The organism is Lentzea sp. (assembly GCF_035525475.1).
Lineage (GTDB): Bacteria > Actinomycetota > Actinomycetes > Mycobacteriales > Pseudonocardiaceae > Lentzea.
Genome location: NZ_DATLEC010000106.1, coordinates 1 through 46,874 on the forward strand (window position 1 = coordinate 1; position 46,874 = coordinate 46,874).

Consider the following 46,874-nt stretch of genomic DNA (forward strand, 5'->3'; position numbering starts at 1 on the left):
CTCCCCCGCCGTGGCAGTGGGTGTCGACGAACCCTGGCACGACCAGTGCCCCGCCGACGTCGACGTGCTCGCCCGACGGCGGGGTTCCCGAACCCACGCCGGCGATCCGCCCGTCGGAGACGGCTAGCCAGCCGTCGTCGAGTACACGGTCCGGGGCAGCGACCCGGCCGCCCATGATCACGAAATCTCCGGCGCCTCTCACGCACCCCAGCATATATTGGTCTGGACCAAGCATGGTGCTACGACTCAGTGATCGGAGTGGTCCACCCGGGTCACTGTGGGGCCTGCATGGCCTTCTGGAGGGCTTCGAGCGCCCGGCTGGCGGTCGACTTGACGGTACCCTTGGAAATGCCTGCGGCCTCAGAGATCTCGGCTTCGCTCAGCCCGCCGTAGTACCGCAGCACCAGCACCTCGCGCTGGCGGGGCGGCAGCTTGGACAGCGCGTTGACGACCGCCTGGTGCTCGCTGGACAGCATCGCGAGGCTTTCGGCGGACCGCGCGTTCACCGCGTGCGGCGGCACGTACTCCCGGGCGGTCTTGCGGCGGCGCAGCACGCTGCGTGACCCGTTGACCACGGCGGTGCGCAGGTACCCGACGGCGGCCGCGGCGTCGCGCAGCCGCCCCCAGTTGCGGTGCAGGCCGGTGAAGGCCTCCTGGACGACGTCCTCCGCGGTCGCGGGCTCGTCGACCAGCAGGATCGCCAGGCGGACGAGCCGCATCCGGTGCTGGCGGTAGAGGTCTTCGAGGGTCAGCGGCGCGGCGGGCTGCGCCGGGGCCGGACCGTCCATGACCCGCAGGTGGCCGAGGGTGGCCTCGACACTGCGTTCAGCGTTGCCCTCGAGCATGAACCCCTGCCTGTCCTCGACCCCGGTCCGGTGCGTGCCGGTCGTCCCGGGCGGGACCGGCACGGTGTGCCGCGTCAGCGGGTGCACGGTCTTCACAGCGCTCACACGGGTGCTGACGCGCGCCCAGCCTATCGGGTCGGGCTCGGCCGCCGGGACGCGGCGGCGGCCCGGGTAGCGTCGGGTTCGTCCCGCACCCGCTGCCCCCGGAGATCCACATGGCCTGGTTCCTCGTCGAAATCACCTACGTCCAGGAGAAGCTCCAGGAGGTCCGTCCACGGCACCGCGAGTTCCTCGGCGCGCTCGCCGCGCAGGGGCGCGTGGCGGTCGCCGGCCCGCTCGGCGACGGCACCGGGGGCATCACGCTCTACCAGGCCGACGACGAAGCGCACCTGGCGGAGACGATCGCCCAGGACCCGTACTACCTGGAGGGCGTCATCGCGGAGCGGACCATCCGCGAGTTCAAGCCGGTGATCGGCGCCTGGGTGCCCGACGCCTCCTAGGGCGGGAAGGCGGCACTTTCACGTGAAAGTGCCGCTTCCCGGTGTTCCCGTGGGTTACGGGGCCCGGCCGCTCAGCTCGTAGTCGGCCGGGTCCACCTTGCGGGTCTGCAGCCAGTACCGCCAGGTGAAGCCGGGCCAGATCGTCCGGTTCACGCCCTTGGCGTCGAGGTACCAGCTCTTGCAGCCGCCCTGCGTCCACACGCCCTTGGTGAGCTTGCCCTGGAGCTCCCGGTTGAACTCCTGCTGGGCCTCCACCCGCACGTCCAGCTCCGCTGCGCGGTGGTGGTCGAGGAGCCGGAGGCACTGCGAGATGTACCGGATCTGCGACTCGATCATGAACACGACCGAGTTGTGCCCGAGTCCGGTGTTGGGGCCCAGCAGGAAGAACAGGTTGGGGAAGCCCGAGACCGTGATGCCGAAGTAGGTCTCGATCCCCTTCTCGCGCCACTGCTTCGCGAGGTCGACGCCGCCCTTGCCCTGGATGTCCAGGTAGTCGAACGAGTCGACGACGTGGAACCCGGTGCCGTAGATGATGACGTCGACCTCGTGCTCGACACCTGCACTGTCCACGATGGACTTCTCGCGGACCTCGGAGATCTTGTCCGTCACCAGGTCGACGTTCGGGCGGCTGAGCGCGGGGTAGTAGTCGTTGGAGATCAGCACGCGCTTGCAGCCCATGGTGTAGCCGGGCTCGAGCTTCTTGCGCAGCTCGGGGTCCGGCACCTGCTTCTTCATGTGCCGCAACGCGATTCCCTGCGCGAACCGCATGATCCTCGGGTTGACCGCGAAGCCCAGCGCCGACGACTCGCGCGTCCAGTAGACGAAGTCGCGGTAGAGCCGTTGCGTGAAGGGCAGGGCGCGGAACAGCTTCTGCTCCCAGCCGGTGATCTCGCGGTCGGCCTTGGGCATGATCCACGGCGGCGTGCGCTGGAAGACCTTCAGCGAGGCGGCCCGGCCCGCGATCTCCGGCACGAACTGGATCGAGGACGCGCCCGTGCCGACGACGGCGACGCGCTTGCCGGTCAGGTCGTAGTCGTGGTCCCACTGCGCGCTGTGGAACGTCCTGCCGCCGAACTTCTCGATGCCCGGCAGTTCCGGGACGTTCGGGATGTGCAACGCGCCGACGCCCGCGACGAGCGCCTGGGCGGTGTACGTGTCGCCCTGCTCCGTGGTGATGTGCCAGCGCTTCGCGTCGTCGTCCCACCGGGCGCCGGAAACCTTGGTGTCGAAGCGGATGTGCGGCCGCAGCCGGTGCTTGTCGGCGACGTGCTGCAGGTACTCGAAGATCTCGCCCTGCTGCGCGAACATGCGCGACCACTTCGGGTTCAGCTCGAACGAGAACGAGTACATGTGCGACGGCACGTCGCACGCGCAGCCGGGATAGGAGTTGTCCCGCCACGTGCCGCCGAGGTCGGCCGCCTTCTCGAGAACCACGAAGTCGTGCTCACCGCGTCGCCTCAGCTCCACGGCCATGCCCAGGCCGGAGAAGCCGGTGCCGATGACGAGCACTTTCGTCTCTCGATGCATGAGGAGTCCCTCCGCTCACGGGTGGCTACTTCGCAGTAGGTTACTCGAAGTAAGTTACGAGCGGTAGACTCCGTTCGTGACTGCTCCGCGGCGCCGCATGCCCAAGGCCCAGCGCATGGCGCAGATGCTCACCGTCGCCGAGGAGATCTTCGCCGAGCAGGGGTATCTGGCCACGTCGATGGACGAGATCGCCGAACGCGTCGGCGTCTCGAAGCCGATGCTCTACGAGTACTTCGGCTCGAAGGAGGGCCTGCTCATCGGCTGCATCCACCGTGCGCGCACAGAGCTGCGAGAGAAGACGGCGGCGGCGATGTCGGGTGCGACGGGCCCGGAGGAGTTCCTGCGGCTCGGTCTGCTCGCGTTCTTCGAGTTCATCGACGAGCACCGCAGGTCGTGGGCGCTGCTGCGGCAGGAGGCGGCCGTGGCCGTGCCGTCGGCGCAGGAAGAGGTGGAAGGCATCCGCCAGCAGCAGACGGACATGATCGGGGCGGTCCTGGCGTCGTTCACGCCGGACATCGAGCCGTTGGAGGCCGAGGCGTTCGCGGAGATCGTCGTCGGCGCGACGGAACGCCTGGCGGTGTGGATGGAGCGCAGGCCCTCGGTGGGGCCCGCGCTCGCGACCGACTACGTGATGGCCACGATCTGGCCGGGTGTCTCGGAAAGGCTTATGAAGCTGCCCGAACCCGCTCCGCACGCATAGCGGTGACGGCGGGCAGGTCCAGCGGCGCGACCTTCGTGCCGGTCGCCCACTCGATCAGCATGTCCGCGAGCGCCGGGTTGCGCGGCAGCACCGGGCCGTGCAGGTAGGTGCAGACGATCCTGCCCTGCACCGCGCCCTCGACGCTGCCGTCGTTGCCGGTGCCCACCTTGACGTGCGCCAGCGGCCGGGCGGCCGGGCCCAGCAGCGTGCGGCCCTGGTGGTTCTCGAACCCCGTCAGCGGACCCGCGAACAGGCCGTCGGCCGGCTCGGCGATGACCTCGCCGATCGCCCGGCTGCCGCCCGCGTGGGAGGTCGAGTCGATGAGGCCCATGCCGGGGTGCGTGACGTTGTCGGCACGGGTGAAGCTCTCGCCGAAGATCTGGATGCCGGCGCACACCCCCAGCACCACGGCGTTCTTCGTGACGGCGCGCTGCAGGCCGGGGTGCTCGCGCAGGTGCTTCACCGCCAGCGTCTGCGCGGTGTCCTCACCGCCGCCCACGACGTAGATGTCGCACGAGTCCGGCACCGGCTCGCCGTAGTTGATCGGCACGATCTCGGCCTTGATCCCGCGCCACGCCATGCGCTTCTCGAGCACCACGGCGTTGCCGAAGTCCCCGTACGTGCCGAGGAGATCCGGCAGCACGAGCGCGATCTGGACAGTCGACTCACTCATCAGCGGCAGCCCTGGCATTCAAGTCGCGGAACGCGGTGTAGTTGGCGATGACCTCGACCGGCCCCTGCGGCATCTGGTCGACGGCTTTCAACGGGTCGGGCACGATCGTGTGCTGGACCTCGGCGTAGGTCAGGCGGACGGCGAGGTCGGTCGCGCGCTCGCCGGACGCGATGACCGTGCGGCCCCGCAGGCGCTCGAACGGGACGTCCCACAACCAGCTCAGGTCGCGGCCGTCGGCCTCGTTCGCGTTGATCACCAGGACGGCCGGGTGGTCGGCCTCCTTGACGACCGTGAGCGTCTCGCTCCAGCCCGCCGGGTTCTTGCTGAGCAACAGGCGCGCGCTGCGGCCGTTGCGGTGGATCGTGCGGTACCGGCCGCTGACGTTCGAGACGCCTCGCAGCCTGCGCACCGCCTCCTCGGTCGGCACGCCCATGGCGTGCGCCGCGGCGGCCGCCATGACGGCGTTGGCCTGGTTGAACTTGCCGGGCAGGGTGAGGCGCAGCTCCACCTTCTGGTGCTCCGGCGTGATCATCGCCTCGTCGGTGGTGATCCAGTTCGGGTGCGGGCGCGAGAGGTCGCAGCCCGTGCAGTGCCAGTGCTCGCCCTGCCAGCGGATCGGGTTGCCGCAGCGGGGACAGCTCGCCGAGTCGTGGTGCCAGCCGGTGCCGGTGGCGACCCAGACGACCTTCGCCGCGTTCCAGGCCGCGCTCGTCACCATCACGTCGTCGCAGTTGGCGACGATCGTGCAGTTCCGCAGCCCGGCGATGGCGTCGCGCAGCGACCGCTCGATGGTGCGGACCTCGCCGACGCGGTCGAGCTGGTCGCGCGAGAGGTTGAGGATCATGGCCACCGACGGGTTGCTGGCACCGGCGACGGCGGGGAAGTAGCCCTCGTCGCACTCCAGCACCGCGTACGGGGCGTCCGGCTGCTTCGACAGCGCCGTGACGTGGCCGTCGGGCATGTTCGCGCCGCTGTGGTTCGTGGCGACCTCGCCCAGCGCCGCGACCGCCCTGGCCAGCATCATGGTGCTGGTGGTCTTGCCGTTCGTCCCGGTCACGACGGCGACCCTGCGGCCCTGCGTCAACCGGTTGAGGGCCTGCGGGTCGAGCTTCAGCGCAACCCGGCCGCCGATCATGCCGCCGGCGCCGAGCCCCATCTTCTGGGACAGCGTGGAGCTCAGGTTGCCCAGCTTCACGGCGGCTGCGGTGCGCAGGGGGAGGCGGGCGGGGGAATCGTTCACCCCGGCGATGTTACCGGCGTTGCTCCCCGGCCCTTTCCACGCGGTCGTTGCGTTGGCGTGAACGGGGTTCGGTACAACTACCGGCTCAGAGCGCGCAACATGCGGATGAGTTCGACCGTTGGGGTTGGCACCCGATTGACGGAGCCATGTTCTCTTCCCGCGCGGGGTGATCGGGGTTCGTCCTAGCGACTCAGGGCGCGCAACGTGCGGATGAGTTCGACCGTTGGGAGTTGGCACAGCTGTGCCATGTTCTCGAGCGCGGGCAGGTCGAGGTGCACCTCGGGCGAGGCACCCGGCGGAAGCACGTGCAGCCGTCCGGCCGCCCACCGTTTGAGCGGCAGCAGGCGCGGGTTGTCGGTGACGGCGACCGCCGCGAGGCTCAGCGTCAGGTGGCCCGCCGGGACGTCGCCGAAGAAGCGTTCGTGCACACGCGCGAGGACCTCGTGCGCGGGAACGTCCAGGGCGTGGCAGATCTCCACCAGGCGCACGACCGAGCACTGGCGGGTGCCCAGCTCGTAGGTGGCCAGCGTCTGCAGCGAGATCTCGGTCTGCAGCCGCTTGTTGAGCTCTTTGCGGGTCCATCCGCGCTGCTTGCGAAGGCTGCGGATCTCATCACCGAGCACGCGCTGGTACGCCGTCGTGTCGATTTGGCCTGTCGCGGTTCGCACTGGTCCCTCCACCCCGTGAGCGGGTCTCACGGTGATGGAAGGCGCAAGTTCTTCGTCGCTTACGCAACTTGCCCGGATATTCCCCCGAATGGGCGATACTTCTCTACTCTGAGTATTAGTTCACGCAGCGCACGCCGTCGGCTGTGATGGGTTTGGGTGCGTTCGGGTCGGGTGCCGGCTGCTGCCGCGCACCGTCCAGGTTGAGCGCCCCGGAGCCCGTGAAGCCCTGCGCGCCCGGTCCCGAGTAGTCGGAGCCCAGGAACACGCGCACCGTCCCGGCGGGGACGTTCACGTCCTCCTCGGTCGGCACGCCGCCCAGGACCTCCTGGACGGCGTCGGCGCCCGCCTCACCGGCCTTGCCGTAGCGGACGACCGACTTCGTCAGTGCCGCGGCGTTGCCGGTCGGGCCCGCCTTGAAGCCCTTCGCGACGAGCGACTGCTGCACCTGGGCCGCGAGGCCGGGGACACCGGAGGCGTTGCGGACGTCGACGGTCACCGTGGAGTTGTCGAACTTCGCCTCCGGCGCGGTCGAGGACGCCGGGGCCTTGCCCAGGTTCTTGACGAACGCGCGCACCTCGCGCTCGTCGACCTCGACCGCGGAGCCGTCCTCCGGCGTCTGCAGGTCGGGGTTGCCGGTCGGGATCGTCTGGAACGTCATGTTGCCGCCCGTCATGTCCTTCATCTGCAGGGCGAACTTGGTGATGTCCCAGCCGTCGTCGAGCACGATCGCGCCGCTGACGGCCTTGATCATGTCGTTGCGCTTGGTGCTGTCGGTGAGCACGCCCGCCGAGAGCATCTTCTTGGCCAGACCGGCCATGAAGACCTGCTGGCGCACGACGCGGTCGAGGTCGCCCAGCGGCAGGCCGTGGCGCTGCCGGACGAACGCCAGCGCGTTCTTGCCCTCGATGGTCTGCGGGCCTGCCTTGAAGTTCGCGCCGGAGAAGCCGTCGCGGACGTTGGCGTTGAGGCAGACGTCGATGCCGCCGATGGCCTTGGTGATGTCGTAGAAGCCGACGAGGTTGACCTCGGCGTAGTGGTCGATGGTGGTGCCGGTGAGGTCCTGGATGGTCTGGATCAGGTTCTTCGCGCCCGCCTTGCGCGACTCCATCTCCACTTCCGGCCCGCTCTTGCCGCCGGCCTCGAGCTTCTCGGCCGCCTGGCCCTTGGCGTAGCCGTAGGCCGAGTTGATCTTGTGACGCCCGAAGCCACCGGCGATCTTCACGTAGGAGTCGCGCGGGAACGACACGGCGTAGGCCTTGCCGCTGTCGTTCGGGATGTGCAGCAGGATCAGCGTGTCGGTGTTGAAGCCGCCGTCGTCGCTGCCGCCCGCCTGCAGCTCGTTGAGGATGTTCTGCGGCAGCGGGTTGCCCTTGGAGTCGGTGCGGCTGTCCATGCCGACGAGCATGATGTCGACCGCGCCGTCGGCGGGGCGCTCGCCCGCGTCCGCGATGCTCAGGTCCTGCTTGGTCAGGCCGTCGGTCAGCGCGGTCAGGTTCTGCCACCCGACACCGGTGACCACGAGGATCGCCGCGGACAACATGCTGACGAAGATCTTGCCGCCGATCCCGGCGCCGCTGCTCCTGGACGCGCTCGGGCGGCGGGCGGCGGGCTTCGGTCGCGGTCTCGGGGCGGGCGCGGGAGACTTCACCTTCGCCGGGGTGGTGCGGACCGTCGGGCGGTCGGCCACCGAGTCCGTGCGGGCGGGGGTGGCGCGGTCACCGGTGCGCGGAGGGATCCGGCGCGGCGGTTCGCTGCGGCTCGCCGCCTTCCGCTCCGGGGGTTCGCGGCGCGGCGGTTCGACCCGCTTCGGGGGCTCCCGCCTGGGCGGATCCGCCTTGCGCGGCTCGCGGCGCGGGGGCTGCGACGCACGTGGGGGGACCTGCGGACGGCGGGGCTGCCCCGCCTGGGAACGCGGGGTGGCGGAGGGTCGCCTGGGAGTTCCGTTGGGTTCTCCTGGCCGCGGCGGCCGGTTGTCCACACCCACTCCTCTCGCTACTTCCGGGTACACCAAGTAGACGTGCGGGAACGCCACCCGGTTGTGCACAGCGTGACACAGTGCTGACAGCGACTGGACTCAGGGCTCGTGACCAGCGGTTTTGTCTGTTTCGTAGACTCGTCGCCGTGTTGACGATGCAGGACGCGCTGCTCGCGCTGACCAAGTACTGGACCGACCGAGGTTGCATCGTGGTGCAGCCGTTCAACACCGAGGTCGGGGCGGGAACGCTGAACCCGGCCACCGTGCTGCGGGTGCTGGGTCCCGAGCCGTGGCGCGTGGCGTACGTGGAGCCGTCCGTGCGGCCCGACGACGCCCGTTACGGCGAGAACCCGAACCGGCTGCAGACGCACACCCAGTTCCAGGTGATCCTCAAGCCCGACCCGGGCGACCCGCAGGAGCTCTACCTCGGCTCGCTGGAAGCGCTGGGCATCGACGTCCGCGCGCACGACGTCCGCTTCGTCGAGGACAACTGGGCCTCGCCGGCGCTCGGCGCCTGGGGCCTCGGCTGGGAGGTCTGGCTCGACGGCCTGGAGATCACCCAGTTCACCTACTTCCAGCAGGCCGGCGGCATGACGCTCGACCCGGTGTCGGTGGAGATCACCTACGGCATCGAGCGGATCATGATGGCGCTGCAGGGCGTCGACCACTTCAAGAAGATCGCCTACGCGCCCGGCATCTCCTACGGCGAGGCGTTCGGCCAGGCCGAGTACGAGATGTCGCGGTACTACCTGGACGACGCCGACGTGGAGGCGAACAAGCGCCTCTTCGAGGAGTTCGCGACCGAGGCCCGCCGCATGCTCGACGCGCGCCTGCCCGTCCCCGCGCACAGCTTCGTGCTGAAGTGCTCGCACATCTTCAACGTGCTGGACGCGCGCGGGTCGATCTCGACCACCGAGCGCGCCCGCGCGTTCGGCCGGATGCGCGGCCTGGCGCGTGAGGTCGCCGGGTTGTGGGCGGAGCGCCGTGCCGAGCTCGGGCACCCGCTCGGCGTGGCCTCGGCCCTGGCGCCCGCCGCCGCGCCCTCCGCCTTCGAGGACGTCGTCGCGCCGGCCACCCTGCTGTTCGAGATCGGCACCGAGGAACTGCCGCCCCACGAGGTGCTGCGGACCGTCGACGCCGTGCGCGAGGCGGTGTCGGCGAAGCTGGGAGCGACTCGGCTGACGCACGGCGCGGTGACCGTGCACGGGACGCCTCGCCGCATCGTGGTGCAGGTGCCCGCTGTGGCGCCGCGTGAGCCCGATGCGGAACGCACCGTGCGCGGCCCGCGCGTCTCCGCCGCGTTCGACGCTGACGGGAACCCGACCAAGGCCGTGCAGGGCTTCGCGCGCGGCCAGAAGGCCGAGGTCTCGGCACTGGGACGCGTCGTCGAGAACGGCGTCGAGTTCGTGGCCCTGACCAGGACTGATGCCGGTCGCGGCGCCGTCGAGGTGCTGAGCGGGCTGCTGGCCGAGGTCGTGTCGGACCTGCGTTCCGAGAAGAACATGAAGTGGAACGACCCGAAGCTGTCGTTCACCCGCCCGATCCGGTGGCTGCTCGCGCTGCTCGGCTCGACCCCCGTGCCGGTGGCCGTGTCGTCGCTGACGTCCGGTACCTCGACCCGCGTGCACCGGACTGCCTCCGAGCCGGTCGTCGAGGTGTCCTCCGCGGACGGTTACCTGGAGCTCTTGGAGTCGCACGGGATCCAGGCGGACGCCTCCGTGCGTTCGGCCTCGATCGTGGAGGCGGCGCAGGAGCTCGCGGCGTCCGTCGGCGGTGTCGTCGAGATCGACGGGCTGCTGGACGAGGTGACGAACCTCGTCGAGTGGCCCACGCCGATCCTCGGGTCGTTCGAGGAGCGGTACCTGGAGCTCCCCGCGCAGATCCTCACCACCGTGATGCGCAAGCACCAGCGGTACCTGCCGGTCCGGTCCGCCGACGGCGCACTGCTGCCGCACTTCGTGGCCGTGGCCAACGGGTCCGTGGACGCCGACCTGGTCCGTGCGGGCAACGAGGCCGTGTTGCGGGCCCGGTACGAGGACGCCGCGTTCTTCTGGCGCGCGGACCTCAAGACGCCATTGGAGGAGATGAAGTCCGGCCTCGCGAAGCTGACGTTCGCGGACAAGCTGGGCTCGATGGCGGACCGGGCCGGTCGCATCGCCTCGCTCGCCGGGCGGTTCGCCTCCGTCGTCGACGTCGACCGCGAGACGCTGGACAGGGCCGGGGCGCTGGCCAAGTTCGACCTCGGCTCGCAGATGGTGATCGAGCTGTCGTCGCTGGCCGGTGTGATGGCGCGGGAGTACGCGGTGCGGGCCGGTGAGACGTCCGAGGTCGCTCAGGCGTTGTGGGAGATGGAACTCCCGCGGTCGGCCGGTGACGCGCTGCCCTCGTCGGTGCCGGGTGCGTTGCTGTCGCTCGCGGACCGCTTCGACCTGCTGGCCGGGTTGTTCGGCATCGGCGCGCAGCCCACCGGGTCGTCGGACCCGTTCGGGTTGCGGCGGGCGGCTCTCGGGGCGGTGACCGTGCTGCGGGCGTTCCCCGACCTGCGGGCGATCACGTTGCCGGTGGCGCTTTCCCTTGCCGCTGAAGGGCTTTCGGTTTCGGCTGAGGCCTTGGAGACGGCTCGGGAGTTCGCCGTCCGGCGGTACGAGCAGGCGCTGCTCGATGCCGGGCACGAGCACCGGTTCGTCCAGGCGGTGCTGCCGTTGGCCGACTCGCCCGTGCTGGCCGATGAGACGCTGTCGCAGCTGGAGGCGTTGGCGGGCAACGAGTCCTTCGACGCGTTGGTCGCCGCGTTGCAGCGGGTCCGGCGGATCGTGCCTGCTTCGGTGGAGCCGTCCTATGACGCTTCGGTGTTGTCCGAGCCCGCTGAAGTGGCGCTGCACAAGGCGTTCGACGGGGTCTCTCGCGATGTTGTCGGACTTGCCGCGTTCGTCGGTGCCGCCGAGGGGCTGACCGGGCCGATCAACACCTTCTTCGACGAGGTGCTCGTGATGGCCGAGGACGAGAAGGTGAAGGCCGCGCGGCTCGGGTTGCTGGCGTCGATCCGCGACTTCGCGGCGCCGGTGCTGGACTGGACCCAGCTGTAGGAGCTCAGCAGGGCGGGGCGGGTGAACCGGGTTGCAGCGCGACGCTGCGGACCCGGTTCACCGCTCCGCCCTGCCCCGGCGGCAACGGGCACACCCGCACGACCGGCGGCTGCGGTCCGACCCGGTTGCCGTCGTTGTCGAACATGATCGGACCGCCCGCGCCCAGCACCGCCGTCTCCGGTGAGGAGATGAAGCTGATCTGGGTGTTCACCTGGCTGCGTTGCACCGCCCTGGTGACCGGCAGCTTGTTCACGGCCTCCCCGATCACGGCCATGGCGTCGTAGCCGTTGACCGCCCAGCCGGCGTCGGTGTGCGCCAGGTCGAACCCGATCCGGCCGAACTGGCGCTCGAAGTCGGCGAACCCGGTGTTGCCGGGAACCTGCTTGTCCGCTCCACCGACCAGGGTGGACACCAGGCGCAGCTTGCCGGAGGTGAAGGCCGGCGACGACAGCGCCCGCACGCGCAGGTCCTCCAGCCGCGGGTCGAGCTCCGCCGCCCGCACGCGCTGACCGTCCGACGTGCTCACCACCGTGATCGAGCGCGCGGAGCAGTGGCCCTGCGAGAACTCCTGGTCGAGGCTGTGCAGGAACATCGCCAGGTCGCGGCCGCGAGCGATGTAGCCGACCGTCACGTCCTCGGTCACGCCGCAGACCCGTCTGGCGGTCTGGGACACCGTGCTCGCCTCGTCGGGGTCGAACTTGACCTCGGTGACGGTGCCGCCGAACTGCTTGTGCATCAACGGCAACGCGGTGCAGGTGTACGGGTCGGTGCCGCCGGTCGGCACCATGACGAAGTCCAGGCGGGTCCCCTGCAGCGCCGCGCCGAGCGCCCTGATCTGCTCGGAGCCGCGGTAGGCCACCCGGTAGTAGTGGTCGCGGCCCACGCCGTCCTGGTAGGTCGTGTCGGGCTCGCAGCCGCTGTAGTCCGTCTCCTGCGCGGTGGAGCCGCTCTGGTCGAACCCCTCGGCCGTGACCAGGTCCGCGACCATCGGGATCTTCCGCTCCGCCAGCAGGTCGGCGATCTCGGCGGAGCGCTGGTTGCTCAACCCGATCCCGGCCACGGCGACGACCTCCTCGTGGTCGGCGAGCCTGCGCGCGACCTCGACGGCCTCCTGCCCGGGGCCGTACGCGCCGATGTTGCCCACCAGCAGCCGCACCGGGTGCAGGCAGCCGGTGCCGTTCGCGCGGGCCTGTCCGGCAGCCATGCCCTCCAGCTCGTGCACGGCCCGTGCGCCCGCGTACTGGTCGGTCATCGTGAGCAGCACGCCGACGGTGACCGGTGTGCCTTTCGGGTCGCAGACGCCGGCCGCCTCGGTGTTCTGCTTCTCGATCACCTTGAGCACGTTCGTGAACGCGTCCAGCTCGAAGGCGTAGGGTCCCGGGCTCAGCCCCACGCACTCGCCGCCGGCCGACCACACGTCCGAGCCGGGCAGCCAGCCGTCCTTGCAGGACACCCGCTTCCACAGCCACGGGCCGCCGGTGACCAGCCCGGCCACGAGGGCGACGACCGCCAGCACGGCGACCGGGCGCAGCCAGTCGGCCCACCTCGCGGGGTGCCGGAGCGCACGTGGTCTCGGCCAGACGCCGAAGTAGAAGCGTTCGGTGAGCTTCACCGGTGGTTCCTCCCGAACCGTTCGTACCGCTGCGCCCGCCTGAGCAGCGGCGCCGAGTCCTGCGCGCGGTTGGAGAGCTGCCGCAGTGCCTGTTCCGCGCAGGCGGCGTAGTCCTGCAGCACCTCCGGATCCGTGACGCACGGGTCGTGGTCGAACGCGGGCACGACGCCGAGCAACCGGTGGACGTGCGCGAGGTCGCTGCCGCGCGGCGCCGTGCCGATCGAGTCCGGCGCGGTCTCCCGCGGGTTCACGTCGGCGGTGACCAGGTCGAAGAGGTCGAGCCACGCCCTGGTCGCCATGTCGGCCAACGACTCCAGCAACTCCTCCGCCACCGCGGCGCGGTCGCCCAGCAGCAGCGTGTGCCGCAGCCGGGGCCCCTCGTCACCGGCGTGGTCGCGCAGCCTGCCGATCACCTTCTCCCACGACGCCTCGTCGGCGCCGGGTCGCGCGGACAGCAGCCGCAGGCCGATGTGCCGGACGAGCGGCGGCAACCGCTGCTCGCCGGACTCACCCGGTGACCACAGCGTCGGCGACGAGTACAGCGGCGAGTCCAGCCCGACCGGGTCCGGCAGCAGCGGTGCCAGCGTCTGCGCCTCCAGCTTGGTGAGCGCCGCCGACAACGTGACCAGTGCCTCCACGTGGTGGCTGTTCGCCTTGTCCCCCGCGGAGAACTCGCGCACGAACGGTTCGAGCAACGCCTTCTCCGCGCCGTGCAACAGCTTGCCGGGATCGCGGGTGAGGCCGGGTTTCTGGTGCAGCTTGCGCAGCAACGTGTCGACGGACTTAGGGTGGCCGCGGCTCAGCCGGTGCACGACCCTGCCCACGGTGCTCGCCGCGAGGTCGTTCGGCCAGAGGTGGCTCTTGGCGAGCTGCACGACGTCCTTGCTCGTCAGATCCTCCGACCGGATCCGCAGCCACGCACGCCCGCGGGTGGTGAGCCCGGCGTCCACATCGGACTCGGTGAGCACCGGTGGTTCCGGCAGGTCGTCCTCCGCCAGCTCCTCCGCCAGCAGCCCGCCGCTCGTGGTCACGACGAGCAACGGGTCGGGCAGCGGGTGATGACCGCCGCGGGCGGAGTCCGCGATCGCCCCGCGCACCCGCAGCAGTGCGCGCAGGAACGTCGTGGCCACCGGGACGTCGCCGTCGTCGAGCAGCATCAGCACGTTGTGCCGGCGGCTGGTGACCGGCGCGAGGCTGTGCCGGAGGTCGGCGAGCAGGGCCGCCACCAGCAGGTCGTCGACGTCGCGGCGCACGTCGGGGTCCTTGCTGCGGGCCTGGGCGCTCAGCCGCAGCCGGGACTGGTCCGCGTTGAGTGCGAGGTGCTGGTCCTGGTGCCCGAACCACTCCAGGGCCGCTCTGCTCCAGCGGAAGCTGGACGCGCGGCGCGAGCTCTCCAGCATGCCGCCGAGGTAGTCGGCGACCCGGTTCACCACCGGTGCCGGGTCCACCGGCAGCTGGATCAGCGAGCCGGCCACGGCGACGAGGTCGCGGACCAGCTCGCGCAGGTTGCGCTCGCGGTAGTTGTTCGTCTGCCGGTTGAGCTCCTCGAGCGCGGCCTTCTGGTCGAGGGTGCCGATCTGGACGCGCATGGCGATCTGCGCGAGCAGCACGCGTTCGAACGACAGCGGGTAGCCGGGCACCTCGGTGCTGAGACCCAGCAGCACGGCCGCGAGCACCGGCCGCACCGCGCTGTCCCCGTCGTCGGTGTGCAGTTCACGCGGCCGCACGAGCACCGCTGGCGTCCGGTCCTGCCATTCCAGCAACGTCTGGTTCAGCAGGGCGGTCTTGCCGGATCCCCCGCACCCCTCGACGACGAGCAACGGCGTCGCACCAGGGCCCACGGCCCCGGCCAGGCCCTGGACCAGGCCGCGCAGCCGGGTGCGCCCTTCGAACACCGTAGGCCTCCTCCACGAGGTGCTGTGGGATCAAAGGACCCTATGCACCCGGCTGGTTCCTACGGGGACGAACGACGCAACCTCGCTGTGATGGCCGAATGGATCACCCGTTCAGTCGTACGGAGGACTGCTCTCCGTCGGCACGAACGGAAACGGGCGCCCCGTCCGGGACGCCCCTTCCCCCTGCTGCGAGCGCGAGATCAGCTGATCTCGAAGCTGTCGCCGTACACCTTCCACTTCAGCGGGGTCTTCAGGTCGAAGTTGCCGGCCTTCAGCCACACGCGCTGGGCGGTTTCGATGCGGGTGACGTCCTCGTGGGCCGCTTCCTGCTTCATGGCCCACACGCGGGCGTCCATGAAGGCGTTGAGCCACGTGGTCTCGTTGCCGCCCTGCGACGGGGGCTTGGCCTTGCCGAGGGCGCGCTTGCGGATGTTGCTGAAGCTCGTCTTGTCGCCGCCGTCGCCGTGCACGACGATCGCGTCGTAGTACGCGAACTGGCCCAGGGCCCGGACGCCGTCGGCTTTGCCCTGGGCCACTGCGGGGTTGAAGTAGACGCGGTCGCGTTCGGACTCCTGGGCCGCCTTGAAGACGGAGTCCTTGGCCGCGGTCTTCCAGTCCCTGGTGTAGTTGGGGTCCAGGCCCGAGTGGGAGTCGGTGCCGTCCACCTCGCGCAGTGCGGGGAGGTACTTCTCCAGCACGTTGCCGGGTTTGCGCGACTTGTAGAGCTCGACCAGGTCGAGCATGTCGCCGGTGCCGCTGCAGAAGCCGATGATGCCCGCGGTGTAGCCGCGGCCGTCGTCGATGTCCTCGATGTAGCCGAACTGGGCCTTCCAGTCCGTGGAGGAGTTCTCCGCGCTGGACACGATCTGCATCGCGATGTCCTTCAGGCGCGGGTCGTCGAGGTTGGCCGCCGAGGCGGTTCCGACGGTGGTGGTGATGAGAGCGGCGCACGTCAGCAGTGCGGCCGCGATGCGACCAGTGAGTTTCACGAAGTTCCCTCCGGGGCAGGGATTGGGGGTCCCGGGCGGCGTGAGATCAACGGTAAGGGGTCCAGACCTTTATTGGCAAGAGTCTTTACTAATTCGCGTAACGGACAATAGGTGGCATGCGGGGCATTCCGGCGGAAGCGCTTGGTGTGCGGGCGCTTCCGCCGGAACGTCACGTCAGCTGGTCTCGGCCGCGCACCTGGTGTCGTCCGGGCGTTGCCCGTCCAGGAGGTAGGCGCTCACCCTGTCGTTGGCGCACCTGTTCTTGCCGATCAGGTAGGCGCCGTGGCCGCCCTGGTCGACGGTGATCATCGCCGCGCGGTCGCCGAAGGCCCGGCGCGTCGAACGGGCGCCGGCCAGCGGGGTGGCGGGGTCGCGTTCGTTCTGCACCATCAGCACGTTGCGCGGGCCTCGGCCGGACGGCAGGACCTGCTTCTCCACCGGCTTCGGCCAGAACGCGCACGGCTGGATGTTCGCGGCGGCCGCGCCGAACATCGGGTGGCGGACCCGGTCCACGGCGACGTTGCGCTCGTAGGTCCTCACCGACGACGGCCACTCGGAGTCGCCGCAGATCACGTGCAGGCGGCCCGAGATCAGGCTTTCGACGCGCGGGACGTCCGGCACCTCCTCGGGCGGCAGCGGCGTGCCGGTGTCGAGCGCCTTCCACTGCGCGGCCATCTTCGAGAACGCCGCGTCCCCCGTGGCGTAGAGGCCGGTGAACGTCAGCAGGCGGAAGATCTGGCCGTTGACGCCCTCGGCGGACGGCTTCGCGTCCAGGCGGCCGGCGAGGTCGAAGTACTTGGCGCGCACCTGGGCCGGGGTGGTGCCGAGGTCGTACTCGGGGTGCGCCGCCGCCCACTTCGCGAAGTCCGGGAACGTGTCCTCCACGCCGCGGCCGAACAACCGGCCGCCCTCGACGTCCCAGCCTGTCGCGGGGAGGTTGCTGTCGATCACGACGCGGTCGCTGGTCTTCGGGAACAGCGTGGCGTAGACCGAACCCAGGTACGTGCCGTACGAGTACCCGAGGAACGACGCCTTCCTCTCGCCCAGCGCGGCGCGGACGCGGTCCAGGTCGCGGGCGATGTTCGCGGTCGTGTTGTACGGCAGCTCATCGGCCGTGGACGACTTCAGGCACTGCTCGGCCATCTTCTTCGTCTCATCGGCCCGCTTGCGCACGTCCGCCTGCGTCACGGCGTACGGAGGCACGCTGCCCGCGGCCATCTGTTCTTCCGTCAGGTCGCACGTCGCCGGCGAGCTGTACCCGATGCCGCGCGGGTCCATGCCGATCACGTCGTACGCGTCGAGCACGCTCCGCGGCATGCCCAAGGCCTTGAGGAAGAACGGAAAGGTGAGCCCCTCGCCCGGACCGCCGGGGTTGGTCAGCAGGACGCCCCTGCGCTTCTCCTGGCTCTTGCTGGCGAGCCGCGAGATCATCACCTCGGTCTTGCGGCCCTCCGGTTTCCGGTAGTCCAACGGCACGCTGAGCGTCCCGCACTCCAGGTCCGGCAGTGCCACGTCCGACGGGCACGCGGCCCACCTCACCCCGCTGACGGGCGCCGCGGACGACACCCCCGGCGTCACCACCAGCGCTGCCGCCGCGGTCACCACCGCGGCCAGCGACAACGTCTTTCGCATGTGCAAATCCCTCTCCCCGACGACACGCCCTGCCGGCGTGTCAAAAAATGGAAACGTCAGCCGTTCATGCGGACGAGAACGTCGATCTGCGCCTCGTTGTAGAGCTCGGCGATGGCCTTGACGATCGTCTGCGCCACGAACTTCTCGCTGTGCGGCGAGGCGCTGTACAGAGTGGCCGGGTCCGGGAACGCGGCCCGCATCTGAAGCACGTGCGGGTGCACGCGCATGCGGTCCGCCAGGTCCTGGCGGGTCTCCTCGTCGGCGTCCGCGGGCAGTTCGTCGAACTCCACGAGCACGGGCACCTTCGCGTAGGCCTTCAGCACCTCGGCGTACGAGGACAGCGCATCCGGCGAGACCAACTGGGCCAGCACGACGGTGAACGAGCGGTCCTGCGGTGTCAGGTCGACGTTCGCGAGCATCGCCGCGATGTCCGTCGGCAGGTCGGTCGGTGCCTCCTGCCGCAGGATCACCGCGAGCTCGGCTCGCACCCGTTGCAGGCGCTCGATCGTCGTCGCCAGCTCGGTGTCCAGCTCGCGCAACGCCTCACCGGGATGCTCGTCCCCGTCGCCCAGGGCCGCGATCTGCGTGAGCGACAGTCCGAGGTCGGTGAGGCGCTTGATCCTCAGCACCCGCACGAGGTGGGGAACGCCGTAGCTCTTGTAGCCGTTGGCCCTGCGTTCGGGCTCGGGCAGCAGACCCACGTCGTGGTAGTGCCGGATCGTGCGCAGCGTCGTGCCGGCGAGCTCGGCCAGCTGACTGGTGCTCCACCCCACGACGTCTCCTCCCGCTCGGCTTGACGGGACCCAGTGGAAACCATGCCGCTACGGCACGGTCAAGGCGCGGCGGAAGGTTCAGACGAAGGTGGCCGGGGAGATCTACTTTGGTCGCAAGCAAAAGGCTCCCGGTCGAGACGACCGGGAGCCCTTCGCTGTCCAGATGGGACTTACAGGAACTGACCACCGCGGGTGACAGCGCCGTAGGCGTCCACGATGCCGTGACCGTAGAAGCCGTTGAACTTCGCGTCACCCTCGCAGGTGGCGTCGAACTCCGGTGTGCGGCCCACGTTGACGTACGACACGGTGCGCGGGTTCGGGCAGGCGCGCTGGGTCGCCGTCTTGAGGAGCACCTTCTCGACCTTGTCGGGGTCGAGGGTCAGGCCGGGACGGCCCTTGTCCTTCTTGCCGTACTGGCTGACGATCAGCGCGGCGACACCGGCGGCGTGCGGGGCGGCCATCGAGGTGCCCTGCAGGAACTGGTAGTAGCCGACCTTGTCGCCCTGCACGGCCTTCTTCACGCCCGCGGCCAGACCGGCCTCGGTGATGTTGCCCGCCTCGTCGATCGCGCCCTCGGCGAGAGCGACGTTGCGCGGGTAGGTCGACAGGATCAGGTTCTCGTTGGTGCGGTACCACGGCGTGCCGAGGCCGTCGCGGAAGTAGCCACCGGGAGCCGAGACCGCGGTCTGCTCGAGACCGTAGTTGGAGTAGTCGGCCTTGGCGGTCGACGGGCCGAGAGCCGACACCGAGATCACGTGGTTGCCCTCGGTGGGCAGGTTGAGGCAGTTCGCGTTGTCGATCGGACGCGGACGTGCGTGGCCCGGCGGGTAGTTCGGGCTGATGGTGTCCGTGCGCGGCTTGCCGAGGTCCTCGTGGTTGTTGCCACCGGCGCCGATCAGCGTGACGCCCTTGCGGTGCGCGTAGTTCAGCGTGCGCTGCACGGTCGCGATGATCGTGCGCTGCTCCAGCTGCTCCTCGGCCGAGGCCGTGGGGTCGTTGGCGCAGTTCATGTACCACGGGTCGACGTAGAACGACATGTTGATCACGTCGAGGCCGATGTCGGCGCCGTAGGTCAGCGCGTCGACGACGGGCTGGAGGAAGAACGAGCCCGAGTCCTGGCCACCGCGGATGTTCACCAGCGACACGTTCGGCGCGACGCCGGAGATTCCGAAGCCGTTGGCGGCGGCGCCGATGGTGCCCGCGACGTGCGTGCCGTGGCCGCCGTCGTCCCAACCGGCCGGGTCGACGCAGCCGCGGAACTCGCACGGGCCGTCGAACTCGCCGCCGTCGGCGTCGTTCGGGATGTCGACGGTGAAGTTGCGCGAGAGCTCGGTGTTGAAGTTCGGTGCGATGTCCGGGTGGGAACCGTCCACACCGGTGTCGAGGATGCCGACGTACACGCGCTTGTCACCGGCCTGCTTGGCACGCGCGATAGTGGAGCGCACCAGGTTCAGGCCCCACAGGTCGCCGTCGAGCGGGTCCATGCCCGCCGTCGACTGCGACGACGCCGGCGCCTTGTTCGGCTGCGCGGCCTTGTTCTCCTTCTCGACGTCGTCCCGCTTGGTCTTCTCGGCCTTCGCCGCGGGCGCGTGCCCGATCGGCTTGGACCGGGCGGCACCGACGATCTCGCTGGACGCCGAGACCTTCTCCGCGAACCCGGTCGCGGGCGCCTTCACGGTCAGCAGACCGACGGCGTCGTTGCTGCGCACGACCTCGCCGCCCGCCCTGGTCACGGCCTCGATCGCGAAGTCGCGGTTGCCGGGGCTCTCCAGCAGGACGGTGTACTCCGTGTCCTTCTGCTGCCCCGACGACGACGCCGGCGCCGCCCCCGCCGCCGACGTACCCGCGGCGACCAGCGACACCGTCGCCGCCACCGCCATCACGGTTCTGCGCGTTCTCACCTAGCTGTCTCCTCACACCCGGTCAGGGCTGGATCCAACACACGGGCGGACCCCGAATGCCACCCAAGTCAGACAGCCTGGCACGAAAATGCGCCCCGCATCAGCGCCTTTCGTACGGAATCGAACTGTAGTCGGTCGGCAGCGGAGGGTGATGTTATGAGAAGTAATCTTGACTTAACAAGTCTCAAGCGATCAACTCCGCGTTTATGCGAAGACGGGTAATGGCAACGTCGGCATGCCTGCTCTTTCTGCTCTCTGCCTGCGGGGATGCGGGCGAGAGTGCTCTGACGCTGCCTTCGCGTGGTCCCAAGCCAATCGTCGGGGTAATCCTTCCCGACCAAACGAGCTCCACGCGGTGGGAGGCGCAGGACCGTCCTCTGCTGACACAGGCCTTCAACTACGCGGACATCGAACCGTTCATCGAGAACGCGAACGGCGACGAGACGAAGTTCCTCCAGATCGCCGAGGAGATGATCCGCCGGAAGGTGAAGGTCCTGGTGACGACACCGTTGTCGTCGGCGGGCGGTCTCGCTGTGCAGAAGAAGGCGAAAGAAGCCGGCATCCCGGTCATCGACTACGACCGCCTGACGCTCGGCGGCCAGGCGGAGTACTACGTCAGCTTCGACGGCGTGAACGTCGGCCAGCTGCAGGCCGACGGTCTGCTGGGCTGCCTCGGGCAGAAGCAGGGTGCCCAGATCATCGAGATGGAAGGCGCGCCGACCGACCACAACGCCTCGCTGTTCGCCCAGGGGCACAAGTCGGCGCTGGGCCCCAGGTACGAGAGCGGCGCGCTCCGGCTCGTGAAGACCCAGTCGGTGGAAGGCTGGAAGCCCGACATCGGGGGCCCGCTGTTCGAGGAGATCCTGAACGGCAACGGCGGCAAGGTCGACGGCGTGATCGCGGCCAACGACGGCATCGCCGGCGCGGTCATCGAGGTGCTCAAGAAGAAGAACATGGCGGGCAAGGTCCCCGTCACCGGTCAGGACGCCACGATCGAGGGCCTGAGGGCCATCCTGCGCGGAGAGCAGTGCGTGACGGTCTACAAGCCGGTGCGCGACGAGGCCGAGGCGGTGGCGAGGCTGGCCATCGCGGTCGCCCGCGGTGACCTGGCCGGTGCCGACGACCTCACCACCGGCAACCTGCGGGACCCCGTGGCACGGCGCGACATCAAGTCGGTGCTGCTCGGCGCGACGCTGATCAAGAAGGACACCGTCAGGACGCTCGTCACCGAAGGGGTCGTCAAGGCGCAGGAGCTCTGCACCAGTGACCTCGCGGCGGTGTGCGCCGGCCAGGACATCGTCGGGGGCTGAGCCCGGCGGTGGCGCGGCCGGTCGTCGATCCGGGCGCGAAAAGCGGGAGAAGGGTGTTCGGACCGGTCGTCACAGATCGATCTTGAACACCCTTCGTCCACCCGCGGCTGCTCCTCGAATTCCGGGGAATCAATCCGTAGCCGATCGGCAGCGGAGGGTGATGTTATGAGAAGAAATCTTGACTTAACAAGTTTCAAGAGATGAACTCCGCGTTTATGCGAAGACGAGTAATGGCATCGTCGGCGTGCCTGCTCTTTCTCCTCTCCGCCTGCGGTGACGCAGGTCAGGGCACTCCGACGCTGCCCGCGCGTGGGCCCAAACCAATCGTCGGGGTAATCCTTCCCGACCGGACGACTTCCGCGCGCTGGGAAGAACAAGATCGACCCCTGCTCACCCAGGCGTTCAACTACGCAGACATCGAACCGTTCATGGAGAACGCCGAGGGCGATGAGACGAAGTTCGCTCAGATCGCCGACGAGATGATCCGCCGCAAGGTGAAGGTCCTCATGATCACGCCGTTGTCGGCGGCGGGCGGGATCGCGGTCCAGAAGAAGGCGAAGGCCGCGAACATCCCGGTCATCGACTACGACCGCGTGACGCTCGGCGGCCAGGCGGAGTACCACGTGGGCTTCGACAGCGTGAACGTCGGCCAGCTCCAGGCCGACGGTCTGCTGAGCTGCCTCGGGGACAAGTCGGGCGCCCAGATCATCGAGATCGAGGGCGCGCCGACCGACCACAACGCCACCCTCTTCACGCAGGGCCAGAAGTCGAAGCTCTCCTCGAAGTACGACAGCGGCGCGCTCAGGCTCGTCAAGACCCAGCCGGTGGCCGACTGGGACAACGTCCTCGGTGGACAGCTGTTCGAGGAGATCCTCAACGGCAACGGCGGCAGGGTCGACGGCGTGGTCGCGGCCAACGACGGCCTGGCGGGCGCGGTCATCGAGGTGCTCAGGAGGAAGGGCCTCGCGGGCAGGGTCCCGGTGACCGGTCAGGACGCCACGATCGAGGGACTGCGGGCCGTCCTGCGCGGCGAGCAGTGCAACACCGTCTACAAGCCGGTGCGCGACGAGGCCGAGGCCGCCGCCAGGCTGGCCATCGCGGTCGCCAGGGGAGACCTGGCGGGTGCCGACGACCTCGCCACCGGCAACCTGCGTGACCCCGTCTCACGGCGCGACATGAAGTCCGTGCTGCTCGGCGCGACGCTGATCAAGAAGGACACCGTCAGGACGCTCGTCACCGAGGGCATCGTCAAGGCGCAGGAGCTGTGCGCAGGCGACCTCGCGGCGGCGTGCGCGAACCAGGACATCGTCGGCGGCTGAGACCTGGGCCGGTGACGCGGCACGACGAGGTGCCGCGTCACTGGTCCGGCAGGTCGTGCCGGCCGGAGATGAACTCCTGGACGGCGATCTTGACGCGGATGATGGGCTGCCTGATCCGCGCCTCCCTGCGGTACGCCCGCGAGAGCTTGCGGGAGCCCTCCGGGTAGCGCCAGCGCGCCCACGGCGAACCGGGCCTGGCGAGCCGCACCGCGCCCACCGCGGGCACCACCGGCACGAGCAGGCCGAGCAGACCCGTCCAGATCTTGCCCTTCAGCAGCGCCACTATCGCGAGGCACAGGTTCACGCCGATCGCGATGACCCGCACCGTGAACGTGTCCGTCGGCGTCGTGTCCGGGTTGATCTGCAGCACCTCGTCGTAGCCGAGTGGCCGGGCGCCGAGCAGGAACGTGCCGGTCAGGCCCACCGCGAGGAAGACCGCGTCGACGGACAGCCTGCCCGCCTTCGTCCAGTACACGTCCCGCAGGTGCAGGATCAGCGCGAACTCGTCGAGCACCAGCGCCGCGCCCACGCCGACGACCGCCGCGGCGGCGCACCGGGCGCCGTACAGGTAGTCCGGGATGATCAGACTGCTGACGCTGGACAGGAGCAGCAGCACCGTGCCGAACACGACGTGGTGCACGTGCGTGTCGCCGTGGACGACGTTTCGCGGCCACCAGCGCACCTTCGCCCTGATCATGCGCACGCTGATGCGGATGAACACGAACGTGGTCACCAAGCCGATGAAAAAGAAGAGCAGTCGTTCGCTGCCGGTCAAGCACGGCCCCCTGGGTCAACGACCCTCCAGGTTACCGTCCTCGCCGTTGTAGACGTTCCCGTGGACCTTGCCGATCTGGAACAGGGTCCCTCTCACGTCGCCGCTGACCCTGTTCGAGATGTGATCCCCGCCGCCTCCGGACCGCCCTCGATCCGCCGCGCGTTCGAGGCGTTTCCGGACGATCGCGTACAGGCCGCGCCGGACCCGCGGGGCCACCTCCGCCTTGATCGACAAGGTCGTCTGGTCAGGCACGGGACACCTCCGCGGGGTCATTCGGGACCTCACGATAACAGCGAAATCGACGTCTCGACTGAGGGCGGGGAGCCGTGGTTGACTGTTGGAGGTCGTACGTTTCGTGTTCGTGGATTACCCCGCTCGCGAGACGAGGTCGCGGGTGAGCGGGTTCTCCACGTTCGGGGGAAGCCGCTGCTGGTGACTTGACCCGGTGGTCGCGAGCGCGATCCGGCACGCGTTGGAGGAGAAGTAGCAAGATGGCAGTACAGGGCACCGTCAAGTGGTTCAACGCGGAGAAGGGCTTCGGCTTCATCTCCCCTGACAACGGTGGCGCCGACGTGTTCGTCCACTACTCTGAGATCCAGATGAACGGCTACAAGGCTCTCGAGGAGAACCAGCGGGTCGAGTTCGAGATCGGTCAGGGCCAGAAGGGCCCGCAGGCCCAGGGCGTTCGCGCCGTCTGAGTCCGGCTGGTCAGCACATCTGATCTGTCATCCGAAGCCGTCTGTCCGGTAGTGGACAGGCGGCTTCGGTGCGTCTTGTGCTCCTTCGGAGCAGATCAGTAGCTTCGCGGCATGGGGAGACTGCTCGTAGCCGCTCTGTTGCTCTTCGTGGCCGGGTGCTCCGGCGGCTCCGAGGCGGTGCCGGGCGGCGGGAGCAAGATCGATGCTCTGCTCGCCAAGGCTCCCGTGTACTCGGGTGAGGTCACTCCGGGCTCGGCCGTCGACCGCATCAGGAAGCGCGGCAGGCTGGTCATCGGCGGCTCCCAGGACGCCCCGCTGCTCTCGCAGCTCGACCCGGTCAGCGGCGAGCTCACCGGCTTCGACGCCTACCTCGGCGAGCTCCTCGCCCACTACGTCGTCGGCAGGCCGGAGACCGAGCTGCTCAGCGCGACCTCCGAGACGCGCGAACCGCTGCTGGCCAACGGCACCGTCGACGTGATCATCCAGACCTACACGATCACGCCCGCGCGGAGGGAACGCGTGTCGTTCGCCGGGCCGTACTACCAGTCGGGCCAGTCGATCGCGGTGCGCAAGGGCACGTCCGGCATCGCCAAGCCCGCCGATCTGGCCGGCCGGACCGTGATCGCCGGCGCGAACACCCCGGCGATCGCCGCGATCAGGCAGGCGGCGCCGACCGCGGAGATCGTCGAGTTCGGCTCCGACCCCGAGTGCCTGACCGCGCTCAAGCAGGGCCGCGGCGAGGCCTACGTGCAGGACCAGGCGATCCTGGTGGCCGACGCGTCGAAGGACGGCGAGCTGCAGCTCGTCGGCGAGCCGTTCACCGAGGACCCGTACGGCATCGGCATCAAGCACGGTGACGCGGAGTTCACGGAGTTCGTCGACGACTGGCTGCGCGAGATCGGCAAGTCCGGCCTGTGGCAGGAGGTCTGGAAGCAGACGATCGGCACCGTGGTCACCGGCGACGCGCCGGCGCCACCCGCGATCGCCTCATGAGCCTTGTCCTCGAAGGCTTTCTGAACACCGCCGCCCTGACCCTGCTGTCGTTCGCCGGGGCGTTGCTCGTCGGGCTCGTCGTCGCGGTGCTCAGGATCGTGCCCGTGCCGTTGTTGCGCGGGGTGGGCGCGGTCTACGTCGAGGTGTGGCGGAACATCCCGCTGCTGGCGTGGCTGGTGCTCTTCGTCTTCGGGTTGCCCGAGGTGGGCTTGAAGATGCCGTTGTTCTGGACGGCGTGCGTCGCGATCGCCCTGTACGAGGCCGCTTTCGTCGCGGAGGCGGTGCGGTCGGGCGTGAGCTCGGTGGCGGCAGGGCAGGGGGAGGCCGCGCGGGCGCTGGGGCTGTCGTTCCGGCAGTCGCTGCGGCACGTGATCTTGCCCCAGGCCTCCCGGCGGGTCGTGCAGCCGCTGGCGAACATCGCGATCGCGCTGACGATGGCGACGGCGCTGGCCGGTGTCGTCGGCGTCGTGGACATGACCCGTGCGGCGCAACGGATCAACCTGGAGCTCGCCCAGCCGTTGCTGGTCTTCACCGGTGCCGGGCTCTGCTACCTGGTGATGGCCGCGGGCATCGGGGCCGGGGCGCGGGCGCTGGAACGGCGGTGGGCCTGATGTTCGACGCTCCCGGTCCCCGTGCCCGCCGCCGCGTCTTCTGGGTGTCGGTGGTGTCCGCTCTCGTGCTGGCCGGTCTGGTGGCGCTGGGGTTGCGGCAGTTCGCGGCCGGAGGGCAGCTGGACGCGGTCCGCTGGAGGCCGTACCTGACCTGGCCCGTGTGGCGTTATCTGCTCCAGGGCCTGTGGTCGACGGTGGTGGCGGCGTTCGCGACGGGCGTGCTGGCGATGGCCGGAGGGCTGCTGCTCGCGTTGCGGCCCAACCGGTTCACGCGCGCTTACGCCGAGGTCATGCGCACGGTCCCGGTGCTGCTGCTCGTGTACGTGATGCTGTTCGTGCTGCCGTCGTTCGGCGTGAACCTGCCCTTGTTCTGGAAGCTCGTGGTGCCGCTGGCCTTGTCGCACGCGGCTTCCTACGCGGTGGTCTTCCGGGCGGGTGTGGAGTCCGTCGATCCCGGCCAGCGCGAGGCGGGGCTATCGCTGGGCATGACGGACGGGGTGGTGACGCGGTTCGTGGTGCTGCCACAGGCCGTGCGGCACATGACGCCGTTGCTCGTGACCCAGGCCGTCAGCCTGTTGAAGGACACCTCGCTGGGGTATGTCGTGTCCTACACGGAGTTGTTGTTCAACGGACGGGTGCTCGCGAACTACAACGGTCTGCTGATCCAGACGTTCATCGTCGTCGCGTTCGTCTACCTCGTGGTCAACCTGGCGCTGTCCCGGTTGGCGCACCGGCTGGAGGCTTCCCGTGCCCGCACTGCTCGCTGAGGTCACCCGGTCCGGCTTCGTCGAGAGCCTGCACCACGGCAGCGTCGTCGGACTGCTGCCTTCCGGTGAGATCGGTGTCTCCGCGGGGGCCGTCGAGGACCCGGTGCTGCCGCGGTCGTGCATGAAACCGTTCCAGGCGCTGGCCTGCCTGTCCGCCGGCGCACCGCTCCAAGGACCCGCGCTGGCGATCGCGGCCGGGTCGCACACGGGGGAGGACCGGCATGTCGAGCTGGTGGCGCAGCTGCTCGGCGGGCTGTCGGAGGGGCTGTTGCGGTGTCCTGTCTCGTGGCCGGAGGACGAGCAGACGCGGCAACGGCTGACCGAACCGTCGCAGGTGCGGATGAACTGCTCCGGCAAGCACGCGGCGATGCTGGCGGCGTGCGTGGCGGCGCGGTGGCCCACGCAAACCTACCTGGAGCCCTCACACCCGTTGCAGCAGCTGGTGTTGCGTACGCTCGAGGAACTGTCAGGTGAGACCGTCGCGCACACGGCGATCGACGGTTGTGGTGCTCCGGTGTACGGGTTGTCGTTGCACGGCTTGGCGCGCGCGATGCAGGGGTTGGTGCGCACGCCCGTTGCCGAGGCCATGCGCCGTTTTCCCGAGTACGTCGGGGGAACGGGGCACGTGAACACCGTCGTGATGCAGCTGCTGCCGGACGTGGTGGCCAAGGGCGGCGCCGAGGGCGTGCTCGTGCTGGCGACGGCGGCCGGGCACGCGGTCGCGGTGAAGGTGCTCGACGGCAACCCCCGTGCCACCACGGCGATCGGGCTCGCGGCGCTGGCCGCGCTGGGGTTCGACGTGTCGCCCGCGAAGGAGCACCTGTCCGTGCCGGTGCTGGGCGGCGGACGGGTCGTCGGTCAGGTCCGGGTGGTGTTCCCCGACTAGAATTCCGGGGGCACGTCGAGCATGCCGAGCTGCGCCATCACGGTCGCGGTGTCGCCGTAGACCCGTTGGCAGACCAGGACGTCCTTGTCGAACAGGAAGAAACCGGCCATCCTCACCTTGAACGTCCTGCCGGTCACCTGCTCACCGGTGAGGCTGCCGAGGTGGGTGCCCTCGAGCTCGAACTCGACGATCACGGCGTCGTCGGCGTGGTGGACGTCGACGACCTTGTTGCGCTGGTCGGGGAACGCCGCGCGGGTGCGCTGCCAGTACGCGCGGACCTCGTCCACCCCGTCGAGGACCTGACCGGAGGCCATGATCTCGTAGCGCGGATGGGGGAACGTGTTCAGGGAGGTGTCGAAGTCGTGGTCGTTCTGCGACTCCATGTGCTCCAAGACGATCGCTTCACGCAGCGCTCGGAGCGCCTTGGACTCGGTCATGCCGGCAGATCCTCCTACGTACGCCGTACGTCGCAGGGAAGCTACTCCACGTCACAGGGTCTTCGCCAGTGTCCACCAGCCGTGAACCGCTGACCCGTGACCGCATCGTGGACGCGGCGGTGCGGTTGATCGAACGCGAGGGCGTGGAGGCCGTCTCGATGAGGCGCCTGGCCGCCGAGCTGGGCGCGGGCACGATGTCGCTGTACAACCACGTGCCGAACAAGGCCGTGCTGGTGGACCTCGCGGCCGAGCGGATCATGGCGGAAGCCCGCCCGTACCACGTCGACAGCGACGACTGGCGCGACCACATCAGGGCGCACGCGCGGGCCGTGCGGGAGCTTGCGCGGCGGCACCCCCGCGCGTTCGTGATGCTGGCGACGCGGCGGCTGAGCAGCGACGCCGGGTTCCGCACGATCGAGGCGGCACTGGCGAACCTCGACCGCGCGGGCTTCCGCGGCGAGGTGGCCGTCGGGATGATGCGGGCGATGGTGTCGTACCTGCTGGGGACGGTGATGCGGGAGGTCGCGACCTCGCCAGGGCTCGGCGGGATCGCGTTGTCGCCCTACGAAGGCGTCGACGCGGCGGCGTTCCCGTTGTCCGCCGGGGTGATCGACGAGCTCGGGACCTACGACCACGACCAGGAGTTCGAGTTCGGGCTCGAGCTCCTGATCGCGGCGCTGGAGCGCTTCCGGCCTAGCACGTGATCAACAGGTCACCCCAGTCGGCGTGGTCGTAGGCGTTGCCGTTGCCGCCGTCGGTGACGACCAGCCGGACGACGGTCGCCCGTGAGACGTCCGCCTCCAGCTTCCTCGCGGCGTCGGTGGCGGCGACCGGGCCGCTGTCGTGGACCAGCTTGCCGTCCGCCCACACCTCGTAGCTGACGAGGCTCGCCGGGTCGGCCTTCCTGTCGTCGATGCCGATGGTCGCGGTCACCTTCGAGCAGGCGCCGCCGGTGTAGTACTCGATCCGTGCGGGGGCATGGGTGCCGAGACCCTTCGCGAACACCTTGCCGCGAATGGTGATCGGGCCGCCGTCGCCGGCCGCCGTCTCGCCGTTGGTGGCGTCGGTCTCGACGGGACCCCAGCCGTTGGCACTGCGCAACCACCTCAGGTCGCTGACGAAGTTCTCGCCCTGCGGCGCCGCGCCCGGTACCAACGCCTCGACGGAGTGGTGTCTGGTCACCGGGTTGTTCTCGTGGGGGCTGTGGAAGGTGAACCTCGCGTCGACCGGGACGCGGCCTTCCCGCGCGGTGGCCGGAACGGTGACCTGCCAGGTGGTCGCGAACGCCTTCTGGCCGGGCAGAACGGCTCTGAAGCTCGGCGTGGTGGCCTTCACCGCCCACCCCGCGGGGACGTTCAGGCTCGCCTGGATCAAGGTGACCGGCAGGCGGCCGGAGTTGGTCACCGAGGTCGTGTAGGTGACGGACCTGCCGGGCTGCGCGATCGGCAGTGCGCCGGGGTAGAGGAGCTCGCCGGACGCGGCCGTGGCGACGGCCGGTGGGTAGCGGTGCCAGTCGTTCGCCGCGCTGACGCGGAACATGGCCGAACCGTGCGGGGGCAGTGCCGCGGCGAGCGAGCCCGCGGAGTGCGTGGTGGTCTTGGCCCACAGGTCGCGGACCCTGTAGCCGGTCGCCTTGCCCAGCCCGAGCTCCGCCGCGGTGACGGACGTGGTGGCCGGGTTGTCGTTCTCGTTGAACAGCAGGACGGCCTTGTCGCCGCCGCTGAGCGGCTTCACGAGCACGTGGACACCGCCCTCGTCGCGGATCACCTTGCCCTGGACGCCGAGCTCGTCCTGGTTGACGGCGATGACCTCGCGGTTCTCCAGGATCTCGAACGTCTCGGGCGTGACCTCGCGCAGGTCGGCGCCGATCAGCAGCGGTGCGGCCATGATCGACCAGAGGCTGAAGTGGCTGCGGTACTCGACGTCCGTCATGCCGCCGTTGCCGACCTCCAGCATGTCCGGGTCGTTCCAGTGGCCGGGGCCCGCGTGTGCGTCGAGCTCCATGTTGCGCTTGGCGATCGACAGCATGGAGCCCCAGTCGTCGCTGATGTCACCGGTGGTGCGCCACAGGTGGCCGACGTCCCGCGCCCACTCCCACGGCTTGTTCTCGCCCCACTCGCAGATGCTGAACACGATCTCGCGACCGGTGGCTTCCAGGGCGTCGCGCATCTTGGTGTAGCGGTACTTCGCGTCGACGCCCTGGTTGTTGCAGTTGTCGTACTTGAGGTAGTCGACGCCCCAGCTCGCGAACAGCCTGGCGTCCTGCTCCTCGTGACCGAGGCCGCCGGGGAAGCCGTTGCTCGCGCACGTCTTGGTGCCGGCGCTGGTGTAGATGCCGAACTTGAGGCCCTTGCCGTGCACGTAGTCGGCGAGGTGCTTGATGCCGTGGGGGAAACGCGCCGGGTCGGGGACGAGGTCGCCCTTGTCGTCGCGTTCGGGCAGGGCCCAGCAGTCGTCGATGTTGACGTACTCGTAGCCGGCGTCCTTCAGGCCCCTGCCGACGAAGATGTCGGCGATGCCCTTGACCATGTCCTCGTCGAAGTCGTCGCGGCAGTGCGTGCTGTTCCAGTTGTTGAAGCCCATCGGCGGCGTGAGGGCGAGGCCGTCGTCCTTCGCCACGTGCTGGGCCTGGGCCGGTGACACGAGAACACCGGCGGTGATGAGGGCTGCTACCGCTGCTGTGCGCCACTTCGATCTGCGTTGATCCACGGGCACGCGCTCCTCGTGACAAGGGGACTCGTCGGGGCGGCGGCGGTCGTGCTCAAGACAGAACAGGTTCGAACACGATCAGACACATCGAAACGTCCGGTTCGGGTGGGCGTCAAGAGGCCAAGGGGTTCTCCCGACGCCCACCCGAGGTCAGGGGCGCATCTCGTACTGGCCGGAGAGCTGCGCGACCTGCTGCCAGACGGCGTCGAAACGGGCCTGGTCGACGTGCGGCTTGCGGATCTGCGCCAGTGCCCACCGCTGCTGGGCCTCGGTGCTGCTCGCCTTGCCGTGCAACGCGGTCGCGTAGCCGGCGAAGTCGCGGACCAGGACGTCGAAGATCTGGTCGAGCACCGCGTCGTCGGTGCCGGTGGTTTTGGCCTGCTCGAGCACCAGTTGGCCGTAGACGACCAGGGTGAAGAGGTGGCCGAGGTTCAGCAGGAAGTCGAGGTCCTTCTGCTGGGTCTCGTCGGGCGCGGCGGTGGTGAGAAGGGTCCTGATCGCCGCGGCCTGCTCGTGGAACAGCGCCACGTTGGGCAGGTGGGCGTGCTCGGCGTAGATCGGCTCCCAGTCGTGGAACTGGATCTTGCCGAGGCCGCGCGCGGGACCCTGGTGCCAGAAGAAGCCGTCGTCCGCGGCGTCGTGGCGCGGGGGGACTTCCTCGTAGGCCTTGGGGTTGAAGAAGTAGTTCGGCATGAACTTCAGCACCAGCGCGAGGTTCACGTGCACGGTGCCCTCGAGCTTGGGCAGCGCGCGGATGTCGGCGGTGGCGCGGGTGAAGTACGTGTCCTTCTCGAAGCCCTTGGCGGCGATGACGTCCCAGAGCAGGTCGATGACGTGCTCGCCCTCGCTCGTCACCTTCATCTTGGTGATGGGGTTGAAGAGGAGGTAGCGGCGGTCGTTCTCGTTCGCGCTGCGGAAGTAGTCGACGCTGCGGTCCGCGAAGAGCTTCATCGCGGCGAGGCGGGCGTACGCGTCGACGAAGTTCTGGCGCACGTGCGGGAAGTCCGTGACCGGGTTGCCGTAGAGGATCCGGTTGTGGGCGTGGGTGATCGCCTCGTGGAACGAGTGCTCGCAGATGCCGATGCTGGCGGTGCAGAGGTTGAACTTGCCGACGTTGACGGTGTTCAGCGCGGCGGAGAAGGCCTCGGGGCCGCGGTGGAGGACGTCGGCGTCGGTGAGGGGGTAGTCCTCGAGGCGGAACTCGCTGACGAACATCTGGCTGTCGACGACGTTCTTGACCAGCTTGAAGTTCTCGTGCCGGCTGTCGACGGCGAAGAAGAGGTACTCGTCGCCGATCCTGCCGAAGACGCTGACCATGCCGGCGACGTTGCCGTTGCCGATGTAGTACTTGCTGCCGTTGGCCCGGTAACCGTCGTCGGTCTTCGTGACGATCATGTCGGTGCTGTAGACGTCGGCGCCGTGCTCCTTCTCGGAGAGGCCGAACGCGAACACCGCGCCGCTGTCGAGCAGCGCCGCCGCCTTCTGCCTGGCCTCCTCGTTGCCGCTCATCCAGATCGGACCGAGGCCGAGGACCGTGACCTGCCAGGCGTACCAGTACTGCAGCCCGTAGAAGCCGAGCACCTCGCTGAACGCGGCGTTGCGGGCGGCGTCCCAGCGCTTGGTGCCGTCGACCGACTGCGGCGTGCAGAAGGTGGCGAAGAGCTTCTCCCGCTTCACGAAGTCGAGGAACTCCGTGTACCAGACCCTGTCCTGCGCGTCGGCGATGAGCTGCCGCTTGCCGCGGGCCTCGAACCAGTCGACGGTCGCCCTGAGCAGGCGGCGGGTCTCGTCGTCGAGGTGGGCTGGGTCGTAGTGGTTCGGGTCGAGCAGCACTGGCGCCTCCTTGCGTCTCTCCTTCGGACGCTACCAGCCGGTAACTTGTGGGTCTACGTGGGGTTTCTCCCGTCCGCCTAAATTGTCAGACCCCCGGCGTAACGTGCTCCGCGTCACATCTTCTGGCGGGAGGTCTCGGTGAGATGACGGTGGTCGTGGCGATAGGGACGCGCAAGGGTCTGTGGCTGGCGCGCAGTGAGGACCGGGTGACGTGGGAGGTCGACGGACCGCACCACGCCATGCAGGAGGTGTACGCGGTCGCGTTCGACACCCGCGCCGGCGTGCGGCTGCTGGCGGGCGTGGCTTCACCGCACTTCGGTCCCGGAGTGTCCATCTCGGACGACCTCGGCGCGTCGTGGGAGGAGTCCTCGTCGTCACCGATCGCGTTCCCGGTGCAGGACGCGGCTCTCGAACGCGTGTGGCAGCTCCAGCCGGCCCCGGCCTCGCAACCGGGCGTGGTCTGGGCGGGCACCCAGCCGTCGGCGCTGTTCAGGTCGTCCGACGGCGGGCGCTCGTTCGAGTTCGTCGAGGGCCTGTGGAACCACCCGCACCGCCCGGAGTGGGAGGCGGGCTTCGGCGGCCAGGCCGTCCACACCATCGTCCCCGACCCGGTCGACCCGGACCGCCTGCTCGTGGCGATGTCGACCGGCGGCGTCTACCGCACGGCCGACGGCGGCAAGTCCTGGGAGGCCCGCAACAAGGGCATCAAGGCGTACTTCCTCCCCGACCCGTGGCCGGAGTTCGGCCAGTGCGTCCACAAGGTGGCCCAGCACCCGTCCTCGCCGTCGCGCTTCTACGCCCAGAACCACCACGGCGTATACCGCAGCGACGACGGCGGCGACACCTGGCAGTCCATCGCGGAAGGCCTGCCGACCGACTTCGGCTTCGCCATGGTCGTCCACCCGCACGACCCGGACACGATCTTCACGTTCCCGATCGAGGCAGACGGCCGCCGCTTCCCGCCGGAGGGCAGGTGCCGCGTCTACCGCTCGCAGGACGCGGGCGCCACGTGGCAGGCCCTGGGCGCGGGCCTGCCGGACGACTTCTGGACAGCCGTGATGCGCGACGCCATGTGCACCGACGACGCCTCCGTGCCCGGCGTCTACTTCGGCTCCCGCTCGGGCGAGGTCTACGCGAGCCCCGACGAGGGCGAGACCTGGCACCGGGTAGCGGCCCACCTGCCGGACGTGATGTCGGTGCGAGCGGCGGTGATCCCCACGTGAAGGTGACGGTCCTGATCCCCGGCGTCCTGCGCACGGCCACCGACGGCGCCTCCCACGTGGACGTCGACGTCCCCGAGCCGGCCACCCTGGGCGCGGCCCTCGACGTCCTGGCCGGCACCTACCCGGGCCTGGACCGCCGCCTGCGCGACGAACGCGCGGTCCTGCGCCGCTACGTGAACTTCTACGTCAACGGCGAGGAGTGCCGCCGCCTCTCCGGCCCGGCCACCCCGCTACCGGCGGACGCCGAGATCCAGATCCTGCCCTCGGTGGCAGGGGGCTGACGGGCCTGGGGCCGGGGTGCGCCGACCGGGGATGACGGCGCACCCCCGGTCCGGGCTTCGCCGCCATCCCCGGTCGGCACAGCCCGGCGGACAGGCTGCGGGCGGGCCGCTCTGGGGGGATGGGCGCGACTCGGCCGAGCCGCGGTGTGGCCTCCACGGCCTGACGCGGTCTGGGCGCTGCTGTCCGGTGCTCGGCCGCCTGTCCCTTGGCCTGCCCCGGAGCCTCGAGCGCTGGCCCCGTCGTCCAAGTCCGGCGGTCACGCCCCGGCCCCGACTCGCCCCGCCCACCCCGGCCCCGACTCGCCTTGCCCCGACTCGCCTTGCCCCGACTCGCCTTGCCCCGACTCGCCTTGCCCCGCTTCGCCCCGCTTCGCCCCGCTTCGCCCCGCTTCGCCCCGGCTCACCCCGCCCACCCCGGCCTCGACTCGCCCTGCCCCGCTTCGCCCCGACTGAGCGCCTCAGTTCGGCCGCCCACTCCTCAGTCGCCTCGTCCCCACATCTCCGCTCACCCGCCCCAAGCCGACCGGAGCCTCTCCCGGGCTCAGCAGTTCGCGAAGTCGTCGAGCAGGCCAGAAGCCACCTCCACGTCGGGGCTGAGCTGCCGATCGGCCATGTCCGGGTTCAGCTTCGCCTCCGCCGCCTCGAAGGCCGCCCGCAGAGCAGGCGTCTCCGGCACGATCCCGCGCAGCCGCAAAGCCCGCACCGCCGCCACCACCTCGCAGGCCAGCACCAGCCGGAACGCGCTCAGCGACCGCAACGCCTGCGACGCCGACTGGAACGCGAAGCTCGAGTTCTCCTCCTGCCCACGCGAGACGACGGCGTTGCCGATGCTCGCGGGTTCGGCCGAGGTCCGGACCTCGGCCAGGGCGGAGTTGGCGCTGTACTCGAGGATCATCACGCCCGAGCTGCCGGGCACGCCCTCCGCGAGGAACGGGCGCAGGCCGGTGAAGTTCGGCTCGACCAGGGTCGCCAGGCGGGCCGTCGACAGGTGGCCGGTGTGCAGCATCGACAGGCGCAGCCGGTCCAGGGCCTGGCCCAGGTACGCGCTATGGAAGGCGCCGTGGTGGTAGGCGGCGTCGTCCGACGGCCCGAAGTGGTCGGCGACGATCAGCGGGTTCTCGGCGGCGGCGTTGAACTCCACGTCCAGGACCCGGCCCAGGTCGGTGGCGGCGTCCACGGCCGGGCCGTGGATCTGCGGGAAGCAGCGGTAGCCGAACGGGTCCTGGATGCGCGCCGGTGGGCGTGAGTGTCCGGCCAGCAGGCGGCGCATCTCAGCGGCCACCGCGACCTGGCCCGGGTGGGGGCGGCCGAGGTGCACGCGTTCGTCGTAGGCCTCGACGGCGCCGTCGACGGCCAGGAACGACAGGGCGGCCACCACGTGCGTGGCCTTCAGGAGCTGGTGGGCGTCCTGCCAGGCCAGGCCCGCCATGCCGATGGTCAGGGCGTTGCTGCTGATCAACGCCAGCGCGTCGCCCGAGTCGAGCTCGATCGGGTCCGGGGTCTGCGTGGAGCCGAGCCAGTAGCGCTCGCCGAGCAGGGTCAGGCCCGTCTCGGCCAGGGCGGTGAGGTCGCCAGTGCCGATGGCGCCGTACTCGTGGACGCCGGGGTAGCAGCTGCTGTTCAGGGCGGCGAGCAACGCGTCGGCGACGGCCGGGCGCACGCCCGCGCCGCCGGCGAGCAGCTGGTTGAGGCGCACGACCATCATGGCGCGCACCTGTTCCTCGGGGAGCATGCCGCCGAGGCCGCCGGCGTGGCTGCGCAGCAGGCGCAGGCCGTGCTCTGCCCAGCCCTCGGTGCTGATGATCTGGTCGCGGTTCGCGCCGACGCCGGTCGTGCGGCCGTAGACCTGTCGTCGCACCACGAGTCGTTGACTGGCCTGCCACGACGCGTCGAGGCGTGCGAGCCCGTCGGCGTGCAGGGACACCGGAGCGTGGTACCTCGCCACGCGCACCACGTCGTCGGCGCCGAGGGACTGACCGTCCAGCACGACAGGGGAGTCTTCGACCATGGCGCCAATGTGAGCACATAGGGTTCAGAGGTGCTCGTACTGCATGGCCTCTGCACGACCGATGGCGTCCTTGCGCTGTGGGCCGAGGATGCCAGGCTGCCCGCACGCAGCGAGAGCACTCGTCGGGACGCACCGCATCCGTTCGCCGCGACGGCCGAATCGCTGGCCGAAGCGCTCGGGGTGGAGAGCGTCAAAACGACCACACGGGCGTTGTTGCTGCCGTCGTTCACCTCGGGACCGATGGCGTCGCCGGAGCTGGTGCGCGACCCGTTGACGGCGGGACGGGCGCAGCGCGGCAAGGTGCAGCTGCGGCAGTGGGGTGTTCCCACGGTCCGTCTCGAAGGCACGGTGGAGCGCGGCGCCGAAGTGCGGCTGAGCGACTCCGCGCGGTTCGTGTTCGACGTCGCGGGATTCGCCGCCGATCTCGTCGACCGCGGTCGCGTGCTGCCGTCGATCGCGCCGGACCAGGCCATCGCGCGGTGGGTGCCGGTGTTGTCGGGAACGGACTCGGCGCGGTTCGCGGCGTTGCAGACCGCGATGCCGCCCGCCTGCCGCTGCGAGGAGATCGCCGGCGACCCGGCCGAGCTGGTGCGCGCGGCGTTGACGACCGCTGTCGACGAGCGGGTGCGGAGCCGGTTGGCCGGCACGGATCTCGCGCCGACACGGCGTGGCCGCGTCACGACGGCGGAAGCGTGGCTCGCCGCGCTCACCGGAGAGCCCGCGTTCGACGCGGACCCGGTGGAGCTCTACGAACTGCGCGAACGGCTCGACCGGTGGCGGGACAGCGCCGGCAACGAGAGCCCGGTGCGCACGTGCTTCCGGCTGCGCTCGCCGGAACAGCGCGACGAGGAGGAGTGGGCCGTCGAGTTCCTGCTGCAGGCAGTCGACGAACCGAGCGTTCTGGTGCCCGCGCAGCAGGTCTGGTTCGCGGACGACGGCGTGTTGCGGCGCTGGATCCCCGCGCCGCAGGAACACCTGCTGGCCGATCTCGGCCGCGCGAGCAAACTGCACCCCGACCTCGACGAGGCGTTGCGCGGCTCGCACCCCGCCGAGATGGAGGTCAGCACGGAGGGCGCGTACCGGTTCCTGACCGCCGCGCCGGTGCTGGCGCAGGCCGGGTTCGGCGTGCTGCTGCCGTCGTGGTGGCAGCAGCGGACGAAGCTGGGGCTGAAGCTCACGACGAAGAGCCGCGGCACGGCCGGAACCGTCGCCAAGGAGAGCGAGATCGGCTTGAAGTCCATCGTGGACTACAGGTGGGAGCTCTCCCTCGGCGAGGACACGCTCACCGACGCCGAACTGGCCGAGCTGGCCAGGGCGAAGGTGCCGCTGGTGAAGGTGCGCGGCCAGTGGGTGCAGGTCGACCAGAAGCGCCTCGCCGCGGGCCTCGCGTTCCTCAAGCGCGGCGGCGGGCAGATGACCGCCGCCGAGGTGATGCTCCACAGCGGACTCACCGAGGAGGACGAGAGCCTGCCGCTCCCGCTGACCTCCGTCGAGGCCGACGGCTGGCTCGGAGACCTGTTGTCCGGCAAGGCGGACGAGCAGATGGAACCCGTCGAGCCGCCCGCGAGCTTCGGCGCTCAGCTGCGCCCGTACCAGCAACGCGGCCTGGCGTGGCTCGCGTTCCTCGACAAGATCGGCCTGGGCGCCTGCCTGGCCGACGACATGGGGCTCGGCAAGACCGTCCAGCTGCTGGCACTCGAAGCGCTGAACCGCGCGCACGGCAAACGCCCGCCGACGTTGCTGGTCTGCCCGATGTCGGTCGTCGGCAACTGGCAGCGCGAAGCCGCCCGCTTCACCCCTGACCTCTCGGTGCACGTGCACCACGGCGCCGACCGCCTCGACGGCGACGCCTTGCGCGAGGCCGTCGAGAGCCACGACCTCGTGCTCACCACGTACTCGCTGGCCGCCCGCGACGCCGACGCGCTCGGCGACCTCACCTGGGACCGCGTGGTGCTCGACGAGGCGCAGAACATCAAGAACAGCGCCACCCGCCAGTCCCAGGCCGTGCGGCAGCTCAAGGCGCGCCACCGCGTCGCGCTGACCGGCACGCCCGTCGAGAACCGCCTGGCCGAGCTGTGGTCGATCATGGACTTCGCCAACCCCGGCGTGCTCGGCACGATCAACACGTTCCGCGCCCGCTTCGCCGTTCCCGTCGAGCGCCACAACGACCAGGACGCCGCCGCCCGCCTGCGCAAGATCACGAATCCGTTCGTGCTGCGCCGTGTGAAGACCGACCCGCGCATCATCGACGACCTGCCGGACAAGGTCGAGATGCGCCAGCTCTGCACCCTCACCACCGAGCAGGCCTCGCTCTACCAGGCGGTCGTGAACGACATGCTGGAGAAGATCGAGGAAGCGGAGGGCATCGGACGCAAGGGCCTGGTGCTCGCGACCATGTCGAAGCTCAAGCAGGTCTGCAACCACCCGGCGCACTTCCTCGGCGACGGATCGCGCGTCGCCGGCCGCTCCGGCAAGCTCGCACGGCTGGAGGAGGTGCTGGAGGAGGTGCTCGCCGAGGGCGACAAGGCGTTGTGCTTCACGCAGTTCACCGAGTTCGGCAGCATGCTCGTGCCCTACCTCGCCGCCCGCTTCGACACCGAGGTGATGTTCCTGCACGGCGGCACGAGCAGGGCCTCCCGCGACCGCATGGTCGAGCGCTTCCAGGACACCAAGGGCCCGAAGCTCTTCCTGTTGTCGCTCAAGGCGGGCGGCACCGGCCTCAACCTCACCGCGGCCAACCACGTGATCCACCTGGACCGCTGGTGGAACCCGGCCGTCGAGGACCAGGCGACCGACCGCGCGTTCCGCATCGGCCAACGCCGCAACGTGCAGGTGCGCAAGTTCGTCTGCATCGGCACGCTGGAGGAACGCATCGACGCGATGATCGAGGAGAAGCGCGCGCTGGCCCAGCTCGTCGTCGGCGCGGGCGAGAACTGGCTCACCGACCTGTCCACCTCCCAGCTGCGCGACCTGCTGACGCTGTCCGGGGAGGCCATCGGTGAGTGAGCACTGGTCCGGCGAAGGCCCCCGCTACGGCAAGACCATCAAGGTCGACAACGGCATCAAGGCCAAGAGCAAGCGCGGCGACATCGGCGCCACCTGGTGGTCGCGCCGCTTCATCGAGGTGCTCGAGTCGTTCGGCATGGGCGGCCGTCTGACCCGCGGCCGCAACTACGCGCGCCAAGGTCAGGTGTTGTCGCTGTCGTTGTCCACCAGCATGGTGATCGCGCTGGTGCAGGGCTCGCGCCCCACGCCGTACAAGACGCGGATCGCGATCAAGTCGTTCACCAACCCGGAGTGGCAGCGCGTCGAGCACGCCCTGGCCGGCAAGGCCCTGTACGCGGCCAAGCTGCTGGCTGGTGAGATGCCGGGCGACATCGAGACGTTGTTCGCCTCGCTGGGCCTGCGGCTCTTCCCGTCCACGCAGCGCGAGCTGACGATGGACTGCACCTGCCCGGACTGGGAGGTGCCCTGCAAACACCTCGCCGCCACCTGCTACCTGCTCGCCGAGTCGTTCGACAACGACCCGTTCGAGATCCTCGCCTGGCGCGGCCGAAGCCGTGAGGAGCTGCTCGACCGCCTCCGCACGCTGCGCGGCACCACCCGCACCGCGGTGGTGAGGGAGGAGGCGCCGCCGTTGACCCGGTGCCTGGACACGTTCTGGCAGAAGCAGACCGCGACGAGCCTGACCCTCGGCGACCCCACCGCCGCTGTCCGGCTCGACGCCGTGCTCGACGAGCTCGACGCCGTACCGATCACCGTCGGACGCGAGGACCTGGCCTCCCTGCTGCGCCCGGCGTACCTGTCGTTGTCGCCGGAACAGGGTTCCGAGGACGCCTAGGACACGACCGGACCCCGCCGCACCGGCCCGCGTCGGCTCGGCCGGGCTGCGCAGGCGAGGTCGTGCTTGCCGACGCGCCAGGAGCGTCGCTGTGCGGAAAAGGTGGGTACGGGCGGTTGGGGGACCGCCCGTACCCGGCTCGGGTGGTCAGTGGTGGATCTTGGACTTCGAGCGCTCGGCGAGGACGCTCACCGCCGCTCCCGCGAGGCCGACCTGGAGGGCCAGCTCGATCCAGTCGATGCCCGACGTGTCGGCCACGCCGAGGACCGTGGCCACCGCTGTGCCCACCAGGGCGGCGGCGATGCCCACCAGGATCGTGGCCAGCAGGGAGATGTGTTGCCTGCCCGGGATCACCAGGCGGCCCAGACCGCCGATGGCGGCGCCGAAGAGCAGTGCGGTGAACAGGCCTTCGATTTCCACGGTTCTCCCCCTGGTACTGCGGTGGTTGCTCGTCAGTCCAGGGTCTGCCGAACCCGCGCGCGGCGAATCAGGTCTTACCCTGAGCGGCCCCTGAGTTCGTCCCCAGCAGGGTCGCGCCCGTCGCGGACAGCTCGCGGCCGGGGACGTCCGGGTCGCAGCCCACCTTGGCGAGGCGGGCGCGGATGGCCGTGGTGGAGCGCTGCATGGTCTCGGCCAGGGACCTGACCAGGGTGGGAGCGGCGTCTTCTGAGGCGGTGAGCCAGGCGGTGCGCAGATCGGCGTCGAGGGCTTCTGTCCAGGGCTGGTTGGCGTTCGCGTGGCGGGACGGGCGGGGGCGCAGGCGGGTGTGGGCGGTCAGGACGCGGGCCATGAGTCTGCCGACCGTGGCGCCGCCCTCGACCGGCATGCGCAGCCGCCCGTCCGCGATCACCTCGCCGGAGTCGAGCGACCCCAGCAGGTCCAGCACCAGGGACTCCCCGGAGTCCGTCGTCGCGCTCAGCCGGTAGTTGACCTCGCCGAGCTTCATCTCGTTGTAGAAGGTGGATGTCATGGGATCGACGTTAGGGAGGGGGTCTGACGGTTTTCCCCAGGCGAGGTCACCGGAGGGCCTTGTGGTGCGGGGAGTTCACCCGAAGGGGTGGAGGGCTACCCCGAGGTCACCGAGCTGCGGCCCGTTCCGATGTCCGCGACGTCCGCCGCCGCACGCCCGGCACCCCAGCCCGCCGCCGAACGCACCGTCACGCGTGAGGTGCGCGTGCGCGTGAACATCTCCTCGAACAACGTGTCCACGGCCTTCTTGCGGTCCGCCAGGACCGGCAGCAACCGCTCGTCCGTGATGTCCGGGAGGTCGTCGGGGACCTCGGGGACGGCCTCCAGCCGCTCGCCGATCCGCGAGGCGAAGGCCACCAGGAACGCCTTCCGGAACGGGCGCGAGCGCGCCTCGCTGCCCTTCCCGGCCCGCCCGCCGGCCGCCACCATCGCCCGCGTCGCCTGCACCAGCAACGACGTCGACAGCAGCTCGACGCTCTCCAGATCCACCTCGTCGCCCACCAGCGCGACGAACCCGAACCCGTCGTAGGCCACCGCCCGCGAGCGGAAGGCGGACGCCACGACGTGCACCAGCTGCGACTTCTCCTTGAAGTAGCTCTTGTCCAGCCACACGCGCCGCGAGGTCGCCTGCGCCGGCAGGTCCGAGTCGAGCATCGCCCGTTCGAGCGCGTGCCGGTTCATCAGCTCCTGCGCCTTGGCCGACAACGCCTCCGCCTCCTCGGCGAACGACGTCGACTCCGCCTTCGCGAGCAGCCCGCGCACCCGGTTGAGCACCTTCGGGTCCACGCCCGCGCGCACGGCCGACATCAGGGCGTCGCCCGGCAACGGCAGGATGCGCGGCAACGAGGGCAACCGTCCGAGGAACTTCAGCAGGTCGGCGGCTGTGCGGGCCGCGTACGCCGGCGTCTCGATGTGGCGGGTCGCCCACGCCTCCAGCAGCGGCCCCTCCCACCACACGGAGGCGCCGATCTCGTCGAGCTGACGCCGCCAGCGCGGGTGCACGGTCGACTCCGGATGAGGCGAACAGGACAAAGCGATCACGTCCACCGCGAGGGAGGTGGCCGACTCGTCGAGTGAACGCGACACGATCTCGCGAACGTCGTAGGGCAGCCAGCCCTGCTGCCAGAGCTTGTCGACCGCTTTCACCAGTTCCACGCGAGGAAGTATGAGACGTCCGCCATGTGCACAGCCCGGGGACCACCTGGTAGACACGGGATGTGATCGAGCTCCAGTTCCGCGGCCGGACCGTCGTCCGCGACCACGCGCTGGTGATGGCGATCATCAACCGCACCCCGGACTCGTTCTACGACAAGGGCGCCACCTACGCCGAGGACGTCGCGATGGAGGCCGTCCACCGCGTCGTCGACGAGGGCGCGGACATCGTCGACATCGGCGGTGTGAAGGCGGGCCCCGGCGACCTCGTCGACTCCGGTGAGGAAGTGCGCCGCGTGGTGCCGTTCATCGCCCGCGTGCGCGACGCGTACCCGGACCTGGTCATCAGCAGCGACACGTGGCGCGCGGACGTCGGCCGGCTCGCCTGCGAGGCCGGTGCCGACCTGCTCAACGACACGTGGGCGGGCGCGGACCCGCAGCTGGCCGAGGTGGCCGCGGAGTACGGCGCCGGCTACGTCTGCTCGCACACGGGCGGCGTGAAGCCCCGCACGCGCCCGCACAGGGTCAGTTACCCGGACCTCGTGCAGGACGTCATCGCGGAGACGACCGCGCACGCGGAGAAGGTGGTCGCGCTCGGTGTGCCGCGCAAGGGCGTGCTGATCGACCCCACACACGACTTCGGCAAGAACACATGGCACAGCCTCGCGCTGGTGCGGCACACGGACGAGCTGGTGGCGACCGGGTGGCCGGTGCTGATGGCACTGTCCAACAAGGACTTCGTCGGGGAGACCCTCGGCGTGGAACTGCACGAACGCGTCGAGGGAACCCTCGTCGCGACTGCGATCGCGGCGTTGGCGGGCGCCGCGGTCTTCCGTGCCCACGAAGTGGCGCGGACCAGACGAGTACTCGAGTCCGTCGCTCGACTGTGAGCTGGAGGTATCAGGTGGACGACGTCTTCGCCCGGTTTTCGGATGACCGGTGGGACGACTTCCTCGACGAACTCGACAAGATCCGCGTGAGCGTGGTGGATCCCGCGGAACGGCAGCAGATCAAGGCGACCGCGCGCCGTGACGCCAAGGAGGCGCCCGGCCAGCCGTTGCTCGTGAGGATGGCCCTCGCGGATCACTACCTGAACCTGCTCGCCATCGGCGTGTGGGCGGGCGATGAGAGCTGGCGCGCGGACCTGCGCGACCTGGTTGTCTCTCTCGTGCCCGCGGACGACGAGACACGTGACGACGCGCTGGTGAGCTCCGTCATCGCCGTGGTGCTCGCACAGTTGCTGCAGGACGCACGGCTGCGTGGTGGTTCCGAGGCCGACGTCATCGCACGGTCGGCGTGGGAGAAGGCTCAGGAGTGGTCGGCCTACGCGGAGGACCGCTACGTCGAACGGCTCCTGCACGCCTCCACGGAAGCAGGCGCACGCGTTGTGACGGCCTCAGAGGTCCAGGAGGTCGTCGAACTGGCCACGGCCGCCGCGGACGACCAGCACGCCGAAACCCTCGCCGCACTGGAGGCTGAGGGCCTCTCGGCGGAGGTCATGAACGGCGTATGGGTCGTGGACGGCGACTTCCGCAACCCCGTGCGTGCGGCGGCGCGCGCGATCACCCTCACGGGATACGGGTGCGTCCTCGCGCGCAACATCCGGTCATCGGCCGTGATGCTGTGGCACGAGAACACGCTCGCCATGGCGGACTCGAAGGTGCCGCGCTGGCGCGTCTACCCGATCCTCGCGCCCGTTACGCCGCAATCGAAGTTTTCGGGAGGTGAAGGCCTGCCGTTCACCCGCGAGACACACCCGCTGGCACCTGCACCGGAAGTCGTGCGCCGGTTGGCCGACGCCGTTGGTGTCAACCTGCCTCATCTGCTGGCTGCATTGCGGTGAAAGGGTGATCTTTGACTTTCCGCAACCTCGACTCGTTATCTTGGTGTCATGCCCAGATTTGCCGAGTTCGATGTGGAAGGCCTGAGAAAATCCAGCGCCGTAGCGGACTTTCCCTGGTCAGAGACGTGGGTCACGTTGATCCGCGTCGATGCCAAGGGAGTTGTCCGGCAAGCGAAGTCGTTGACCGAAAAAGTTTCTTTGCTGACCGTCGCGTCGGACAAGGACCTCGTCATCGCTTCCTGCCCGGAGATTTACGCCGTCGACGACCTGTCGGCGGCGCGTGCCGCCGTCAAGGCTTCGGTCGCACGCGAAATGATGCCAAGCCTCGGATGAATGCCTCCCTCCACTCGGGCTCAGCGGCGAGCGCGAGTTCAGGGAAACGCCGAAGGAGCGTTCCGAACGCGATCTCGCCCTCGATGCGAGCCAGCCTCGCCCCCACGCAGTAGTGGATCCCACGACCGAACGTGACGTGTGGGTCTCGGCCCGGCTGCAGCACGTCCGGGTCGGAAAACCGTGAAGGATCCCGGTTCGCCGCTCCAAGTGAGACGGTGATCTGCGAAGATCGCGGAATTGTGACCCCTCCGATCTCCACGTCGGTGGTCGCCACGCGGGAGATCCCCAGTGCGAACGGCCCGTCGGAGCGCAGGAGCTCCTCGACGGCGTCCGGAACCATGATCGGGTCGTTGATCAGCATCCGTTTCGCGGCGGGTTCGGAGCGTCGCGGGGCTCGGTGATGACATCGTCACCGGGCTCTTTGGTGTCCAGGAGATTGGTGCGCAACGACTCCGCTGCGTCGGTGGACGTGGCGGAGCGGTTCGAGAAGGCGGGCTTCCTGCTGACCGCCGCCGAAGCCGCCGCGGCGTCGGGCAACCGCGCGTTGTTCACGCGGCCGGCCTGTGCTCGCATTAGTCCTAACGGATGACAAGGGATAACGGAAAGCACGGATGCGAACGACAGCTCCGGCATGGGCAACGGGTACGCGGTCGTCGACGTCGAGACCACCGGACTTTCACCTGGTCACCACCACCGGGTGATCGAGGTCGCCGTCGTTCACGTGGACGAGTCCGGCCGCCGGACCGACGAGTGGTGCACGCTTGTCAACCCGAGGCGTGATCTCGGTGCCCAGCACGTGCACGGCATCAGCGCCGCGGAGGTCCGCCGCGCGCCCGACTTCGCCGGCATCGCGGGCGAGCTCGCCGCACGGCTGTCCGGCCGGGTCCTCGTCGCGCACAACCTGTCGTTCGACCTGCGCTTCCTGCAAGCCGAGTTCGCGCGGCTGGGACACGAGCTCTCCGCGAATTCCGGGCTGTGCACGATGGAACTCTCCGGCCGGTTCCTGGGCGCGTCGTCACGTTCGCTCGCCGCGTGTTGTTCAGTGGCCAACGTGCCGATGGGCACCGCGCACTCCGCGCTGCACGACGCGCGTGCGTCCGCTGGTCTGCTCGTGCGCTGCCTTGATCGCGTCGGGTACGTCGAACCCGCGCATCTGACAGTGCCGCACACCGCGAACACGTATGCCGTGCAACGCAGTAACGCGCACGGCTCGGAGCAGCATTTCTTGGCGAAGCTCGTGCAACTGCTGCCACGCGCGCAGAACTCATCCGGCGACGAGTACCTCGACGTGCTGGATCGGGCGTTGGTCGACCGCCACCTCTCGTCGGAGGAACAGGAAGAGCTGCTCGACGTGGCTCGCGCCCTCGACCTGGGCATGCCGGAGGTGATGGAGCTGCACCGCGGCTACCTCTCCGCCCTGGCCGACGCCGCCTGGGAGGACGGCCGGGTGACCGCGGACGAGGAGGCCGACCTGCGGCTGGTCGCGTCGTTGATCGGCGTGGACGTCGCCGGGGTGCTGACCAGGTCAGTCCAGCTCTCCCTCGGCGATCTGGTCGTCTTCACCGGCGAGATGCGCGAGCCGCGAGACGTGTGGGAGAGCAGGGCGTCGTCCGCCGGGCTGACGGTGAAGGGCGGTGTCACCAAGCGGACCGCGCTGGTGATCGCGGCGGACCCGGACTCCATGTCGGGCAAGGCGGACAAGGCGCGCACGTACGGGATCCCGATCGTGTCGGAGAACCTGTTCGCAGGGCTGCTTGGCGAGCTCACGGGAGGTGCGCGGTGATCGGACACTTCGTGTTGCAGAGCCACGGGGACGCGGTCGTGTTGTGGCACGTGAACGCTGACGGCGTGAACACCGGCGCATGGATCGTGCCCGCCGATGAAGCGTTCACCGATCCCACGGCCGCACGGCGCCTGGTCGACCTGTGCGCCGACCGTCTGCTGACTGGGTGGGCACCATCGCTCGACCTCGTGCGGAAGCTCGAAGCAGTCGCGGGCACGTCTCCTCGGCGCTGGGTGACGATGGCGATTCCCGAGGCGTTGGCGGAGATCGGGGAGATTCGGGCCGCCTGTGAGAAGCGGGTCGAGGAACGGCGCGCGGAGAATGCCTCGATCGTGCCGTTGGAGTGGCCGGTCGACCTGCCCGATCCGTTGCCGGTGACGGAGGAGGAGATGCACGGGTACGCGAACCTCCAGCCTCCGGCGTTCGATCCGGGCGCCGCGGCGGGGGTGTTGCTGACGTGCCGGCTGGTGCGGTGGACGGTGCGGCGGTGGCAGGAGACGGCGGTGGCGTTGGAGCGGCGGTCGTACCTGAGGGACGAGGTCGAGGCGCCGGATGTGCTTCCGCCGCAATGGCTTCTGGCGATGACGGAGGCGATGGCCGACCACCCGGCGCTGCGCCGGCGGCGTGTGGCGGGTGCCGCGTGAACGACGTGAGGCGGGTGGCCGAGCTGATCCAGGAGCGCAACCGCGTCGACGCCGCGCTGTCCGCTTGCATCGGACGGCCGGCGTTGACCGGGCACCTCGGCGACTGGATCGCGGCCCAGGTCTTCGGGATCGAGCTGGAGAAGGGGGCCAGGGGCGTCGACGGCAGGCTTGCCGACGGCCGGACCGTGAACGTCAGGTGGAACCTCCGGCGCGAGAGCCTGCTGGACCTGAAGGAGGACGGGCCGGATCTCCACCTCGTGCTGACCGGGCCCAAGGCGTCCGCCGTCAGCTCGAAGGGCACGGCGAGCCCGATGGTCATCGACGCCGTGTACCTGTTCGATGCCGCCGCAGTCGTGGGTGAGCTACGCGCGCGTGGGCGCAAGATCGGCGTGGCGTCCAGCGTGCGCGAGGAGTTGTGGGAGGCCGCGGAGATCTACCCGCGG

The 46,874-nt window shown here is 69.7% G+C and carries 45 protein-coding genes and 1 pseudogene; 23 read left to right on the forward strand and 23 right to left on the reverse strand.

The features are described from left to right. Both VM306_RS18790 and VM306_RS18795 read right to left on the reverse strand, forming a co-directional pair. Positions 1-181: pseudogene (locus tag VM306_RS18790) on the reverse strand (N-acetylglucosamine-6-phosphate deacetylase); the annotation flags it as partial. 91 nt (positions 182-272) lie between these two features. After that, a complete protein-coding gene (locus VM306_RS18795; RefSeq protein WP_325516739.1) occupies positions 273-845 on the reverse strand; it encodes a SigE family RNA polymerase sigma factor in 573 nt (190 codons plus the stop codon). A gap of 215 nt (positions 846-1,060) precedes the next feature. Between VM306_RS18795 and VM306_RS18800 the strand changes: the two genes are divergently transcribed. Further along, positions 1,061-1,345 carry a YciI family protein gene (locus VM306_RS18800; RefSeq protein WP_325516652.1) on the forward strand — a complete coding sequence of 95 codons (285 nt, stop codon included), beginning with the start codon at positions 1,061-1,063 and terminating at the stop codon, positions 1,343-1,345. Positions 1,346-1,399: 54 nt separating this feature from the next. On the opposite strand, the gene VM306_RS18805 is transcribed toward VM306_RS18800, so the two are convergent. Further along, positions 1,400-2,872, reverse strand: a complete 1,473-nt coding sequence (locus tag VM306_RS18805) for an NAD(P)/FAD-dependent oxidoreductase (protein ID WP_325516654.1) — start codon at positions 2,870-2,872, stop codon at positions 1,400-1,402. Between the two features lie 115 nt (positions 2,873-2,987). Between VM306_RS18805 and VM306_RS18810 the strand changes: the two genes are divergently transcribed. Further along, positions 2,988-3,572 carry a TetR/AcrR family transcriptional regulator gene (locus tag VM306_RS18810; protein WP_325516741.1) on the forward strand — a complete coding sequence of 195 codons (585 nt, stop codon included), beginning with the start codon at positions 2,988-2,990 and terminating at the stop codon, positions 3,570-3,572. Here VM306_RS18810 and VM306_RS18815 read toward each other — a convergent pair. From VM306_RS18815 to VM306_RS18830, 4 genes are all read right to left on the reverse strand, one after another. After that, complete coding sequence (locus tag VM306_RS18815) at positions 3,538-4,245, reverse strand: glutamine amidotransferase (protein ID WP_325516656.1); 708 nt, start codon at positions 4,243-4,245, stop codon at positions 3,538-3,540. The genes VM306_RS18810 and VM306_RS18815 overlap by 35 nt on opposite strands. Then, entirely contained in the window at positions 4,238-5,485 is a 1,248-nt protein-coding gene (locus tag VM306_RS18820; RefSeq protein WP_325516658.1) for a MurT ligase domain-containing protein, read from the reverse strand. The genes VM306_RS18815 and VM306_RS18820 overlap by 8 nt, the downstream gene beginning before the upstream one ends. 182 nt (positions 5,486-5,667) lie before the next feature. Then, a complete protein-coding gene (locus VM306_RS18825) occupies positions 5,668-6,153 on the reverse strand; it encodes a helix-turn-helix transcriptional regulator (protein ID WP_325516661.1) in 486 nt (161 codons plus the stop codon). 115 nt (positions 6,154-6,268) lie between these two features. Then, positions 6,269-7,693: an LCP family protein gene (locus VM306_RS18830; protein ID WP_325516663.1), complete on the reverse strand. Its 1,425-nt coding sequence runs from the start codon at positions 7,691-7,693 to the stop codon at positions 6,269-6,271. Between VM306_RS18830 and VM306_RS18835 the strand changes: the two genes are divergently transcribed. Both VM306_RS18835 and VM306_RS18840 read left to right on the forward strand, forming a co-directional pair. Further along, positions 7,665-8,168, forward strand: coding sequence for a hypothetical protein (locus tag VM306_RS18835; protein WP_325516665.1), 504 nt, complete (start codon positions 7,665-7,667; stop codon positions 8,166-8,168). The two genes, VM306_RS18830 and VM306_RS18835, sit on opposite strands and share 29 nt — an antisense overlap. Positions 8,169-8,283: 115 nt before the next feature. After that, entirely contained in the window at positions 8,284-11,214 is a 2,931-nt protein-coding gene (locus tag VM306_RS18840; protein WP_325516743.1) for a glycine--tRNA ligase, read from the forward strand. Between the two features lie 4 nt (positions 11,215-11,218). Here the strand turns inward: VM306_RS18840 and VM306_RS18845 are convergent, their stop codons facing one another. The 6 genes from VM306_RS18845 to VM306_RS18870 all read right to left on the reverse strand — a co-directional run bounded on the left by VM306_RS18845 (position 11,219) and on the right by VM306_RS18870 (position 19,995). Continuing rightward, positions 11,219-12,826 carry an ABC transporter substrate-binding protein gene (locus VM306_RS18845; protein ID WP_325516667.1) on the reverse strand — a complete coding sequence of 536 codons (1,608 nt, stop codon included), beginning with the start codon at positions 12,824-12,826 and terminating at the stop codon, positions 11,219-11,221. Then, entirely contained in the window at positions 12,823-14,721 is a 1,899-nt protein-coding gene (locus VM306_RS18850) for a hypothetical protein (protein WP_325516669.1), read from the reverse strand. Before VM306_RS18850 ends, VM306_RS18845 begins: the two co-directional genes overlap by 4 nt. A gap of 200 nt (positions 14,722-14,921) precedes the next feature. Further along, positions 14,922-15,710 carry a chitosanase gene (locus tag VM306_RS18855; protein WP_325516671.1) on the reverse strand — a complete coding sequence of 263 codons (789 nt, stop codon included), beginning with the start codon at positions 15,708-15,710 and terminating at the stop codon, positions 14,922-14,924. Between the two features lie 174 nt (positions 15,711-15,884). Beyond that, positions 15,885-17,342, reverse strand: a complete 1,458-nt coding sequence (locus VM306_RS18860; protein WP_325516673.1) for an alpha/beta hydrolase — start codon at positions 17,340-17,342, stop codon at positions 15,885-15,887. 56 nt (positions 17,343-17,398) lie between these two features. Then, entirely contained in the window at positions 17,399-18,115 is a 717-nt protein-coding gene (locus tag VM306_RS18865) for a MerR family transcriptional regulator (RefSeq protein ID WP_325516675.1), read from the reverse strand. 170 nt (positions 18,116-18,285) lie between these two features. Next, entirely contained in the window at positions 18,286-19,995 is a 1,710-nt protein-coding gene (locus VM306_RS18870; protein ID WP_414672412.1) for a S8 family serine peptidase, read from the reverse strand. Between the two features lie 242 nt (positions 19,996-20,237). On the opposite strand from VM306_RS18870, the gene VM306_RS18875 reads away from it, so the two are divergent. Both VM306_RS18875 and VM306_RS18880 read left to right on the forward strand, forming a co-directional pair. Next, positions 20,238-21,326, forward strand: a complete 1,089-nt coding sequence (locus tag VM306_RS18875) for a sugar ABC transporter substrate-binding protein (protein ID WP_325516679.1) — start codon at positions 20,238-20,240, stop codon at positions 21,324-21,326. Between the two features lie 230 nt (positions 21,327-21,556). After that, on the forward strand, positions 21,557-22,645 hold the full coding sequence (locus VM306_RS18880; protein WP_325516681.1) for a sugar ABC transporter substrate-binding protein: 1,089 nt from the start codon (positions 21,557-21,559) through the stop codon (positions 22,643-22,645). Positions 22,646-22,682: 37 nt separating this feature from the next. Here VM306_RS18880 and VM306_RS18885 read toward each other — a convergent pair whose 3' ends face one another. Both VM306_RS18885 and VM306_RS18890 read right to left on the reverse strand, forming a co-directional pair. Then, a complete protein-coding gene (locus tag VM306_RS18885; RefSeq protein ID WP_325516683.1) occupies positions 22,683-23,378 on the reverse strand; it encodes a hypothetical protein in 696 nt (231 codons plus the stop codon). Between the two features lie 57 nt (positions 23,379-23,435). Beyond that, entirely contained in the window at positions 23,436-23,672 is a 237-nt protein-coding gene (locus VM306_RS18890; RefSeq protein ID WP_325516685.1) for a hypothetical protein, read from the reverse strand. 239 nt (positions 23,673-23,911) lie between these two features. On the opposite strand from VM306_RS18890, the gene VM306_RS18895 reads away from it, so the two are divergent. The 5 genes from VM306_RS18895 (at position 23,912) to VM306_RS18915 (ending at position 27,375) form a co-directional block, all read left to right on the forward strand. Then, complete coding sequence (locus tag VM306_RS18895; protein WP_030468404.1) at positions 23,912-24,118, forward strand: cold-shock protein; 207 nt, start codon at positions 23,912-23,914, stop codon at positions 24,116-24,118. 111 nt (positions 24,119-24,229) lie between these two features. Continuing rightward, complete coding sequence (locus VM306_RS18900) at positions 24,230-25,111, forward strand: glutamate ABC transporter substrate-binding protein (protein WP_325516687.1); 882 nt, start codon at positions 24,230-24,232, stop codon at positions 25,109-25,111. Further along, positions 25,108-25,722, forward strand: a complete 615-nt coding sequence (locus tag VM306_RS18905) for an amino acid ABC transporter permease (RefSeq protein ID WP_325516689.1) — start codon at positions 25,108-25,110, stop codon at positions 25,720-25,722. Before VM306_RS18900 ends, VM306_RS18905 begins: the two co-directional genes overlap by 4 nt. Beyond that, positions 25,722-26,489, forward strand: a complete 768-nt coding sequence (locus VM306_RS18910) for an amino acid ABC transporter permease (protein ID WP_325516691.1) — start codon at positions 25,722-25,724, stop codon at positions 26,487-26,489. Before VM306_RS18905 ends, VM306_RS18910 begins: the two co-directional genes overlap by 1 nt. Continuing rightward, positions 26,470-27,375, forward strand: coding sequence for an asparaginase (locus VM306_RS18915; RefSeq protein ID WP_325516693.1), 906 nt, complete (start codon positions 26,470-26,472; stop codon positions 27,373-27,375). Before VM306_RS18910 ends, VM306_RS18915 begins: the two co-directional genes overlap by 20 nt. Here the strand turns inward: VM306_RS18915 and VM306_RS18920 are convergent. Beyond that, on the reverse strand, positions 27,372-27,812 hold the full coding sequence (locus VM306_RS18920) for an ester cyclase (RefSeq protein ID WP_325516695.1): 441 nt from the start codon (positions 27,810-27,812) through the stop codon (positions 27,372-27,374). The genes VM306_RS18915 and VM306_RS18920 overlap by 4 nt on opposite strands. Positions 27,813-27,880: 68 nt before the next feature. Between VM306_RS18920 and VM306_RS18925 the strand changes: the two genes are divergently transcribed. Next, complete coding sequence (locus VM306_RS18925; protein WP_325516697.1) at positions 27,881-28,516, forward strand: TetR/AcrR family transcriptional regulator C-terminal domain-containing protein; 636 nt, start codon at positions 27,881-27,883, stop codon at positions 28,514-28,516. Here VM306_RS18925 and VM306_RS18930 read toward each other — a convergent pair. Both VM306_RS18930 and VM306_RS18935 read right to left on the reverse strand, forming a co-directional pair. Next, entirely contained in the window at positions 28,506-30,521 is a 2,016-nt protein-coding gene (locus tag VM306_RS18930; RefSeq protein ID WP_325516699.1) for an NPCBM/NEW2 domain-containing protein, read from the reverse strand. The two genes, VM306_RS18925 and VM306_RS18930, sit on opposite strands and share 11 nt — an antisense overlap. A gap of 150 nt (positions 30,522-30,671) precedes the next feature. Next, entirely contained in the window at positions 30,672-32,354 is a 1,683-nt protein-coding gene (locus VM306_RS18935) for an acyl-CoA dehydrogenase (protein WP_325516701.1), read from the reverse strand. Positions 32,355-32,497: 143 nt separating this feature from the next. On the opposite strand from VM306_RS18935, the gene VM306_RS18940 reads away from it, so the two are divergent. Both VM306_RS18940 and VM306_RS18945 read left to right on the forward strand, forming a co-directional pair. Then, complete coding sequence (locus tag VM306_RS18940) at positions 32,498-33,577, forward strand: exo-alpha-sialidase (RefSeq protein WP_325516703.1); 1,080 nt, start codon at positions 32,498-32,500, stop codon at positions 33,575-33,577. Beyond that, a complete protein-coding gene (locus VM306_RS18945) occupies positions 33,574-33,858 on the forward strand; it encodes a MoaD/ThiS family protein (RefSeq protein ID WP_325516705.1) in 285 nt (94 codons plus the stop codon). The genes VM306_RS18940 and VM306_RS18945 overlap by 4 nt, the downstream gene beginning before the upstream one ends. 541 nt (positions 33,859-34,399) lie before the next feature. On the opposite strand, the gene VM306_RS18950 is transcribed toward VM306_RS18945, so the two are convergent. Then, the gene (locus VM306_RS18950; protein WP_325516707.1) at positions 34,400-35,866 is read right to left on the reverse strand and encodes an aromatic amino acid ammonia-lyase; all 1,467 of its coding nucleotides are present in this window, start codon (positions 35,864-35,866) and stop codon (positions 34,400-34,402) included. 30 nt (positions 35,867-35,896) lie between these two features. Between VM306_RS18950 and VM306_RS18955 the strand changes: the two genes are divergently transcribed. Together VM306_RS18955 and VM306_RS18960 are read left to right on the forward strand one after the other, a co-directional pair. After that, the gene (locus tag VM306_RS18955; RefSeq protein ID WP_325516709.1) at positions 35,897-38,872 is read left to right on the forward strand and encodes a DEAD/DEAH box helicase; all 2,976 of its coding nucleotides are present in this window, start codon (positions 35,897-35,899) and stop codon (positions 38,870-38,872) included. After that, entirely contained in the window at positions 38,865-39,707 is an 843-nt protein-coding gene (locus VM306_RS18960; protein ID WP_325516711.1) for an SWIM zinc finger family protein, read from the forward strand. Before VM306_RS18955 ends, VM306_RS18960 begins: the two co-directional genes overlap by 8 nt. A gap of 147 nt (positions 39,708-39,854) precedes the next feature. Here the strand turns inward: VM306_RS18960 and VM306_RS18965 are convergent, their stop codons facing one another. The 3 genes from VM306_RS18965 to VM306_RS18975 all read right to left on the reverse strand — a co-directional run bounded on the left by VM306_RS18965 (position 39,855) and on the right by VM306_RS18975 (position 41,831). Beyond that, on the reverse strand, positions 39,855-40,127 hold the full coding sequence (locus VM306_RS18965) for a GlsB/YeaQ/YmgE family stress response membrane protein (protein ID WP_325516713.1): 273 nt from the start codon (positions 40,125-40,127) through the stop codon (positions 39,855-39,857). A 67-nt stretch (positions 40,128-40,194) separates the two neighbouring features. Then, positions 40,195-40,677: a hypothetical protein gene (locus tag VM306_RS18970; protein WP_325516715.1), complete on the reverse strand. Its 483-nt coding sequence runs from the start codon at positions 40,675-40,677 to the stop codon at positions 40,195-40,197. A 95-nt stretch (positions 40,678-40,772) separates the two neighbouring features. Continuing rightward, the gene (locus VM306_RS18975; protein ID WP_325516717.1) at positions 40,773-41,831 is read right to left on the reverse strand and encodes a DUF2786 domain-containing protein; all 1,059 of its coding nucleotides are present in this window, start codon (positions 41,829-41,831) and stop codon (positions 40,773-40,775) included. Between the two features lie 62 nt (positions 41,832-41,893). On the opposite strand from VM306_RS18975, the gene folP reads away from it, so the two are divergent. The 3 genes from folP to VM306_RS18990 are packed head-to-tail and all read left to right on the forward strand — an operon-like array spanning position 41,894 to position 44,004. Beyond that, positions 41,894-42,718, forward strand: a complete 825-nt coding sequence (gene folP, locus VM306_RS18980) for a dihydropteroate synthase (RefSeq protein ID WP_325516719.1) — start codon at positions 41,894-41,896, stop codon at positions 42,716-42,718. Between the two features lie 14 nt (positions 42,719-42,732). Next, positions 42,733-43,671: a hypothetical protein gene (locus VM306_RS18985; RefSeq protein WP_325516721.1), complete on the forward strand. Its 939-nt coding sequence runs from the start codon at positions 42,733-42,735 to the stop codon at positions 43,669-43,671. Positions 43,672-43,719: 48 nt separating this feature from the next. After that, positions 43,720-44,004: a hypothetical protein gene (locus tag VM306_RS18990; protein ID WP_089922056.1), complete on the forward strand. Its 285-nt coding sequence runs from the start codon at positions 43,720-43,722 to the stop codon at positions 44,002-44,004. Here the strand turns inward: VM306_RS18990 and VM306_RS18995 are convergent. After that, positions 43,961-44,365, reverse strand: coding sequence for a cytochrome P450 (locus VM306_RS18995; RefSeq protein WP_325516725.1), 405 nt, complete (start codon positions 44,363-44,365; stop codon positions 43,961-43,963). The genes VM306_RS18990 and VM306_RS18995 overlap by 44 nt on opposite strands. Before the next feature lie 78 nt (positions 44,366-44,443). Here VM306_RS18995 and VM306_RS19000 point away from each other — a divergent pair, with 78 nt between their 5' ends. The 4 genes from VM306_RS19000 to VM306_RS19015 all read left to right on the forward strand — a co-directional run. Then, complete coding sequence (locus VM306_RS19000; protein ID WP_325516727.1) at positions 44,444-44,593, forward strand: hypothetical protein; 150 nt, start codon at positions 44,444-44,446, stop codon at positions 44,591-44,593. Between the two features lie 42 nt (positions 44,594-44,635). Then, positions 44,636-45,787, forward strand: coding sequence for an exonuclease domain-containing protein (locus tag VM306_RS19005; protein WP_325516730.1), 1,152 nt, complete (start codon positions 44,636-44,638; stop codon positions 45,785-45,787). Beyond that, positions 45,784-46,431, forward strand: a complete 648-nt coding sequence (locus tag VM306_RS19010) for a DUF6218 family protein (protein WP_325516733.1) — start codon at positions 45,784-45,786, stop codon at positions 46,429-46,431. The genes VM306_RS19005 and VM306_RS19010 overlap by 4 nt, the downstream gene beginning before the upstream one ends. After that, on the forward strand, positions 46,428-46,874 hold a 447-nt coding region (locus tag VM306_RS19015), incomplete at its 3' end, for a hypothetical protein (RefSeq protein ID WP_325516736.1). The genes VM306_RS19010 and VM306_RS19015, both read left to right, overlap by 4 nt.

Coding starts and splice junctions, on each gene's coding strand:
- VM306_RS18795 (WP_325516739.1), bottom strand. CDS start 845: ATGCTCGAGGGCAACGCTGAACGCAGTGTCGAGGCCACCCTCGGCCAC.
- VM306_RS18800 (WP_325516652.1), top strand. CDS start 1,061: ATGGCCTGGTTCCTCGTCGAAATCACCTACGTCCAGGAGAAGCTCCAG.
- VM306_RS18805 (WP_325516654.1), bottom strand. CDS start 2,872: ATGCATCGAGAGACGAAAGTGCTCGTCATCGGCACCGGCTTCTCCGGC.
- VM306_RS18810 (WP_325516741.1), top strand. CDS start 2,988: ATGGCGCAGATGCTCACCGTCGCCGAGGAGATCTTCGCCGAGCAGGGG.
- VM306_RS18815 (WP_325516656.1), bottom strand. CDS start 4,245: ATGAGTGAGTCGACTGTCCAGATCGCGCTCGTGCTGCCGGATCTCCTC.
- VM306_RS18830 (WP_325516663.1), bottom strand. CDS start 7,693: ATGTTGTCCGCGGCGATCCTCGTGGTCACCGGTGTCGGGTGGCAGAAC.
- VM306_RS18840 (WP_325516743.1), top strand. CDS start 8,284: ATGCAGGACGCGCTGCTCGCGCTGACCAAGTACTGGACCGACCGAGGT.
- VM306_RS18860 (WP_325516673.1), bottom strand. CDS start 17,342: ATGCGAAAGACGTTGTCGCTGGCCGCGGTGGTGACCGCGGCGGCAGCG.
- VM306_RS18870 (WP_414672412.1), bottom strand. CDS start 19,995: ATGGCGGTGGCGGCGACGGTGTCGCTGGTCGCCGCGGGTACGTCGGCG.
- VM306_RS18875 (WP_325516679.1), top strand. CDS start 20,238: ATGGCAACGTCGGCATGCCTGCTCTTTCTGCTCTCTGCCTGCGGGGAT.
- VM306_RS18880 (WP_325516681.1), top strand. CDS start 21,557: ATGGCATCGTCGGCGTGCCTGCTCTTTCTCCTCTCCGCCTGCGGTGAC.
- VM306_RS18895 (WP_030468404.1), top strand. CDS start 23,912: ATGGCAGTACAGGGCACCGTCAAGTGGTTCAACGCGGAGAAGGGCTTC.
- VM306_RS18900 (WP_325516687.1), top strand. CDS start 24,230: ATGGGGAGACTGCTCGTAGCCGCTCTGTTGCTCTTCGTGGCCGGGTGC.
- VM306_RS18905 (WP_325516689.1), top strand. CDS start 25,108: ATGAGCCTTGTCCTCGAAGGCTTTCTGAACACCGCCGCCCTGACCCTG.
- VM306_RS18910 (WP_325516691.1), top strand. CDS start 25,722: ATGTTCGACGCTCCCGGTCCCCGTGCCCGCCGCCGCGTCTTCTGGGTG.
- VM306_RS18920 (WP_325516695.1), bottom strand. CDS start 27,812: ATGACCGAGTCCAAGGCGCTCCGAGCGCTGCGTGAAGCGATCGTCTTG.
- VM306_RS18940 (WP_325516703.1), top strand. CDS start 32,498: ATGACGGTGGTCGTGGCGATAGGGACGCGCAAGGGTCTGTGGCTGGCG.
- VM306_RS18950 (WP_325516707.1), bottom strand. CDS start 35,866: ATGGTCGAAGACTCCCCTGTCGTGCTGGACGGTCAGTCCCTCGGCGCC.
- VM306_RS18970 (WP_325516715.1), bottom strand. CDS start 40,677: ATGACATCCACCTTCTACAACGAGATGAAGCTCGGCGAGGTCAACTAC.
- VM306_RS18990 (WP_089922056.1), top strand. CDS start 43,720: ATGCCCAGATTTGCCGAGTTCGATGTGGAAGGCCTGAGAAAATCCAGC.
- VM306_RS18995 (WP_325516725.1), bottom strand. CDS start 44,365: ATGCTGATCAACGACCCGATCATGGTTCCGGACGCCGTCGAGGAGCTC.
- VM306_RS19005 (WP_325516730.1), top strand. CDS start 44,636: ATGGGCAACGGGTACGCGGTCGTCGACGTCGAGACCACCGGACTTTCA.